Source organism: Antiquaquibacter metalliresistens (genome assembly GCF_029211225.1).
Lineage (GTDB): Bacteria > Actinomycetota > Actinomycetes > Actinomycetales > Microbacteriaceae > Rhodoglobus > Rhodoglobus metalliresistens.
Map to the genome: position 1 here is coordinate 1 of NZ_JARGEM010000002.1, position 57,671 is coordinate 57,671.

Annotated in this window: 51 protein-coding genes, 1 tRNA gene and 1 pseudogene (1 of these 53 running past the window's edge); 16 read left to right on the forward strand and 37 right to left on the reverse strand. The window is 69.6% G+C overall.

Annotation, left to right across the window (positions count from 1 at the left end; all coding sequences use genetic code 11):
• Positions 1-185: 185 nt before the first annotated feature.
• Positions 186-257 (reverse strand) — tRNA-Gln (locus tag PYV02_RS02915).
• An 80-nt stretch (positions 258-337) separates the two neighbouring features.
• Between PYV02_RS02915 and PYV02_RS02920 the strand changes: the two genes are divergently transcribed.
• Positions 338-838 (forward strand): MarR family winged helix-turn-helix transcriptional regulator, encoded by a 501-nt coding sequence (locus PYV02_RS02920; protein ID WP_275756037.1) that lies wholly within the window; start codon positions 338-340, stop codon positions 836-838.
• A 7-nt stretch (positions 839-845) separates the two neighbouring features.
• Here PYV02_RS02920 and PYV02_RS02925 read toward each other — a convergent pair whose 3' ends face one another.
• The gene (locus PYV02_RS02925; RefSeq protein ID WP_275756039.1) at positions 846-1,481 is read right to left on the reverse strand and encodes a TMEM175 family protein; all 636 of its coding nucleotides are present in this window, start codon (positions 1,479-1,481) and stop codon (positions 846-848) included.
• Between the two features lie 30 nt (positions 1,482-1,511).
• Between PYV02_RS02925 and PYV02_RS02930 the strand changes: the two genes are divergently transcribed.
• Entirely contained in the window at positions 1,512-2,750 is a 1,239-nt protein-coding gene (locus tag PYV02_RS02930) for a cytochrome P450 (protein ID WP_275756041.1), read from the forward strand.
• Here PYV02_RS02930 and PYV02_RS02935 read toward each other — a convergent pair.
• The 9 genes from PYV02_RS02935 to PYV02_RS02975 form a co-directional block, all read right to left on the reverse strand.
• Positions 2,747-3,652, reverse strand: a complete 906-nt coding sequence (locus PYV02_RS02935) for a cation diffusion facilitator family transporter (protein WP_275756042.1) — start codon at positions 3,650-3,652, stop codon at positions 2,747-2,749. The genes PYV02_RS02930 and PYV02_RS02935 overlap by 4 nt on opposite strands.
• 31 nt (positions 3,653-3,683) lie before the next feature.
• A complete protein-coding gene (locus tag PYV02_RS02940; RefSeq protein WP_275756044.1) occupies positions 3,684-4,550 on the reverse strand; it encodes an NAD-dependent epimerase/dehydratase family protein in 867 nt (288 codons plus the stop codon).
• Entirely contained in the window at positions 4,547-6,022 is a 1,476-nt protein-coding gene (locus PYV02_RS02945) for a class I adenylate-forming enzyme family protein (RefSeq protein WP_275756045.1), read from the reverse strand. The genes PYV02_RS02940 and PYV02_RS02945 overlap by 4 nt, the downstream gene beginning before the upstream one ends.
• A 193-nt stretch (positions 6,023-6,215) precedes the next feature.
• Positions 6,216-7,364: a cytochrome P450 gene (locus PYV02_RS02950; RefSeq protein WP_275756047.1), complete on the reverse strand. Its 1,149-nt coding sequence runs from the start codon at positions 7,362-7,364 to the stop codon at positions 6,216-6,218.
• Positions 7,361-8,101, reverse strand: coding sequence for a glycosyltransferase family 2 protein (locus PYV02_RS02955; RefSeq protein ID WP_275756049.1), 741 nt, complete (start codon positions 8,099-8,101; stop codon positions 7,361-7,363). Before PYV02_RS02955 ends, PYV02_RS02950 begins: the two co-directional genes overlap by 4 nt.
• Positions 8,098-9,105, reverse strand: coding sequence for a 3-oxoacyl-ACP synthase III family protein (locus PYV02_RS02960; protein WP_275756051.1), 1,008 nt, complete (start codon positions 9,103-9,105; stop codon positions 8,098-8,100). The genes PYV02_RS02955 and PYV02_RS02960 overlap by 4 nt, the downstream gene beginning before the upstream one ends.
• A gap of 10 nt (positions 9,106-9,115) precedes the next feature.
• Positions 9,116-10,075, reverse strand: coding sequence for a permease prefix domain 1-containing protein (locus tag PYV02_RS02965; RefSeq protein WP_275756053.1), 960 nt, complete (start codon positions 10,073-10,075; stop codon positions 9,116-9,118).
• Positions 10,075-10,407 (reverse strand): PadR family transcriptional regulator, encoded by a 333-nt coding sequence (locus PYV02_RS02970; RefSeq protein ID WP_275756055.1) that lies wholly within the window; start codon positions 10,405-10,407, stop codon positions 10,075-10,077. Before PYV02_RS02970 ends, PYV02_RS02965 begins: the two co-directional genes overlap by 1 nt.
• A 52-nt stretch (positions 10,408-10,459) precedes the next feature.
• Positions 10,460-12,235 carry an ABC-F family ATP-binding cassette domain-containing protein gene (locus tag PYV02_RS02975; RefSeq protein WP_275756057.1) on the reverse strand — a complete coding sequence of 592 codons (1,776 nt, stop codon included), beginning with the start codon at positions 12,233-12,235 and terminating at the stop codon, positions 10,460-10,462.
• Between the two features lie 24 nt (positions 12,236-12,259).
• Between PYV02_RS02975 and PYV02_RS02980 the strand changes: the two genes are divergently transcribed.
• Entirely contained in the window at positions 12,260-12,745 is a 486-nt protein-coding gene (locus PYV02_RS02980; RefSeq protein ID WP_275756059.1) for an MOSC domain-containing protein, read from the forward strand.
• A gap of 130 nt (positions 12,746-12,875) precedes the next feature.
• Here the strand turns inward: PYV02_RS02980 and PYV02_RS02985 are convergent, their stop codons facing one another.
• From PYV02_RS02985 to rsmI, 7 genes are all read right to left on the reverse strand, one after another.
• Positions 12,876-13,766 carry a hypothetical protein gene (locus PYV02_RS02985; RefSeq protein ID WP_275756061.1) on the reverse strand — a complete coding sequence of 297 codons (891 nt, stop codon included), beginning with the start codon at positions 13,764-13,766 and terminating at the stop codon, positions 12,876-12,878.
• Between the two features lie 143 nt (positions 13,767-13,909).
• Positions 13,910-15,439 (reverse strand): molybdopterin-dependent oxidoreductase, encoded by a 1,530-nt coding sequence (locus tag PYV02_RS02990; RefSeq protein ID WP_275756063.1) that lies wholly within the window; start codon positions 15,437-15,439, stop codon positions 13,910-13,912.
• A gap of 19 nt (positions 15,440-15,458) precedes the next feature.
• Positions 15,459-16,394, reverse strand: coding sequence for a 4-(cytidine 5'-diphospho)-2-C-methyl-D-erythritol kinase (locus tag PYV02_RS02995; RefSeq protein ID WP_275756065.1), 936 nt, complete (start codon positions 16,392-16,394; stop codon positions 15,459-15,461).
• 9 nt (positions 16,395-16,403) lie between these two features.
• Positions 16,404-17,246 (reverse strand): 16S rRNA (adenine(1518)-N(6)/adenine(1519)-N(6))-dimethyltransferase RsmA, encoded by an 843-nt coding sequence (gene rsmA, locus PYV02_RS03000; RefSeq protein ID WP_275756067.1) that lies wholly within the window; start codon positions 17,244-17,246, stop codon positions 16,404-16,406.
• Positions 17,243-18,163 (reverse strand): TatD family hydrolase, encoded by a 921-nt coding sequence (locus PYV02_RS03005; protein ID WP_275756069.1) that lies wholly within the window; start codon positions 18,161-18,163, stop codon positions 17,243-17,245. The genes rsmA and PYV02_RS03005 overlap by 4 nt, the downstream gene beginning before the upstream one ends.
• Positions 18,160-19,719 (reverse strand): methionine--tRNA ligase, encoded by a 1,560-nt coding sequence (metG, locus tag PYV02_RS03010; protein WP_275756071.1) that lies wholly within the window; start codon positions 19,717-19,719, stop codon positions 18,160-18,162. The genes PYV02_RS03005 and metG overlap by 4 nt, the downstream gene beginning before the upstream one ends.
• A gap of 66 nt (positions 19,720-19,785) precedes the next feature.
• A complete protein-coding gene (rsmI, locus tag PYV02_RS03015) occupies positions 19,786-20,595 on the reverse strand; it encodes a 16S rRNA (cytidine(1402)-2'-O)-methyltransferase (protein WP_275756073.1) in 810 nt (269 codons plus the stop codon).
• Between the two features lie 33 nt (positions 20,596-20,628).
• Between rsmI and PYV02_RS03020 the strand changes: the two genes are divergently transcribed.
• The 5 genes from PYV02_RS03020 (at position 20,629) to PYV02_RS03040 (ending at position 27,999) form a co-directional block, all read left to right on the forward strand.
• A complete protein-coding gene (locus PYV02_RS03020) occupies positions 20,629-22,227 on the forward strand; it encodes a dolichyl-phosphate-mannose--protein mannosyltransferase (protein ID WP_275756075.1) in 1,599 nt (532 codons plus the stop codon).
• Positions 22,228-22,302: 75 nt separating this feature from the next.
• Positions 22,303-25,239 carry an Ig-like domain-containing protein gene (locus tag PYV02_RS03025; RefSeq protein ID WP_275756077.1) on the forward strand — a complete coding sequence of 979 codons (2,937 nt, stop codon included), beginning with the start codon at positions 22,303-22,305 and terminating at the stop codon, positions 25,237-25,239.
• 64 nt (positions 25,240-25,303) lie between these two features.
• Positions 25,304-26,593 (forward strand): O-acetylhomoserine aminocarboxypropyltransferase/cysteine synthase family protein, encoded by a 1,290-nt coding sequence (locus tag PYV02_RS03030; protein ID WP_275756079.1) that lies wholly within the window; start codon positions 25,304-25,306, stop codon positions 26,591-26,593.
• A gap of 3 nt (positions 26,594-26,596) precedes the next feature.
• The gene (locus tag PYV02_RS03035; RefSeq protein ID WP_275756081.1) at positions 26,597-27,175 is read left to right on the forward strand and encodes a CoA-binding protein; all 579 of its coding nucleotides are present in this window, start codon (positions 26,597-26,599) and stop codon (positions 27,173-27,175) included.
• A gap of 71 nt (positions 27,176-27,246) precedes the next feature.
• Positions 27,247-27,999 (forward strand): MBL fold metallo-hydrolase, encoded by a 753-nt coding sequence (locus tag PYV02_RS03040; protein WP_275756083.1) that lies wholly within the window; start codon positions 27,247-27,249, stop codon positions 27,997-27,999.
• Between the two features lie 4 nt (positions 28,000-28,003).
• Here the strand turns inward: PYV02_RS03040 and PYV02_RS03045 are convergent, their stop codons facing one another.
• Genes PYV02_RS03045 through PYV02_RS03065 form a run of 5 tightly spaced genes read right to left on the reverse strand, consistent with a single transcriptional unit; the run spans position 28,004 to position 33,139 of the window.
• Positions 28,004-28,834 carry an aldo/keto reductase gene (locus tag PYV02_RS03045; RefSeq protein ID WP_275756085.1) on the reverse strand — a complete coding sequence of 277 codons (831 nt, stop codon included), beginning with the start codon at positions 28,832-28,834 and terminating at the stop codon, positions 28,004-28,006.
• Positions 28,835-28,844: 10 nt separating this feature from the next.
• On the reverse strand, positions 28,845-29,984 hold the full coding sequence (locus tag PYV02_RS03050) for a bifunctional 2-methylcitrate synthase/citrate synthase (RefSeq protein WP_275756087.1): 1,140 nt from the start codon (positions 29,982-29,984) through the stop codon (positions 28,845-28,847).
• 8 nt (positions 29,985-29,992) lie between these two features.
• Positions 29,993-30,919: a methylisocitrate lyase gene (gene prpB, locus PYV02_RS03055; protein ID WP_275756089.1), complete on the reverse strand. Its 927-nt coding sequence runs from the start codon at positions 30,917-30,919 to the stop codon at positions 29,993-29,995.
• Complete coding sequence (locus PYV02_RS03060) at positions 30,919-32,424, reverse strand: MmgE/PrpD family protein (RefSeq protein ID WP_275756091.1); 1,506 nt, start codon at positions 32,422-32,424, stop codon at positions 30,919-30,921. Before PYV02_RS03060 ends, prpB begins: the two co-directional genes overlap by 1 nt.
• 43 nt (positions 32,425-32,467) lie before the next feature.
• Positions 32,468-33,139 (reverse strand): GntR family transcriptional regulator, encoded by a 672-nt coding sequence (locus tag PYV02_RS03065; RefSeq protein ID WP_275756093.1) that lies wholly within the window; start codon positions 33,137-33,139, stop codon positions 32,468-32,470.
• 179 nt (positions 33,140-33,318) lie between these two features.
• On the opposite strand from PYV02_RS03065, the gene PYV02_RS03070 reads away from it, so the two are divergent.
• A complete protein-coding gene (locus PYV02_RS03070) occupies positions 33,319-35,238 on the forward strand; it encodes an AMP-binding protein (RefSeq protein ID WP_275756095.1) in 1,920 nt (639 codons plus the stop codon).
• Positions 35,239-35,241: 3 nt separating this feature from the next.
• On the opposite strand, the gene PYV02_RS03075 is transcribed toward PYV02_RS03070, so the two are convergent.
• Positions 35,242-35,727, reverse strand: a complete 486-nt coding sequence (locus PYV02_RS03075; RefSeq protein WP_275756097.1) for a MarR family winged helix-turn-helix transcriptional regulator — start codon at positions 35,725-35,727, stop codon at positions 35,242-35,244.
• 41 nt (positions 35,728-35,768) lie between these two features.
• Here PYV02_RS03075 and PYV02_RS03080 point away from each other — a divergent pair, with 41 nt between their 5' ends.
• On the forward strand, positions 35,769-36,665 hold the full coding sequence (locus tag PYV02_RS03080) for an EamA family transporter (protein WP_275756099.1): 897 nt from the start codon (positions 35,769-35,771) through the stop codon (positions 36,663-36,665).
• Here the strand turns inward: PYV02_RS03080 and PYV02_RS03085 are convergent.
• From PYV02_RS03085 to PYV02_RS03100, 4 genes are read right to left on the reverse strand one after another with little or no spacing between them, the layout of a single operon-like run.
• On the reverse strand, positions 36,650-37,429 hold the full coding sequence (locus PYV02_RS03085; RefSeq protein WP_275756101.1) for an alpha/beta fold hydrolase: 780 nt from the start codon (positions 37,427-37,429) through the stop codon (positions 36,650-36,652). The genes PYV02_RS03080 and PYV02_RS03085 overlap by 16 nt on opposite strands.
• A gap of 12 nt (positions 37,430-37,441) precedes the next feature.
• Complete coding sequence (locus PYV02_RS03090) at positions 37,442-38,407, reverse strand: SDR family oxidoreductase (RefSeq protein WP_275756103.1); 966 nt, start codon at positions 38,405-38,407, stop codon at positions 37,442-37,444.
• A complete protein-coding gene (locus tag PYV02_RS03095; protein ID WP_275756105.1) occupies positions 38,404-39,327 on the reverse strand; it encodes a bile acid:sodium symporter family protein in 924 nt (307 codons plus the stop codon). Before PYV02_RS03095 ends, PYV02_RS03090 begins: the two co-directional genes overlap by 4 nt.
• Entirely contained in the window at positions 39,324-40,592 is a 1,269-nt protein-coding gene (locus tag PYV02_RS03100; RefSeq protein ID WP_275756107.1) for a flavin-containing monooxygenase, read from the reverse strand. The genes PYV02_RS03095 and PYV02_RS03100 overlap by 4 nt, the downstream gene beginning before the upstream one ends.
• Positions 40,593-40,660: 68 nt before the next feature.
• Between PYV02_RS03100 and hrpA the strand changes: the two genes are divergently transcribed.
• Together hrpA and PYV02_RS03110 are read left to right on the forward strand one after the other, a co-directional pair.
• A complete protein-coding gene (gene hrpA / locus PYV02_RS03105; protein WP_275756109.1) occupies positions 40,661-44,431 on the forward strand; it encodes an ATP-dependent RNA helicase HrpA in 3,771 nt (1,256 codons plus the stop codon).
• 21 nt (positions 44,432-44,452) lie between these two features.
• The gene (locus PYV02_RS03110; protein ID WP_420833590.1) at positions 44,453-45,316 is read left to right on the forward strand and encodes an HpcH/HpaI aldolase/citrate lyase family protein; all 864 of its coding nucleotides are present in this window, start codon (positions 44,453-44,455) and stop codon (positions 45,314-45,316) included.
• A gap of 34 nt (positions 45,317-45,350) precedes the next feature.
• On the opposite strand, the pseudogene PYV02_RS03115 reads toward PYV02_RS03110, so the two are convergent.
• Together PYV02_RS03115 and PYV02_RS03120 are read right to left on the reverse strand one after the other, a co-directional pair.
• A pseudogene (locus PYV02_RS03115) lies at positions 45,351-46,394 on the reverse strand (ribonucleotide-diphosphate reductase subunit beta); the annotation flags it as partial.
• A gap of 96 nt (positions 46,395-46,490) precedes the next feature.
• The gene (locus PYV02_RS03120; protein WP_275756113.1) at positions 46,491-48,944 is read right to left on the reverse strand and encodes a ribonucleoside-diphosphate reductase subunit alpha; all 2,454 of its coding nucleotides are present in this window, start codon (positions 48,942-48,944) and stop codon (positions 46,491-46,493) included.
• A 294-nt stretch (positions 48,945-49,238) separates the two neighbouring features.
• Between PYV02_RS03120 and PYV02_RS03125 the strand changes: the two genes are divergently transcribed.
• Entirely contained in the window at positions 49,239-50,447 is a 1,209-nt protein-coding gene (locus PYV02_RS03125; protein ID WP_275756115.1) for an MFS transporter, read from the forward strand.
• A gap of 231 nt (positions 50,448-50,678) precedes the next feature.
• Here PYV02_RS03125 and PYV02_RS03130 read toward each other — a convergent pair whose 3' ends face one another.
• The 6 genes from PYV02_RS03130 to PYV02_RS03155 form a co-directional block, all read right to left on the reverse strand.
• On the reverse strand, positions 50,679-51,236 hold the full coding sequence (locus PYV02_RS03130; protein WP_275756117.1) for an NADPH-dependent FMN reductase: 558 nt from the start codon (positions 51,234-51,236) through the stop codon (positions 50,679-50,681).
• Positions 51,237-51,293: 57 nt separating this feature from the next.
• Complete coding sequence (locus PYV02_RS03135; RefSeq protein WP_275756119.1) at positions 51,294-52,559, reverse strand: MFS transporter; 1,266 nt, start codon at positions 52,557-52,559, stop codon at positions 51,294-51,296.
• Positions 52,553-53,527 carry an aldo/keto reductase gene (locus tag PYV02_RS03140; RefSeq protein ID WP_275756121.1) on the reverse strand — a complete coding sequence of 325 codons (975 nt, stop codon included), beginning with the start codon at positions 53,525-53,527 and terminating at the stop codon, positions 52,553-52,555. Before PYV02_RS03140 ends, PYV02_RS03135 begins: the two co-directional genes overlap by 7 nt.
• Positions 53,528-53,536: 9 nt before the next feature.
• Positions 53,537-54,343, reverse strand: coding sequence for an alpha/beta fold hydrolase (locus PYV02_RS03145; RefSeq protein WP_275756123.1), 807 nt, complete (start codon positions 54,341-54,343; stop codon positions 53,537-53,539).
• Between the two features lie 88 nt (positions 54,344-54,431).
• Complete coding sequence (locus PYV02_RS03150; RefSeq protein ID WP_275756125.1) at positions 54,432-54,635, reverse strand: CsbD family protein; 204 nt, start codon at positions 54,633-54,635, stop codon at positions 54,432-54,434.
• A 73-nt stretch (positions 54,636-54,708) separates the two neighbouring features.
• On the reverse strand, positions 54,709-54,903 hold the full coding sequence (locus PYV02_RS03155) for a hypothetical protein (protein ID WP_275756127.1): 195 nt from the start codon (positions 54,901-54,903) through the stop codon (positions 54,709-54,711).
• A 175-nt stretch (positions 54,904-55,078) separates the two neighbouring features.
• On the opposite strand from PYV02_RS03155, the gene PYV02_RS03160 reads away from it, so the two are divergent.
• Positions 55,079-55,954 (forward strand): DUF4349 domain-containing protein, encoded by an 876-nt coding sequence (locus tag PYV02_RS03160; RefSeq protein ID WP_275756129.1) that lies wholly within the window; start codon positions 55,079-55,081, stop codon positions 55,952-55,954.
• Positions 55,955-55,957: 3 nt separating this feature from the next.
• Here PYV02_RS03160 and PYV02_RS03165 read toward each other — a convergent pair whose 3' ends face one another.
• Positions 55,958-56,722: an IclR family transcriptional regulator gene (locus PYV02_RS03165; protein WP_275756131.1), complete on the reverse strand. Its 765-nt coding sequence runs from the start codon at positions 56,720-56,722 to the stop codon at positions 55,958-55,960.
• A gap of 119 nt (positions 56,723-56,841) precedes the next feature.
• Between PYV02_RS03165 and PYV02_RS03170 the strand changes: the two genes are divergently transcribed.
• Both PYV02_RS03170 and PYV02_RS03175 read left to right on the forward strand, forming a co-directional pair.
• Positions 56,842-57,555, forward strand: coding sequence for a CoA transferase subunit A (locus PYV02_RS03170; RefSeq protein WP_275756133.1), 714 nt, complete (start codon positions 56,842-56,844; stop codon positions 57,553-57,555).
• Positions 57,552-57,671, forward strand: the start of a protein-coding gene (locus PYV02_RS03175) for a 3-oxoacid CoA-transferase subunit B (protein ID WP_275756135.1). 531 nt of this gene lie beyond the right edge of the window; only the first 120 of its 651 coding nucleotides appear in the window; its start codon is at positions 57,552-57,554; its stop codon lies beyond the right edge, outside the window. Before PYV02_RS03170 ends, PYV02_RS03175 begins: the two co-directional genes overlap by 4 nt.

Sequence of the window (57,671 nt, forward strand, 5' to 3'; positions counted from 1 at the left end):
TGTCTTTCTGTGTGAGTAGCTTTTGTCGGTTCTCACCTGACCATCGCACGATGGCTCACCACGTCCACGACGTGACACTCGAGCCCGAGAACTACACCACCCCATGGGACGTCACCCTTCCGGGGAACGCGGAGCGCTGAGCACGGGCTCGCCGTGACGCTCGCTCGGCCTCCCCCTCGACCGCGCTCCGCTCCCAGGATTCGAACCTGGACCTAACGGCTCCAAAGGCCGTCGTGCTGCCGTTACACCAAAGCGGATCGCCGGAATCGGCCCCTCAAGTCTGTCATGACCCGCAAGGGACGGACGGGCATCCAGCGCGCCGCGCCATAATGAACGGATGCTGCCCGCCCACGACGAAGTCGACCGAATCGTCGACTCCTGGTCGCGGGAGCGGCCCGACCTCGACTTCTCACCGCTGCAGGTGCTCAGCCGCGTCGGCAGGCTCGCGCGGCATCTGGAGCGTGCTCGACGCACGGCGTTCGCGGCATCCGACCTGGAGCTGTGGGAGTTCGACGTGCTCTCGGCGCTGCGCCGCGAGGGGGCGCCCTATCAGCTCTCCCCGAAAGCGCTGCTGCAGCAGACGCTCGTCTCGAGCGGCACGATGACCAACCGGATCGACCGGCTCGTGCAGCGGCGGCTCGTGGAACGGCGCACCGACCCGAACGACGGCCGGGGCATCCTCGTCGTGATGACCGAGCTCGGCCGCGAGCGCGTGGATGCCGCGATCAGCACCCTGCTGACCGCCGAGTCCGAGCTGCTCGCCCGCCTGTCGAGGGCGGACCAGGAGCGTCTGTCGAGCCTGCTGCGCAAGCTGAGCCTGGACTTCGACCGCGAATAGCGCCTCGTCAGGCCGCCTTCCGACTGCCGAATCGGCCCACGAAGAAGCTCACCGGGAAGAGCGCGAACCAGAAGTACATCGCGGCATCCCCCGACCAGAGCAGCGCGATCGGGATGCTCGCCCAGAACACCGCCGGCGTGCTGAGCAGATCGCGCACCACGTACCTGTAGACCGCGTCGCCGACCGCGGGGTCGAGCAGACCGGCTCTGTGCGCATAGACCCAGATCGCCAGCTGCATCATGCTGAGCGCACCGACCACGAACGCGTAGAGCACCACCGCGGGCACCTGCCCGCCGTACTCGGCGAGCAGGCTCGTGGGAAACGGCACGAACGCGACGAGGAACAGCAGGCCGAGGTTGATCCACAGCAGTGGGCCGTCGTGCCCCTTGATCACGCGGAACTTGCGATGGTGACCCAACCAGTTGAGCGCGATGATGACGAACGAGAGCGCGTACGCGAAGAAGTCCGGGAGCGCGTCCACGATCAGGTCCCACGCCGAGCCGTCACCACTGGATGGCCGCGGAAGGTCGAGCACGAGCAGGGTGATCGCGATCGCGAAGATCGCGTCGCTGAAGTACACCATGCGGTCGCTGTCGCCGCCGCGCGAGACCAGCCGCAGGTATCGTTCGCGCACCGTCTCCACGACGCACATGCTAGCCAGTAGATTGGCCCCGTGCCGGTAGCCGAGGACAAGACCGCCCCACGCCGCGAGCGCGTTCTGAACCCGCTCACCGACGGCATCGGGTCGAGCGCGAAAGCCCACGAGCATCGCCTCCTGAGCGCGGCCCGGCCCGCACTGCCGTATCTGAACTGGCTGGGCACCCTCGCGAGGCCCATCATGCGGGTGCCGGGCCTCGGCTGGATCACCGCGGACCCGCTCACGGCCCGCGCCGTGCTCAACGACCCCGACCACTTCACCCTGCTGAGCGAGGGCGGCGTCGGTCACCTCTGGGCGCAGATCCTCGGCGACTGGGTCTACGAGCTGTTCGACGGCCCCGGGCATTACGACCTGCGCACCCGCAGCCGCGAGCTGTTCACCGAGAAGACGAGCTTCGACTTCGTCGAGAAGGCGTGGGGTTCGCGCATCGAGGATGCCCGGCTGCGCTTCGACGCCGGCGAGGCGATCGACCTCGCCGACCTCTCCCGCATGCTCGTGGGGCAGATGGTGGTGGCACTGCTGGGCATGCCCGTGCCCGACACGGATGCCGCGTACCGGGAGATCTTCGCGACCGGTGAGGAACTGGCATCCACCGCCCTCGGCACCACGGCCGACACCGTGCTGCCGCCGCACAAGATCGCGCGCGCCCGGGAGATCGTGGAGCGTCTGACGGGGCACATCGATGCCGCGTTCGAGAGCGCGCCGACCGATACGATCATCGGCCGCTGCCGGGAGCTCGGGTTGAGCCTGCGCGAGACGAAGGGACTGTCGACGCTGCTCATGGTCGCGGGCACCGAGACGGCGGCCTCGGCGATGGCGCGCACGGCGGCGCTGCTCTACGACACGGGTGAGCAGCACCGACTCATCGAGCACCCCGACTACCTGGAGAGCGCCGTGCGGGAGGCGCTGCGCGTCACCTCCCCCGCCCCGATCATCGGCCGCTCCGTGCTCGCCGACCTCGAGATCGGCGGGCGCAGCCTGAAGGCCGGTGAACGCATCATCGTGCTCACCTGGACCGCCAACAACCTCGCCGGCGAGTACCGGGTGGACCGCGCCTACATTCCGCAGAACCGTCAGCTGTGGTTCGGCGCGGGACGGCACCTGTGCCTGGGTGGGCCGCTCGCGCGCGCCGAGCTCGGCAAGATCGTGCAACTGCTCATCGGCGACGGCCGGCCGTTCCGCGTGGTCTCGCGCCGCTATGGGCGACGGGTGCTGATTCCCGCCTACGAGAGTCTGGTGGTGCAGAAGGCCTAGTCGTGGGTGGGATGCTCGTGCTCGCCGTGCTCGGCCCGCTCGAGCTGGAACGTGGAGTGGTCGATCTGCACCGCGAAGTGTCCCGCCACGCACGATTGGAGATCGTCGAGCATCTTGGGGGCATGCCCGTCGTAGAAGCACTCGTCGTCCACGACGACGTGGGCGGTGAGCACGGGCATCCCGGTCGCGATCTGGCTGGCGTGCAGGTCGTGCACCGACTGCACGTGCGGCACCGCAAGGATGTGCTGGCGCACCGCCTCGAGATCGAGTCCCTTCGGCGTCGCCTCGAGCAGCACGTTCGTGGTGTCGCGCAGCAGCAGCACCGCCCGGGGCACGATGAGCACGCCGATGAGGATCGCGGCGATCGAGTCGGCATAGCCGAACCCGGTGAGGGCGATGACGATCGCCGCGACGATCACGGCGACCGAACCGAGGGCATCGTTGAGCACCTCGAGGAACGCGGCGCGCAGGTTGAGGTTGCGGTGGCGCCCGCCCATGAGCACCGCGAGGGATGCCACGTTCGCCAGCAACCCGATGACGCCGAAGATCACCAGCAGCCCGCCGTCGATCTCGGGCGGCGCGAACAGCCGCTGCACGGCCTCGATGACGACGAACACGCCGACCGCCAGCAGCACCGCCGCCTGTGCGGTCGCACCGAGCACCTCGGCGCGCATCCAGCCCCAGGTGCGGCGCGCGGTCGGCGGTCGTTCGGCGAGCGAGGCGGCGACGAGGGCGATCACGAGCCCGCCCGAGTCGGTGAGCATGTGGGCGGCGTCCACGAGCAGCGCGAGGCTGCCGGTGAGGATCGCACCGACGACCTCCGCGGCGAAAACGATGACCGTTATCGACAACGCGATGGCGATCCGCCCACGACCGGTCGGTGCCGCGTGATCGTGGGTCATCTCCGCCCATTCTCCCCCGGAGGGCGGGCAATCACCAAGCTTCGGCGCCCGTGAGCCTCGTCGGCCTCGGACGGTAGCCCAGCCGCTCGCGAGCGGCGGTGAGGTCGAGTGTGCGCTCCAACCCGAGCTGGCTGACCGCGTAGCGGGTCAGCCGCGGGCGGCGACCGCCCAGGCGCGCGGCGGCTTCGAGGGCGGCGGCGGCGGCGAACGCTGCGGGGTAGGGGATGCCGGTGAGCGCGACATCCGCTCGTCCCCGGCGACCGAGGAACTCGCGCAGCACCGCAGCCAGCAGCACCTCGGTGTCGTCACCGATGTTGTAGACGCCGGTCGGCGCCGTGAGGGCGAGTTCGACGGCGTCGACCAGGTTGTCGATGTGGGTGAGGGTGTGGCGCACCTCCGCGCCGGCGGGCAGCGCCAGTCGGTGACCGCGGATGCCGGCCAGGATGCGCGGCAGCAGGGTGCGGTCACCGGGGCCGTACACGGCGTGGGGTCGCAGGACCACGGCGTTCGCACCGACCTCGAGCTCGGCGCGGGTCTTCGTCTCCGCGTAGCTGCTCAGAAACCTCGTGACCGGCGCCGCGTTCTCACGCACCCGCACGTTCGGTGCGAACGCGTCGTAGACGCTCGCCGTGGAGATGTGCACGACCCGGGCTCCGGGAAAGCTCGCGACGACGTTGCGCGTGCCGATCACGTTGGACAGCATCGCCGCAGCGCGCGGCGCCCAGTCGTCGGCGAGCGCCGCGCTGTGCACGACGGCATCGGCCCGGCCGTCGATGGGCCCGCTCGTGATATCCCACTCCCGGCGCGTGTACGCCGTCACCTCGTGACCGCGCTCGGCGAGCGCGCGCGCGACGGCACCGCCGACAAACCCCGCCGCTCCCGTGACGGCCACCCTCATCGCAGCGCCTCCGCGAGGGCGGCGCGGTCGAGCTTGCCGCTGCGGCCCTTGCGCGGGAGCGCCTCGAGGCGCACGATGCGATCGGGCAGCACGGCGGCGTCGATGAGACCGGGCAGGGCGCCCGCGATGGATGCCTGGTCCGCCTCGCCGACGTAGGCGAGCACGATGGCGTCGTCGCCGATCTCGTTCGGCACACCCACGAGCGCGGCCTCGTCGACGCCGGCCAGCGATGCGATCACCGGCTCGTAGAGGCCCGGGTAGACGTTGGTGGTGCCGCGGATGAACATGTCCTTCGCGCGACCGGCGAGCACGAGGCGGCGGCCGTTCAGCCGGGCGAGGTCACCCGTCGCGAGCCGCTCGAGCGGGGGCTGACCGAGATAGCCGAGCGCGAGCCCCGGGCCGGCGAGCACGAGCTCGCCGTCGACGACCGTCGCTGCCACGGTGCGCATGAGTTCGCCGACGTCGTCGCCCGCACCGACGAACGCGAGCTTCGCGTCGCCGTCCGCGATCGCGACCGGGAGGATCTCGGTCATGCCGTAGATCGCTCGGATCGCAGCGCGGGGAAAGCGCGCCCTGGCGCGCTCGAGCAGGGGCCGCAGCACGGGGGCACCGCCGATCAGGAGCATGCGCAGGCGGGGAGCCGCGGCATCCATGCGCAGCAGGGCGTCGAGCGCGGCGGGCACCGCGAAGAGCACGTTCGCCTCGGCCAGCAGGGGCAGGTAGCGCTTCGGCCGGGCGCCCGGGTCGGCGCCCGTCGGCGGCAGCACCCAGTGCGCACCGCCGATGAGCGCCGGGATGCCGACCATCAGCTGATCGGTGAGCACGCGTTCCCCGGGCACGAACCCCACCGCCTCGGCGAAGTCGCCGAGCCCGGCGCCGAGCGAGGAGCGGGAGTGCACCACCGCCTTCGGCGCCTGCGTGGTGCCGCTCGTGAAGATGATCAGCGCCTCGCCGCGCGGGTCGCCGCGCAGCGCGCCCGCGGCGCCCCCGAGCAGTCGCCCCAGGCTCAGTGCCCCCTTCGGCACCCCCCGCAATCGGGGGCCGGCGACGATGTGCCTCGCGTGCGGCACGACGCTCGCGTAGTCGGGCAGCTCGAGACCGCGGCGTCGGGCGATGCCCCGCAGCGGGCCGGATGACGCGGCGTACAGCACCGCTTCGGCCGCCACCCACCGCGGATCCGCAAGCCCTGCCCGAGCCCGGAACATCGCCTCCCCCGCCCCCGGGTCGGCGAAGACGACCGTGCCGCCGGCGGCGATGATGCCGAGCGCGAGACAGATGCCGTCGAGACCCGGGCGCACCGAGAACAGCACCCGATCGCCCGGCACGAAGCCCTCGCGCTCGAGCGCGCCCGCCACGCCCAGCACCCGATCGCGCAGCCGACCGAAGCTCAGCGTGCGGCGACCGAGGGTCATCGCGGGCGCCTCAGGGGTGCGCTCGCACGCCTCCAACACGGCGCCCAGGATGTCGCTCATCGCGCCACTGCTCGGGCGGCGCCGGGCACGGCCCAAGGTGCGCCGGGGATGGTTCGGTCTGCGGCACTCCCATTGTGAAGGAACTCCTTCAGAACGGGAGTGCGGGCGACACTCCCATGGTGAAGGAGTTCCTTCAGAACGGGAGCGAAAGCGACGCATGACCCGACCTGCGCGATCCGGGAGGCGCGGTCGCTCACTGCGCGCTCCGAATCACCAGCGAGCGGTAGCCCGGAATGAGCACCCCGCGAGCGGGCGCCCGCGAGACGATCTCGAGCGGTCCGGCGGCCAGCAGCGCGCCAAGCGTGCCGCGGATCTGCGCCATCGCGAGCGGGGCGCCGAGGCAGAAGTGCGTGCCCGCGCCGAACCAGAGCTGCTTGAGCACCGCGGCCGCGTTCACGGACGGGTCGAAGTCGCCGAACGCGCGGTTCGCGGCGAAGGTCGCGAGAATCACCCGGTCGCCCGGGCGCACCGCGACGGCGCCGATCGTCGCGGGCGCGACCGCGCTGCGCAGCATCACGGGTGAGGGCGTGGTGACCCGCAGCCCCTCGGCGATGGCGGGTTCGACGAGCGCGGGGTCGGAGCTCAGCCGCGGCATCCAGCCCGAATCGACGAGCAGGGCGACGAGCCGCGGGATGTAGGAGACCAGCGTCTCGGTGCCGGTGAGCACGAAGGCGCCCACCGCACCCATCGCCTCGTCCTCCGTGAGGCCGAGCGAGCGCACGCGGCCCGGCACCGTGGACTCGTCGCCCGCCCCGTAGGCGGCGCGGGCGTGCACGGTGAGCTCGTCGAGGATCGCGCGCGCGGCCGCAGCCTGGGCGGGTGTGAGCCGCGGACGGGAGAGGCGCACGAACCGGGTGATCGAGGAGACGCGATCGAACAGCGCATCGTCCACCTCGCTGGGCGGCAGGCCGACGAGCTGAGCGATCATGGCGCTCGCGTTGCGCTTGGCCTCCGCGACCACGTCGACCGGCTCGCCGTCGACCAGCCGTGCGGTGAGCTGCGCGGCGGGCAGCGAGCGGGCGACCAGGGGCTCGACGTAGGCCGGGGCGAAGAGCGGGCCGAGCTTGCGACGCAGGGCGAGGTGGTCGGCGCCCTCCATGTTCAGCAGCACGGCGGGGCCGAGCACGGGCGTCCAGAGGTCGCTCGGCGCTCCCGGCCCGGTCTTCGAGAACGCGGCGGTGTTCATGAGCGTCGCCCGCAGCAGCTCGGCGTCGCGCACGAGCACCCCGAGCCCGGGCACGCGCTGCACGGGCGCTCGGGAGGCCTTGAGCAGAGGGTAGGCGATGGGATGCGCGGCTCGCATCACCCGCTCCTCCCACTCCCGCGCCAGGGCGACGTTCACCGGATGTCCACGTGCTCGGGCCGGTACGCGTGGTCCTTGTACCAGAGCAGGGTGTTCTTCAGTCCCCAGGCGTTCACGCGCCGCGAGGAGCCGTAGACCACGACATCCCGCCGCCTGGCGTAGCGGTCGGTGATGCGACGCACGGCGTTGACGAGCGCGCGGTCCTCGTGCAGGTCCTCGATCGCGGTGCGCGGAAAGCCGCCGGCGGCCTCGTAGAGCGCCGCCGTGATGCCTACGTTGCAGCCCGCCGCCATCATGTAGGGCCCGAGGTATTCGGCGGAGCGGTTGCCGGGACGGATGCGCCCGAACGCCTCCGCGAGCTCCACTGCGGCGCGCAGCAGCACCCGGCGACGCAGCGGCAGCCCCTCGTCGTGGCGCGGCACGAGCTCGCCGCCGACGAGCCCGAGTCCCTCGGTCGTCAGCGATCGGCGGATCGCGGCCGTCCAGTCGCGACGGGGCAGACAGTCGGCGTCGGTGCGAGCGAGCAGCGTCGCCCCCGCGGCGATGGCGGCGCGCATCCCGGTGTCCGCGGCCGCTCCCGTGCCCTTCTGCGGCTCAGGCACGATGCTCCAGCGCGGATGCCCGAACGCCCGGATCACGTCGGCCGAGGCATCCGTCGAACCGTTGTCGACGAAGATCACGTCGAAGTCGGCGTCGTGCTGCGCGGCCAGCGCCTCGAGCGTCGGGCGGATACCGGCGGCCTCGTTGTAGACCGGCACGACCACGAACAGACTCACAACCGCACCACCATGAGCCCCAGGCTGATGCCGCCGGCCAGCCCGATGAGCAGCACGAGGCTGCCCGGCGCGACCATCCCGCGCTCTCGCGCCCGCACCAGCTGCAGCGGCAGCGTGACGGAGGCGAGGTTGCCGTGGTCGGCGATCGTGATCACCGACTTGTCGTCGGCCACGCCGAGCCGCTCGAAGATCGGGGGCAGGTACGGCAGCGCCACCTGGTGGATCGCGACGAGATCGAAGTCGTCCCAGCTGAGGCCGTTCTTCTCGAGCAGCGCGAGCACGGGCTCCGGGCCGAGCTCGAGGAACGCCTGCTGCAGTCCGTGCCCGTCCATGTCGAAGTAGGCGTGCTCGATGCTGCGCGGGTTCATCGAGCCCCCGGTCGGCAGTGTGCCGATATGCCAGTGCTTCGAGACCGCGACGAAGCTCGAATCGAGGATGCCGATGCCCGCGTCATCCGTCGCCTCGAGGATCACCGCGGCGCCGCCGTCGCTCATCGTGTAGCCCGGGAACGAGCGGATGAACTGCTCGTGATCGCGCAGGCTCCACCGCACCCCGTGGCTCGGCTGCTCGCCGCTGGCGATGAGCACCCTGCGGTACTGACCGCTGCCGATCAGCGCCTCCGCGACCTGCATGGCGTTGATCACCGAGTTGCAGGCGTTCTTGATGTCCATCACCGGGCATTCGAAGCCGAGCTTGGCGGCGACGATGTGGCTCGTCGCCGGCTCGATGAGATCCTGACTGGCACTCGCGAAGATGAGCAGGTCCGGCGCACCGGGCGACTCCTCGAGGGCGAGCCGTGCCGCCGCGACGGCGAGGTCGGAGGTCTGCCACCCCTCGGGCCGCACGTGCACGCTGTCCACGCCGGTCAGGCGGTGGATCAGTCCGGTCGCGAGCTTGAGCCTCGGGTTCGATGTGCGCAGATCGCGTTCGGTCTGCACGGTCGTTCGGGTGCGCTCCGGAAGATAGACGCCGAGGCCTGCGATACGGGTCGAAGCGGAGTGCACGCGTGCGAGCCTACTGCCGGGTCGCGCGGTGAGCCTTCACGATGCCATCGGCGGAGTCCCCGATCCCACCGAGCACGAAGACCAGCGCCATCACGGGGGCGAGAATCGACGCGCCGATCTGGTCGGGCCATCCCAACCGGGAGAGGAATTCGGGGTTGAAGACGCGGTCGTTCAGCACGAGCCAGGCGGCGGGTGCGACGAAGGCCACGTTCAGCACCACGTTGATCGCCGCCATCGGCCAGGTCCACCTGCGAAGCGCGTAGAGCACGATCGCGAAGGCGAGCTCGAGGCCGATGAGCACGTAGACGTACGGGATCCAGAACGACCACAGCTCCGGCTGCAGCACCGGGATCGGGTCGCCCGCGGCATCCACGAACACGGACGACACCTGCTGCCAGACGAGCGCGCCGGCGAAGAACAGCAGGAACACGACGGAGGCGATCGCCTCGCCCAGCCCCGTGCGGGAGCGCGTGTCCGGCAGTTCGGGCAGGGCATCGAGTCGCCACTCGACGAACGGACCCTTACGGGGCTGGCCGGTGCGCTCGAGGATCGCGAACACGAGCGTGGTCCAGAACCCCAGATGCACCGCGATCGCGATCGCGGTCGCGACCGAACTGCCGATGACCTCCCCGATGCCGTCGCCGGCGATCGTTCGGGCGAGGATGATCGCGGCGACCGCGATGGGCAGCACGATCGCATAGAGCACCTTCAGCAGGCGCAGGTAGTCGAAGTAGTACCGGGGACCGATGAGCATGTTCGGCCGCTGCGCGTACGAGGCCGCGAGCCGATCGGGATCACCGAGCGCGAGCAGCGCTTCGCGCTCGGCGGTCACAGCATCGGCGCCGTCCGCGATGCGCGCCTCGATGTCGTCCGCGATGGATGCCCGGAGCTCGCGCTCGATGTCGGCGCGTTGATCCTGCGGTACAGCCCGGACGACGGCCCAGACATAGCGGTCGGTGAGCGTGGTCATCATGCCTTCCCTTCATCGAGGTTCATGATCGACTGGTGGAGGCTCCCCCAGTCCTTCAGCAGCACCGAGGCGAGCTCGTCGCCCGCGGCGCTCGTGCGGTAGAACTTGCGCGGCCTGGACTGATCGGTGTTCCAGTCGCTCTCGAGGTAGCCCTGGCTCTCGAGGCGGCGCAGCAGCGGGTAGAGCGTGTTCGCATCGACGGCGAAGCCCAACCCGGAGAGGCGCTCCAGCAGCGCGTAGCCGTAGTCGGGCGTGCGCAGCACGATCAGGCACGCGAGCACGACGGTGCCGCGCCGAAGCTCCTGCAGGTGTCCACTCGTCACGTCATCCACGAGGGACACGTTAGTGTGTGTCACACACCATTGTCAATCACACGAGTACGTGTCAGCCGTCGAGCAGTTCCGACAGCTCGAGCCACCTCACCTCGGCGTTCGCGAGCTCGCCTTCGAGGGCCGCGGTCTCCTCCATGAGCACCGAGAGTCCCGCGAAGTCGGACTGATCGGCGATCGCCATGCGCTCGTGCAGGCTCGCGATCGAGGCGCCGAGCTTGTCCATTTTGCGGGTGATGGCCGCGATCTCCTTCTGCGCGTTGCGCAGTTCGGCGCCCGCGAGTTTCGGCGTAGCGGCCGGTGCCGCCTTCGTCGCAGCACCCTTGAGCTGTCCGGCGCGCAGCTCCAAGTACTGGTCGACCCCGCGCGGCAGGTGCCGCAGGCCGCCATCGATCACCGCGTACTGCTGGTCGGTGACGCGCTCCACGAGGTACCGGTCGTGGCTGACGACCAGGAGGGTCCCGGGGAAGGAGTCGAGCAGATCCTCGATGGCGGCGAGCATGTCGGTGTCGAGATCGTTGGTCGGCTCATCCAGGATCAGCACGTTCGGCTCCGACAGCAGGATGAGCAGCAGCTGCAGGCGGCGTTTCTGCCCGCCCGAGAGGTCCTTGACCGGCGTGGAGAGCTGCGCGTTCGAGAAGCCGACCCGCTCGAGGAGCTGGCCCGGAGTCATCTCCTTGCCGCCCGCGACGTAGGTGCTGCGTTGGCGGCCGATCACCTCGCTCACCCGGTCGTTCCAGACGTCGGCGAGCTCGGAGAGCTGCTGGGTGAGCGTTGCGACCTTGATCGTCTTGCCGCGCTTGACCCGTCCGCTCGTCGGCTGCAGGGAGCCCGCGACGAGGGACAGCAGGGTGGACTTGCCTGCACCGTTCACCCCGAGGATGCCGGTGCGCTCGCCCGGCGCGATGCGCCACGTGACATCCCGCAGCACGCTCTTGTCGCCGTAGGAGACGCTCACGTTCTCGAGGTCGACCACGTCTTTGCCGAGACGCTGCATCGCCATCTGCGACAGCGACACGCTGTCGCGCACGGGCGGTTCGTTCTCGATGAGCTCGTTGGCGGCATCGATGCGGAACTTGGGCTTCGACGTGCGGGCCGGGGCGCCTCGGCGCAGCCACGCGAGCTCCTTGCGCATGAGGTTCTGCCGCTTGGACTCGGATGCCGCGGCCATGCGATCCCGCTCCACCCGCTGCAGGATGTAGGCCGCGTACCCGCCCTCGAAGGGCTCGATGAGGCGGTCGTGCACCTCCCACGTGGCCGTGCAGATCTCGTCGAGGAACCACCGGTCGTGGGTGACGACCACGAGCCCGCCGGAGCTCTGCGACCAGCGCCGCTTGAGGTGCCCGGCGAGCCAGGCGATGCCCTCGACATCGAGGTGGTTGGTGGGCTCGTCGAGGAAGATCACGTCCCAGTCGCCGATGAGCAGTGCGGCGAGCGCGACGCGGCGGCGCTGTCCGCCCGAGAGGTCGTCGACCTTCGCCTCCCACGGGATGTCCGCGATGAGGCCGGCGATGACATCCCGCACCTTCGGGTCGCCCGCCCAGACGTGCTCGTCGATGTCGCCGATGACCGTCTCGTGCACGGTCTTGCCGCTGGCGAGTTCGTCGGCCTGGTCGAGCATGCCGAGCGTGATGCCGCCGCGCCGGGTGACGCGTCCGTCGTCGGGCTCGAGCCGCCCGGCGAGCAGACGCAGCAGGGTGGACTTGCCGTCGCCGTTGCGGCCGACGATACCGATGCGATCCCCCTCGTCGAGGCCGATCGTGACCTTGTCGAAGATCACGCGGTTCGGGTATTCGAGGTGCAGCGCTTCAGCGCCGAGAAGGTGTGCCATCGCCCCCGAGCGTACCGTTGTTGCATGAACGTTCCCGTCGAGGTGGTGCACCTGCTCGCCTCGCCCCTGCATCGCTACGAGGGGCGGCCCGCCGATGGGCCGCGCGAGGCGACCGGCGCGGAGTCGCACGCGAGCGTCGAGGTGCGTGCCGGTCTCGGCATCGTCGGGGACCGCTACTTCGGCCACCGTGCGCACGTCACCAGCTCGGTGACCGTCTTCGCGATCGAGTCGCTCGAGCACGTCGAACGCGAGCTGGGCATGTCCCTCGACGTCGCGGACACCCGCCGCAACATCGTCACCCGCGGCCTCGACATCGACCGGATGCGCGGTGAGGAGTTCTGGATCGGCGACGTGCGGTTCCGCGCCCACCGGCCCGCGAATCCGTGCGCCTGGATGGATGCCGCGCTCGCCCCCGGCGCGCACCGTGCGCTGCGGGGCCGCGGCGGCATGCGCTGCGAACCCCTCACGGACGGCGTGCTGCACCTCGGCCCGACCCTCGCCCGCCTCTAGGACTCACACGCGACGCTGTTCTGACAGCCCCGGTGCCGCGGCCTCCCCTCCCCGAGTGCGCAGTTTCTGCGGGTCGTGGCCCTCCATACCCACAGCAACTGCACACTCGACGGCGCGTGGGGTGGAGGGCTCAGGGCCGGGGCGACTCAGCGAGGAGGGCTGTGAGTTCGCCCGCCAGGGAGCCGGGCCTGCGAAGCCGGGATGACGTCACCTCCAGCACGCGCCAGCCTGCCCGGATGAACAGCTCCCGCCGCGCGATGTCGGAGGCCACCGCGGGCTCATCCCGCCAGTGCGTGTGACCCTGGTACTCGATCGCGATGCGCTCGCGGGGATACGCGAGATCCGGCGTGCCGACGAACGCGCCAGCGTGGAACACCGTGTGGCCGATCAGCGGCTCGGGCAGCCCGGCTCGCACGATCGCCAGACGCAGGCGGGACTCCTGCGCGGAGTCGGTGCCGGCGCGCACGTCGGCGAGGGCGGCGCGGCACGCCCGGATGCCTCGTACGCTGGCGGCGGCATCCACCCTCTGCCGGAGCGTGCCCAGGTCGGTGAGCCGACCCTTGCGCCGCACAAGCGAGTCGCCGGCCACGACGAGTTCGTCGACGTCGAGCCACCGAGCCAGCTGCAGCCACACGGCATCCGGCGCCAGCACCGGCAGTCCCTCGCGCTGTCGGATGTCGAGCTCACCGAGACGATGTGCGCTCACACCCCGGCGACGCGGCTGGGTCGAACCGAGCGGAACCGACACGTCCAGCGGACGCGACGACAGCCGGGCGGGCAACGGAATGCCGTAGAGGAAGGCAGCGGTGACATGGCTGAACGCGAACCGGCCGGGCGCGATCGGCAGGTACGCGCGGCACCGGTCGAGCACATCGAGCGTCGGCGCGACCGAGCGCGCACCGCGAAACGGCGCGTCGAGGTCGGATGCCCGCAGCCGCCCGGCCGACACGCCCGCAGCTCGCGCCGCCACCACCGAGAACCGGTCCCCGAGCCGCGGGTCGAGCTCTGCGCGACGAGTCACGCGCCGATTCTCCAACGAGCCCGCGGCATCCCGCGGAATCGGCCCACAGTGCGCGTCGAGTGTGCGGTTCGTGTGGGTGCGCGGGCCCGACACCCGCAGAAACTGCACACTCGACGAATGAAGCGCGGGGTGGGGAGGGAGGGCTACCCGACGTTCACGGTGACGGTGTGCCAGCCCTCGGAGCCGTCCGGGGCGGGCGGCACGCGGTTGCCGGACTGGGTGTCGCCCTCCGCGTCGGTGGCGCGCACGGCGAGCACGTGGGCGCCGGGCGTGGCATCCCACTCGTAGACCCACTGCACCCAGGTGTCGCTGGAGATCGCCTCGGCCAGGCGCGCGGGCTGCCAGGGGCCCTCGTCGACGCGCACCTCGACGCCCTGGATGCCGCGATGCTGCGCCCAAGCGACCCCGGCCACCGCGACCTTTCCCGCGGTCACGGCGGCGCCGGAGCGCGGCACGTCGATGCGCGAGGCGGTCTTCACCGGCCCGTACGCGGACCAGCCGCGCGGCGTCCAGTACCCCTCGTCGTCCGCGAACGTGGTCACCTTCAGCTCGACCACCCACTTCGTGGCCGAGACGTAGCCGTAGAGGCCGGGCACGACCAGTCGCACCGGGAAGCCGTGGTCGACCGGCAGCGCCACGCCGTTCATGCCGACGGCGAGCAGGCTGTCCCGGTCCTCCTCGAGCAGCACCTCGAGCGGCGACCCGGCGGTGAAGCCGTCGATGCTGCGTGAAAGCACCATGTCCGCGCCCGGCAGCGGGCCGGCCTGCGCGAGCAGCTCGCGCACGGGCCAGCCGAGCCAGGTCGCGTTGCCGACCAGCCCGCCGCCGACCTCGTTCGAGACGCACATCAGCGTCACCGTCGCCTCGGTGAGCGGCTTGGCCAGCAGCTCGTCGAAGCCGATCTCGATCTCGCGCTCGACCATTCCGGTGACGCGCAGCCTCCAGGTCGCGGCATCCACCACCGGCACTTGCAGAGCGGTGTCGATGCGGTAGAACACGTCGTTGGCGGTCACCAGATCGGAGATGCCCGGGATGTCGAGCGCCGCCCCCGCAGGAATCGGCGCCGCCACGGTGGCCGGCTTCGGCAACACGATGGCGTCGCGCACGATGTCGACGGCCGTGGTCGCGGCGTTGATCGCGCGGCCGCCGATCGCCGCGAGCAGCCCGAGGGCGGCGGCGACACCGCCGAAGCGCAGGAAGTCCCGGCGATCGTAGCCATCGTTCGGCGACGCCGCCCAGGCGTCGAACCGCCGCCGCATCGCACGGAGCACGAGCAGGCCGACGACCACTCCGGCAGCGGTCGGGATCGCCCACGCGGGGTTGGCCCCGGCCCGCGTCACCGCGATGGTCCCCGCGACGAGTCCGACGAGCAGGAGCAGCAGCGAGCCCCACGGCCGGCGGCGCACCTCGAGCACACCGACTGCGGCGGCGAGCAGCAGCACCAGCAGCCCCAACCCGACGAACAGCGCGATCTTGTCGCCGGTGCCGAACAGCGCGATCGCGAAATCCTTGAACCACGCGGGCACGATGTCGACCACGAACGATCCGACGGCGAAGAGCGGACTGCTTCCGGGCGCGACCACCACCGCGACCGCCTCGGCGACCCCGAGCGTGACGAGCGCGGCGACGACGCCGACCACCGCCGACCAGATCAACCGCACGCGCGACGTCATGGGCGCGATCCTAGCCCGGTCAGTCGGTGATGAGCCTGGCACCGTGCACGGGTCCGGTGGCGCGCACGACGTTGAGCCGTGCGGCGCTGAGCGCGATCTGCAGCTCGAGCGCCGAGTCGAGGTCCGCGGCGAGGAAGGCGATGGTCGGTCCGGACCCCGAGACAAGACCGGCGAGCGCGCCGTTCTCCTCACCCAGCTGCAGCACGGCGGCGAGCGAGGGCCGCAGGTGCAGCGCGGGCGCCTGCAGGTCGTTGGAGAGGCACTCGGCGAGCATGTGCGGGTCGCCGGCGCGCAGCGCCTGCAGCACGTTCGCGTCGACGGAGGGCGCGATGGGCGCCGGGAAGATGTCCTGCGCGTGGCGATCGCGGTGCCGGTCGAGCTCCCGGTAGACCTCGGGGGTGGAGAGCCCGAAGTCCGCGATCGCGAGCACCCACTGGAACTGCCCCTTGGCCAGCGCCGGGCTCAGCTGGTCGCCGCGGCCGGTGCCGATCGCGGTGCCGCCGGTGAGGGCGAACGGCACGTCGGCACCGAGCTCCGCGGCGAGGTCGAGCATGTCTTCGCGGGGCAGGGCGGTGCCCCACAGGGCGTCGACGGCCAGCAGGGTGGCCGCGGCATCCGCCGACCCACCACCCATGCCGCCCGCGACGGGCACGTGCTTGGCGATGTCGAGGTGCGCGCCGCCGCGGTAGCCGGTGCGCCGGGCGAGGAGCCTCGCCGCCTTGATCGCGATGTTGGAGCCGTCGGTCGGCACCTGCGAGACATCGACCGAACCGCTCACCGCCACCGAGAAGTCGTCGGCGCCTCGAGCGCGCACGTCCTCGTAGAGCGAGACCGCCTGATACGCGCTCGCGACATCGTGGTAACCGTCGTCGAGCAGCGCACCGACCTTGAGGAAGACGTTGATCTTGCCCGGCGCCCGCGCGTGCACCGCGGTGGCGCCGGCCTCGGAGGTCATGAGACCAACCTAGCCGCGCGCGATGGCCAAGAAGTCCAACACCGTCAGTTCTTCGCCCCGTGCGGTCGGTGCGATGCCCGCCGCCTCCAGGCGCGCGGATGCCGCGGCCGAATCCCCGAGCGCGACCGACAGCGACTGGCGCAGCATCTTGCGCCGCTGCCCGAACGCGGCGTCCACCAGCGCGAAGGTCGCGACCCGCTCCGCCTCGGTGCCGGGCTGCTCGCGACGTTCGAAGCGCACCAGGATCGAATCGACGTTCGGCACCGGCCAGAACACCTGGCGGCTCACCTTGCCGGCGAGCGAGAACTCCCCGTACCAGGCGGCCTTGACGCTCGGGCTGCCGTAGACCTTGGAGCCCGGGCCGGCGGCGATGCGCTCCCCCACCTCGGCCTGCACCATCACGAGACCGCGCTGGATGCTCGGAAAATGCTCGAGGAAGTGCAGCAGCACCGGCACCGAGACGTTGTAGGGCAGGTTCGCGACGAGCACGGTCGGCTCGCCCGGCAGCTCGGCGATGCGCAGCGCGTCCGCGGTGAGCACCGTCAGCGGCGCGCCCGGCTGCAGCTGCGCGACGGTCAGCGGCAACTGGGCCGCGAGCCGGTCATCGATCTCCACGGCGACGACGGATGCCCCGACCTCGAGCAGTCCGAGCGTCAACGATCCCAGCCCCGGGCCGACCTCCACAACCGTCTCGCCCGCCGTGACCCCGGCGGACTTCACGATGCGCCGCACCGTGTTCGCGTCGATCACGAAGTTCTGCCCGAGCTTCTTCGTGGGGTTGACGCCGAGCAACTCGGCGAGGTCGCGGATCTCGGCGGGACCGAGCAACGCGCTGGAGCTGGGCCCGCTCACGCGAGTTCCGCGAAGGGGCCGGTCTGCTCCGGGTCCACCGGCTCGGAGTCCCACGTGCCGTAGACATCCTCGGTGTTCGAGGTGATTTGCGCCGCGAGCATCGACGCGTCGGTGCGCAGGTGCTCGGCCATGGCGCGCAACGTGTACGGGATGAGGTACGGCGAGTTCGGGCGACCGCGGAAGGGCTGCGGGGTGAGGAACGGGGCATCCGTCTCGATCAGGATGCGCGAGCGCGGGATCACCTCGAGCGCCTCGCGCAGGGCACCCGCGTTCTTGAACGTGACGGTGCCCGCGAAGGAGAGGTACCACCCGGCGTCGGCGACGAGCTTGGCGAACTCCGCATCGCCCGAGAAGCAGTGGAACACCGTCGTGTCGGGCGCCCCGACACGGTTCAGGGTCTCGACGACCTCGGCGTGGGCATCCCGGTCGTGGATCTGCATCGCGATGCCGTGCCGCTTGGCGATCTCGATGTGCGCCTCGAATGAGCGGTACTGCGCGGCGCGGCCATCGCCCTCGGCCGTGCGGTAGAAGTCGAGGCCCGTCTCGCCGACGGCGCGCACGCGCGGCAGACCGGCGAGCGCGTCGATCTCGGCGAGCTGGTCGTCGAGCAGCCCGGATGCCGCGAGCTTCGGCGCCTCGTTGGGGTGCAGCGCCACGGCCGCCAGCACCCGGGGTTCCCGCCCGGCGATCTCGGCGGACCAGCGCGAGGTCTCCAGGTCGGTGCCCACCTGCACGACGCCGCGCACGCCGACGCTGGAGGCACGGTCGAGGTGCTCGCGGTAATCGAGCGGGTTGTCGCCGTCCGCGAACTCGAGGTGCGCGTGATTGTCGTAGACGCCCACCGTGAGCGCCTCGGGCAGCGGCGGGTACTCGAGGTCTCCCCGACCCTCGGACTCGCGCTGCCGCAGGAAGGTCACGTGGTGGCGTCCTGTTCGATGCGCGGGAACAGCGGTGGCTCGAGGGCGCTGACGCGGGCGCCGCCCTGGAAGTCCCAGGCCGTCGTGATGGACTGCGACTCGACCTCTCCGGCGCCGCCGAGCGCCGCCCACAGCCGAGCGCTCGCCTTCGGCACCACGGGGGCCAGCAGCACGGCGAGCGCGCCGAGGCCGTGCACCGCGGTCGCGAGCACCTGTTCCAGTTGGGCGCGCTTGGCCTCGTCCTTGGCGAGCGCCCACGGCTCCTGCTCGGTGATGTAGAGATTGAGCGCGTCGACGAGCTCCCAGGCGGCGGAGAGCGCCTCGTGGATGGCGAACCGATCGATCGCGTCGTTCGCGGCGGCCACCACCCGCTTTTCGAGCGCACTGATCTTCGCGTCGCGCTCGGCGACCGGGATCGCACCGTCGAAGTAGCGTGCGACCATCGCGATCACGCGGGATGCGAGGTTGCCGAAGCCGTTCGCGAGCTCGGCGTTGTAGCGGGCGGAGAGGTCCTCCCAGCTGAACGAACCGTCCTGACCGAAGGCGATCGCCGACAGGAAGTAGTAGCGGAAGGCATCCGAACCGAAGGTGTCGGTGATCTGCTCGGGGGCGATGCCGGTGAGCTTGGACTTGGACATCTTCTCGCCGCCGACCAGCAGCCAGCCGTGGCCGAACACCGCGCGCGGCACCTCGAGGCCCGCGGCCATGAGCATGGCCGGCCAGATCACGGCGTGGAAGCGGGCGATGTCCTTGCCGACGAGCTGCACGGCCGGCCAGCGCCGCTCGAAGTTCTCGTCGTCGACGCCGTAGCCGATCGCGGTGATGTAGTTCAGCAGTGCGTCGAACCAGACGTAGACGACGTGGCTGTGGTCCCACGGCACCTGCACGCCCCAGTCGAAGCTCGACCGCGAGATCGAGAGGTCATCCAGGCCCTGCTTGACTAACTGCACGATCTCGTTGCGCACGCTGACGGGCTGCACGAAGTCGGGACGGGACTCGTAGAGATCCAGCAGGCGCTGTTCGAACGCGCTCATGCGGAAGAAGTAGTTCTTCTCCTTGAGGATCTCCACCGGCCGGCTGTGGATCTTGCAGATGTACTGCCCCGCGTAGTCGCCGTCTGGGGTCTCCAGCAGGTCGTCGAGCTGCTTGTACTCCTCGCAGCCCACGCAGTAGTAGCCCTCGTACTCCCCCGCATAGATGTGACCGTCGTCGTAGAGCTTCTGGATGAAGCGCTGCACGCCCTCTTCGTGACGGGGGTCGGTGGTGCGGATGAAGTCGTCGTTGCGGATGTCGATCGTCTTCAGCAGCGGCTTCCAGGCGGTCTCGACCAGCTGGTCGGCCCAGGCCTTCGGCGTGGTGTCGTTGGCGACCGCGGTGCGCAGGATCTTCTGGCCGTGCTCATCGGTGCCGGTGAGCAGCCAGGTGTCGTCGCCGCGCTGACGGTGCCAGCGGGCAAGCACGTCTGCCGCCACCTCCGTGTACGCGTGCCCGATGTGCGGCACGTCGTTGACGTAGAAGATGGGCGTCGCAATATAGAACGAGTCGGCGGCGGCCATGGGTTCAAGCGTACCGGGCGAGGCGCGACTGTTACCGCCGCACGGGCATCGGGGCATCGCGTGGTGTCAGCGTGCCGCGAGCGCACCCTCGTACAGCTCACGCCGGGAGAGGCCGGTCGCGTCCGCGACCTCCGCCGAGGCGTCCTTGAGCCTGGCACCCGCGGCGACCAGTTCCAGCACCCTCGCGATGCCGGTCGGCAGGTCGGATGCCACGACCTCCGCCCCCGCGACCACGACCACGATCTCGCCCCTGGCGCCGTCCGCGAACCGTGACGCGAGCTCGGCGGCGGAGCCCCGCACCACCTCCTCGTGCAGCTTGGTCAGCTCCCGGCAGACCGCCACCCGGCGTTCCGCGCCGAACGCCGCGGCGATGTCGGCGAGCGCGGCGCCGATGCGGTGCGGGGACTCGAAGAACACCAGGGTGCGCGGCTCGCGCGCGAGCGCACGGAGCGCGGGCAGGCGACCCTTGCGCGGCAGGAACCCCTCGAACACGAAGCGGTCGGTGGGCAGCCCCGAGACGGCGAGCGCGGTGAGCACGGCGCTGGGTCCCGGGATCGCCGAGACGGTGACGCCGGCGGCGACGGCGGCCGCGACGAGGGGGAATCCGGGATCGCTGATGGCGGGCATCCCGGCGTCGCTGAGCACCAGCACGTCGCCGGATCTGGCGAGCTCGACGATCTCGGCGGCCTTCTCGGTCTCGTTGTGCTCGTGCAGCGGGATGAGCCGCGGCCGGTTCTCGATGCCGAGAGCGCGCATGAGGTGGATGGTCGTGCGAGTGTCTTCGCTCGCGATCACCTCGGCATTGTTCAGCGCCTCGACGAGTCGCGGCGAGGCGTCGCCGAGGTTGCCGATCGGCGTCGCTGCGAGGATGATCACCTGCCCATCCTTGCAGCCGCATAACATGGCCGGGTGAGCAGCCGGCCCGAGTTCGACGAGCTCGTCGCGACCCGGGAGCCCGACGACGAGCCGACGGGGTCCGCGCTCGACCGCTGGTGGCAGTCTCGGACGCCGCGCGTGCGCACCGCGATCCGGTGGGGCGCGCCGGCGGCGGTTGTGAGCGTGGCGGCGATCACGCGATTGTGGGGGCTCGGGCATCCGGGCGAACTCGTCTTCGACGAGACCTTCTATGTGAAGGATGCCTGGACCCTCACTCAGCTCGGCTACGAGGCCGCGTGGCCCGCCGAGGCCGACGTGCGGTTCAACGCCGGCGAGACGGACTTCTTCCTGACGCAGGCCTCCTTCGTCGTGCATCCCCCGCTCGGCAAGTGGTTGATCGGACTCGGGATGCTCGCCTTCGGCCCCGACAACCCCGTCGGTTGGCGCATCGCGACGGCGCTGGCCGGCATCCTCGCGGTCGTGCTGCTCATGCTCGTGGCCAAGCGGCTCACCGGCTCGCTGCTGCTGGCGACGATCGGCGGCGCCCTGCTGGCGATCGACGGCAACGCGATCGTGATGAGCCGGGTCGCCCTGCTCGACAACTTCGCGATGCTGTTCACCCTGCTCGGCTTCGGCGCGGTGCTGCTCGATCGTCAGCAGAGTGCGACCAGACTGGCGCTGTGGATGTCGCGGGGCGGCGGCACCTGGGGTCCCGCCCTGTGGTGGCGGCCCTGGCTCGTCGCCGCGGGCGTCGCGTTCGGCGCGGCGGCCGCCGTCAAGTGGAACGGGCTCTACTTCCTCGCGGCGTTCGCGGTGTACACCCTCGTGGTGGATGCGCTCGCCCGGCGCCGGGCGGGCATCCCGTTCTGGCTGAGCGGCACCGTGCTCAAGCAGGCGCCCGTCACCTTCCTGCTCATGGTGCCGGTCGCGGTGCTGACCTATCTGTCGACGTGGACGGGATGGTTCCTCGGCGAGAACGGCTATCACCGGCAGTGGGCGGACCAGCCCGGCAATGCGTGGACCGGGGCGTTCGCGTGGGTGCCGCACGCGTTGCAGTCGCTGTGGCACTTCGAGGTGGCGGTGTACGACTATCACGTCGGCGAGAACCGCCCGCACCCCTACCAGGCCAACCCGTTGGGCTGGCTGCTGATGATCCGCCCGACGAGCATGTACTACCGCTCCATCGGCCAGGGCGAAGACGGCTGCGCGAGCTCGATGTGCGGCGAGTCCATCGCCGGCATCGCGAACCCCTTGATCTGGTGGGCGGCGACCGCGGCGGCCGTGTACCTGCTCGTGCGACTGGTGCGTCGCCGCGAGTGGCGTGTGGGTCTCGTGCTGATGGGCCTGGGTGCGGGCTACCTGCCGTGGCTGCTGTACCTGAACCGCACGGTGTTCCAGTTCTACACGATCGTCTTCGAGCCCTACCTGATCCTCGCCCTCGTGATCGCGATCGGCATCATTCTGGGCGGCCCGGGCGATCCGTCGTGGCGGCAGGTGAGCGGCATCCGCACCGTCGCGATCTTCCTCGGGATCGTGGCCCTGGTGAGCGCGTTCTTCTGGCCACTGTGGTCGGGGATGCTGGCCGACTACTGGTTCATCGCCGCCCACTGGTGGCTGCCGACCTGGCGCTAGAGCCGCGATCCCCCGACTGATATATTGTCGGGACCCGCACAGTCGCCGCATCATTTCCCCCGTATCGAGGCGCCGATGACCCGCTCCCGCGTACCCGCCGGCGTCGCCGCGGTCGGCATCGTCGCCGCGCTCGTGCTCGGCGGAGCGTTCGCGGCGAACGCCGTACCGCCCGCCGGACCGCCCGTCATCGATCCCGCGTTGAACGGGACCGCCCACCCTCAGTCGGCTCTCCCGCCCATCACGGGCACGACGCCGGACACCGACACCGAGGTGCAGGTGACGCTCACCCCGAGCGTCGGGGCGCCGATCGTCTGCGCGCCCGAGCAGACCTTCTCCGGCAACTCGTTCAGCGCGTGCGGCGCGGCCGTGATCCCCCCGGGCGTGTACACCGTCACGGCGGTCGGCGATCTCGTGCTCGACCCCGGGTACGACCCGAGCGGTGCGAGCGCGCCGGTGACCATCATCGTCTACGGCACCGATCCGGTGTCCGTCACGAGTTCGCCAGCGGCCAGCAGCGCCGACGCGACACCGTCGTTCGCCGGCACCGGTCCCGCGCTCGGCACGGTGACCGTCTCCGGCGACGGAGTGAACTGCTCGAGCGCGGTCGCCGCCGACGGGACCTGGGGCTGCACCTCCGGCGCGGTGGCCTCCGGAGGACCGTTCGCACCGACCGCCGACGGACTGGCCCACTCCGGCGCCGCGGTGGCGGGGGACATCGTCGCCGCCTTCTCCATCACGCCGCCGCCCGCGCCGGGCGTGGATCAGACTTTCTCCCCGTGGCGCACCGGTCAGGCTACCCGCGACGTGCAGGGCAACAAGGACGTGGACATCGACTACATCCAGGTGTACGTCTCCACGAACGGGGGTCCCGCGCTGCCGTACTGCCAGGCGACCGACGTGCTCGGCGCGTCGATCTGGTATTGCGATCCTCCGTTCGGCACGCTCGGAGCGGGTTCGAACGAGCTCACGGCGATCGGTTCGAACGAGGCGGACGAGTTCTCGGCCGCCGGAAGCCCGGCGACGATCCAGCGCGTGGCCGCGCCGACGATCGCCGCTCCGGCGGACGGCGCCTTCACGAACGACGCCACCCCGACGTTCTCGGGCACGACCGACCCGGCCGCGGCCACGGCCACCGTCTACGACATCGTCGGAACGAATTCGATCTGCTTCGACAACACCCTGGTCGGCGGCGCCTATGCGTGCACCTCCGCCCCCCTCGCCGACGGTGCCTACCAGTACTTCGTCTACGCCGACGGCGACGAGGTCTCATCGGCACCGCGCACCCTCACGATCGATACGGTCGCCCCGGCCGGCCCCGTCATCACGGGGCCGGGTTCGACCACCACCAGCACGCACCCGGTGATCACGGGCACCGCGGAGCCCTTCGCGACGATCGTCGTCTACCGCGATGGGATGCCCGCCGCCTGCCAGGAGGGCACGGTCACCGCGAACTCCGCCGGGGCCTGGTCGTGCACCTCGAGCGCCGCGCTGGCCGTGGGAGGCACCTTCGCGTTCGGCGCGCTGCAGGTGGACCGCGCCGGCAACGCCTCGACCGCCGGCGTGCCCCCAGCCCAGCTCGCGGTCACCGTCGTACCCCCCTCAGCGACGCCGAGTCCGGTCACGACGCCCGCGCCGCGGGTGTTCCTGCCCTGGACGTTCCAGTTCACCGCGGCCGGCGACGAGTTCGCACCCGGTGACACCACGCGCCTGACCGGCTCCGGCCTGCCCGCCGGGGCGAGTGTCGAGATCGAGTTCCACTCCACCCCGGTGAAGGTCGGCACGACCACCGTGGCCGACGACGGCACCTTCGACGTGCTCGTGACGATCCCGCAGGACGCCGAGCCCGGGGCGCACCGCTTCGTGGTGCTCGTCACCCCGGTCGAGGGCCTGCCCTCCGTGCAGGAGCGCGCGGTGATGGTCGTGCTGCCGACGCGTGCGATCGAGACGCCCGCCGAGGCGGCGACCGCGCATGCCGCGGAGAGCGGCGGAGCGGCCGGCGACCGCTCGAACCCGGCCGCTCCGAGCGGTCTCACCGGCACCATCCGCACCCTCGGCAGCATCCTCGCCAACCCCGTGATCATCGGCACGGCCGCGCTCTCCGGGCTCGCGCTGCTGCTGCTCGTCGCGTTCCCGGCCGAGCTGCTGAACTCCACGATCTCGGAGCAGTACCAGCGCTTCACCCGGCGCGTTCCCCGGCTCACCGCGCTCGAGCGGTTCACGAACTGGCTGGAACGCGTGCCGTGGCTCGGCGCCCTGCTGATCACGGCGATCGCCGCCGTCATCTTCGGCTTCGCCGATCCGGGCTTCGGCTTCGACGTGACCTCGCTGCGCGTGGTACTGGCGTGTGCGATCGCGCTCTTCATCGTCGGCTACCTCGCGAGCGCGATCTCGGGCGCCATCGTCCGGGGGCGCTGGCATCTGGGCACCACCATGGAGCTCAAGCCCCTGGGCCTCGTGCTCACCGTGGTGGGCGTGGTGCTCTCGCGCCTGCTCGACTTCTCACCGGGCTTCCTGATCGGCCTGCTGCTGGGGATCGGGCTCATCGGTCGCACGAGTGCCGCCGAACGCGCCAAGGCGACCCTCGTGCAGGCGGGCGTCGTCTTCACGTTGGCCATGCTCGGCTGGATCGGGTACAGCCTGCTGATGGCCGGCGGCCCGCCCGAGACCTTCACCTCCGCACTGCTCGTGGACACGCTCGTCGCCGTCACGACCGAGGGTCTCACGACCCTGTTCGTCGGTCTACTGCCGTTGCGCATGCTCGACGGCTCCACGGTCTTCGAGCACTCGAAGCTCGCGTGGGCTGCGGCGTACACGATCACGGCGGCAGCCTTCGTGTTGATCGTGGTGCCATCGGCCTGGGGCGAACTCGACGGCTCATTGTGGACCTGGATCGTCGTGCTCGGCGGATTCGCGATCGTCGCGGTCGGTCTCTACCTCTACTTCCGGTTCGTGGCGCCCGCGCCGGAGGAACACGAGGCCAAGATCGCCGGGGCCGTGGAATCCCGCCACTGACCCGTGCGACGCCGCGTTACGTCACACGGCGTCGCTCTGCCCGACGATCGGTAGCCTGATCAGCATGGCTGATCGCGAGTATGGTTTCCGCACCCGGGCAATCCACGCCGGCAACATCCCGGATGCCGTCACCGGCGCACGGGCGCTGCCGATCTATCAGACCAGCGCCTTCGTCTTCGACGACACCGCGGATGCCGCCGCCCGGTTCGCGCTGCAGAAGTACGGCAACATCTACTCCCGCGTCTCCAACCCGACGGTGGCGAGCTTCGAGGAACGCGTGGCATCCCTCGAGGGCGGGCTCGGTGCGGTCGCGACGGCCAGCGGGCTCGGCGCGCAGTTCATCACCTTCGCGGCGCTCGCCGGGGCCGGCGACCACATCGTCTCGAGTGCAAACCTCTACGGCGGCTCGATCACCCAGCTCGACATCACCCTGCGACGCTTCGGTGTCGACACCACCTTCGTGCGCTCCTCCGACCCCGCCGACTACGCCGCGGCGATCACCGACAAGACCAAGCTCATCTTCGCCGAGACGATCGCGAACCCCTCCGGCGAGATCGCCGACATCGAGGGCCTCGCGGAGGTCGCGCACGCGCACCACCTGCCGCTCATCATCGACTCGACCGTCGCGACGCCGTACCTCAGCCGACCGATCGAGTGGGGCGCCGATGTGGTCGTGCACTCCGCTACGAAGTTCCTCGGCGGTGCCGGCACGACGCTCGGCGGCGTGGTGGTGGAATCGGGCCGGTTCCACTGGGCCAACGAGCACTTCCCGCTGTTCGACCAGCCGGTGCCCAGCTACGGCGGCCTCAACTGGCACGGCAACTTCGGCGAATACGCCTTCCTCACCCGCTTGCGCGCCGAGCAGCTGCGCGACATCGGTCCGGTGCTCGCGCCGCACTCCGCCTGGCTGCTCGCCACCGGGGTCGAAACCCTGCCGTTCCGCATGCAGGCGCACGTCGACAACGCCCGCATCGTCGCGGAGTGGCTCGACGCCGACCCGCGCATCGAGAAGGTGTTCTGGGCCGGGCTGCCGGGGCATCCGCACCATGAACGCGCGAAGAAGTACCTGCCGAAGGGCCCGGGCTCGGTGTTCAGCTTCGTGGTCAAGGGCGGCCGCGAGGTCGGCCAGAAGTTCATCGAGTCGGTGAACCTCGCCAGCCACCTCGCCAACATCGGCGACGCGAAGACGCTCGTGATCCATCCCGCGTCCACGACCCACGCTCAGCTCACCGAGCAGCAGCTGCTCGATGCCGGGGTGCTGCCGGGCGTCGTGCGTATCAGCGTCGGAATAGAAGACCCCGAGGACATCGTTGATGATCTCGACCAGGCTTTGTCCGCGGCAACGAAGGGCTGAACCATGAGCACCGCCACCGAAGAGACGGTCACGACGCAACTGGCCAATGGGCTGACCTGCGACATCCCCGCGGACTCGCCGCTCGCGAAGCTGCTGAAGTCGCAGCGCACCTGGATCGGCCCGAGCGCCAAGGAGCGGCTCGCGATCCTGCGCAAGGCGAAGTCGATCGCGATCGTCGGCGCTTCGCCGAACTCCACGCGATCGAGCTACTTCGTCGCCACCTACCTGCTGCAGTCCAGCGACTACCGCGTGTACTTCGTCAACCCGATGGTCGACGAGATCCTCGGCCACAAATCCTACAAGTCGCTCGCAGATCTGCCCGAGGTGCCCGACATCGTCGACGTCTTCCGCAAGGCCAGTGACATCCCCGCGGTCATCGACGAGGCGATCGCGATCGGCGCGAAGACGGTGTGGGTGCAGTTGGGCATCTGGAATCAGGATGCCGCGATCTACGGCGAGTCCAAGGGCCTGACGATCGTCATGGACCGCTGCATCAAGATCGAGCACGCCCGGTTCCATGGCGGCCTGCACCTGCTGGGCTTCGACACCGGCGTGATCACGGCCCGCAAGACGGTGCGCTGAGCACTGCCGAGCGGCGTGCCGGGGACACGATCACTCCCGTCGAACGACGCACCGTGGCGTAGTCTCGGAGCATGTCGTCGACGACCCTCACCTTCGTGGGCGGGCCGACCGCCATCCTCGACTACGCGGGCCTGCGCTTCGTGACCGACCCGACGTTCGACCCGCCGCGCTCCTACGCGGAGCCGGGATCGACGACGCTCGTGAAGACGGCCGGGCCCGGCATCCCGCGCGAGCAGCTCGGGCACGTGGACGCGGTGCTCTTGAGCCACCACTCCCACAAGGACAACCTCGACTACGAGGGCCTCGAACTGCTCGCCACCGGCGTGCCGACCTTCAGCACGTCGGATGCCGCGACCGAGCTCTTCGGCGGCGGGCTGATCGGCCTCGACTCCTGGGAGTCCGCGACCCTGGGCCCCGTCACCGTGACCGCCGTGCCCGCCCTGCACGGACCGCCCGGCAGTGAGCGCTTCGTGGGGGTGGTGACCGGGTTCGTGCTCGAGGCCGAGGGCGAGCCGACCGTGTACGTCAGCGGCGACAACGCCTCGCTGCCGCTCGTGGAGCAGATCGCGGGGCGGTTTCCGGCCATCGACATCGCCCTGCTGTTCGCCGGTGCCGCCCGCGTGCCATCGATCGCCGGCGACCTCACGCTCTCGGCGCGCGATGCGGTGACCGCCGCCGACATGCTCGGCGCCTCACGCGTGGTCGTGCTGCACGCCGTGGATTGGGAGCACTTCAGCGACCCGGCGGACGCCGTGGAGTCGGCCTTCGCCGGAGTGGATGCCTTCGTGCGATGCCCGCGCGGTGAGGCCGTCAGCCTCGCGTGAGCCGCTAGAACGTCGAGGTGTCCGGGTCGCTGCCGACGCGCATCCCCTGGTCCAGGCCGTCGATCGCCGCGAGTTCGGCCGCGCTCAACTCGAAGCCGAAGACGTCGAAGTTCTCCGCGATCCGTTCGCGCGAGTTGGACTTGGGGAACACGATGAGCCCGTGCTGCAGGTGCCACCGGATGACCACCTGTGCCGGCGTGACCCCGTGCGCGGCAGCCGCCGCGACGACGGGCGCCATGCCGAAGAGGTCGTACTTGCCCTGACCGAGGGGACCCCACGACTCCACCGCGATGCCGTGCTCGCGCGCGTAGTCGCGCAGCGGCACCTGCGCGAACGCGGGATGCAGCTCCACCTGGTCGACCGCCGGAACTGTGTCGCTCTCCGCGATGACGCGCTCGAGGTGGGCGGGCGTGAAGTTGGAGACCCCGATCGAGGCGGTCTTGCCGTCTGCCTTGATCTGCTCCAGCGCGTGCCAGGTCTCGACGTAGCGGTCGAGGTCGGGGCGCGGCCAGTGGATCAGGTAGAGGTTCACCGACTCGAGTCCGAGCTTCTCGAGGCTCAGATCGATCGCATCGAACGCGGATTGCGTGCCCTGATCGCTGTTCCAGAGCTTGGTCGTGATGAACAGCTCGTTCCGCGGGATGCCGGACGCGGCGATCGCGCGCCCCACACCCACCTCGTTGCCGTAGACCGCAGCGGTATCGATGTGGCGGTAGCCCACCTCGAGCGCGTCGGAGACGATCCGCTCGGTCTCGGCGGGTTCGACACGGAACACACCGAAACCGAGCTGGGGAATCGTGAAGCCGTCATTGAGGGCGATGGTGGGAACACTCATGCCCCCAAATCTACGCGGTCGTGTCGGGCACCACCCGCTGGTCGACACCGTTGTACGCGCTGAGCGGACGGATGAGCGAGTTCGCGGCGAGCTGCTCCATCACGTGCGCGGTCCATCCGGTGACGCGCGAGGCGATGAACAGCGGCGTGAACATCGTGGTGTCGAACCCGATGAGGTTGTAGGCCGGACCCGACGGGTAGTCGAGGTTGGGCTTGATGTTCTTCGTCGACACCATCGCCGTCTCGAGCGCGTCGTAGAGCGCGAGCACCTCGGGGCGGTCGTAGTGGGCGACCAGGGTGTCGAGCGCGGCCTTCATGGTCGGCACCCTGGAGTCGCCGTTCTTGTACACCCGGTGGCCGAAGCCCATGATCTTGCGCTTGTCGGCCAGCGCCTTCTCGAGCCAGGCCGCGGCGGCTTCCGCGGTCTCGATCTCCTCGAAGGTGTGCTGCACCGCCTCGTTCGCCCCACCGTGCAGCGGGCCCTTGAGCGCGCCGATCGCACCGATGACGGCCGAGTAGACGTCGCTGAGCGTCGAGGTGATCACGCGCGCCGTGAACGTCGAGGCGTTGAAGGAGTGCTCCGCGTAGAGGATCATCGACACGTCGAAGGCGCTCACCACGACCTCCTCCGGCACCTCGCCGAAGGTCATGTGCAGGAAGTTGGCCGAATAGCCGAGGTCGTCGCGCGGCTCCACGAGCTCCTCGTGTCGCAGCCGGCGCTGCGCATAGGCGACGATCGCGGGCAGCTGCGCGAACATCCGGATGCTGCGCTCCTGCGTCAACTCCAGGTCGATCCACGTCGGGTCAGCACCGAGGGTCTCGTCGAGGGCGCCGAGCACACTGATGGCGGTGCGCACGACATCCATCGGATGCGCCGTCAGCGGCAGCGCGTCGATGACGTGCTTGACCTTGGGATCGAGGTGACGCAGCGAGCGCTCGAGGGTCTCGAACTCCGCGAGTTGCTTCGCCGTCGGCAGCTCGCCCTTCCAGAGCAGCCAGGCGACCTCCTCGAAGGTGCACTTCGCGGCGAGCTCCTGCACCGGGTATCCGCGGTACAGCAGCGAGTTGGTCTCCGGGTTGACCTTGGAGATCGCGGTCACATCGGCGACGACGCCCGCGAGCCCCTTCTTGATCTCGATCGTGTCGGTCATCGTGTCTCCTAGTGCTCTGGGTTGGTGTGCGCAGCGTGGCTGTCGAGGGAGAAGTTGAACACGCTCGTGTCGAAGGCGTTGTACGCCTCGTAGTCGAGCAGCTCATAGAGCCTTGCCCGAGTCTGCATGCCAGCGACCTCCGATTGCAACGACCCTTCTGCTGCGAGCGTGTCGAGGCCGCGCTCGGCGGCACCCATCGCGATGCGCAGCAACGACACCGGGTAGATCACGATGCGGATGCCGACGTCGGCGAGCTGCTGCCGGGTGAACAGCTCGCTCTTGCCGAACTCGGTCATGTTGGCCAGCACCGGCACGTCCAGCGCGTTCGTGACGGCCTCGAACTCGCCGAGATCCTTCATGGCCTCCGGGAAGATCGCGTCGGCACCGGCATCCACGAGCGCCTTGGCCCGATCGATCGCCGCCTGCAGACCGTCGACGGCCCGGATGTCGGTGCGCGCCATGATGAGCAGGTTCGGGTCGCGCCGGGCGTCCGCCGCCGCGCGGATGCGCTTGAGCGCGGTGTCGGTGTCCACCACGGCCTTGCCGTCGAGGTGGCCGCAGCGTTTCGGGTTGACCTGGTCCTCGATGTGGAGGCCGGAGACGCCGGCATCCTCGAGCTCCTGCACGGTGCGAGCCACGTTCATCGGCTCGCCGAAGCCCGTGTCGGCGTCGATGATGGTCGGCAGGTCGGTCATCCGCGAGATCTGGGCACCCCGGCCGGCGACCTCGGTGAGCGTCGTCAGCCCGATGTCGGGCAGCCCGAGGTCGGCGGAGAGCACCGCCCCGGAGATGTAGACGCCATCGAAGCCCTTGTCTTGGATGAGCTTGGCCGAGAGCGGATTGAACGCGCCGGGGAACTGCAGCAGCTCACCGGAGTTCAGTCGTTCGCGGAGCGCCGCGCGCTTCTGCGCGACCGGGGTGCGGGAGTACAGCATCAGAAGATCCCCTTCGGGGTGATGGCGGGGAAGTCGCCGTTGACGGTGAGGCCGGCCAGCTCGGCGGCGCTGAGCTCCGGCAGCCGCTGGGCGGTGTCGAGGAAGCGCTCGATCTCGGCCGGCGCGAGAACCCCGTCGGCGAGCGAGCGGAACTTCTGCACGTACTGCTCGCGAGCGAAGGGACGCGCGCCGAGCGGGTGTGCATCCGCGACCGCGATCTCCTCGACGATGCGCCTTCCGTCGGTGAGCTCGATCTCGACGCGACCGCCGAAGGCCTTCTCGGAGATGTCGTTGGAGTGGTATCGGCGCGTCCACTCCGGGTCTTCGACGGTGGTCACCTTGTTCCACAGCTCGACCGTGTCGGGGCGACCGGCGCGTTCGGGGGCGTAGGAGTCGACGTGGTGCCACGTGCCGTCCTGCAGCGCGACCGTGAAGATGTACGGAATCGAGTGGTCGAGCGTCTCACGGCTCGCCTTCGGGTCGTACTTCTGCGGGTCATTCGCGCCGGACCCGATCACGTAGTGGGTGTGGTGGCTGGTGTGCAGCACCGCCCGCACGATGTTCTTCGGGTCGCGGAGTTCGGGATGCTCGTGCCCGAGCTTTCTGGCGAGGTCGATCCATGCCTGCGCCTGGTACTCCGCCGAGTGCTCCTTCGTGTAGCTGTCGAGGATCGCCAGCCGAGGCTCGCCGTGCTCCGGCAGCGGCACCTCGTAGCGACCCTCGGGGCCGTCGAGCAGCCAGGCGATCACGCCGTCCTCGCCCTCGTAGATCGGGGTGGGGCTGGTCTGTCCGCGCATCGCCCGGTCGACGGCCTCGACCGCCATCTTGCCGGCGAAGGCGGGGGCGTGCGCCTTCCAGGTGGAGATCTCGCCCTTGCGCGACTGGCGCGTGGCGGTGGTGGTGTGCAGCGCCTGGCCGATCGCCTGGAAGATCGTCTCGGTCGGCAGGCCGAGCAGCGTGCCGATGCCGGCCGCCGCCGAGGGGCCGAGGTGTGCGACGTGGTCGATCTTGTGCTTGTGCAGGCTGATGGCCTTCACGAGGTCGATCTGGATCTCGTAGCCGGTGACGATGCCGCGCAGCAGTTCCGCGCCGCTGCGGCCGGTGTGCTGGGCGACGGCGAGGATCGGGGGGATGTTGTCGCCCGGGTGCGAGTACTCGGCCGCGAGGAACGTGTCGTGGTAGTCGAGCTCGCGCACGGGGACGCCGTTGGCCCAGGCCGCCCACTCGGGGCTGGTCAGCTGCCCACTGCCGAAGACGGTGCTGCCGGTGCCGTTGCGGGAGACGAGGTGCGCCTCCGCCTGGGCGCGCGCGGCGACGACCGGACCGCGGGTCAGCGACGCGGTCGCGACGGCCGCGTTGTCGATCACGCGGTTGATCACCATGTCGGCCACGGCATCCGTCGCCTCGATGTTCTCGCTCGCGACCTCCGCGATCTTCCAGGCGAGCTGGTTCTCGCGGGGCAGGGATTCGCTGCTCTTGTACATGCGAACGGGGTGGAGCTTCATGCTGGGCCTTTCGATGGGAACTGGGCGGAGAATGCCGGGTGGATCACGCGGTGACCGGGAGCGGCGACTCCGCGGCCATGGACAGCGCGCTCTGCAGCGCGCGATGGAGATGCACGTGGGTGGCGTGCTCGGCGAGCTCGCCGTCGCGCGCGGCGATCGCCTGCACGATCAGCAGGTGCTCGGCGGCGGCGGCGGAGAGCCGCTGCGGGTTGTCCTTGGCGAGCCTGCGCACGCGCACCAGGTGGGTGCGCAGGCTGGTCAGCGCGGTCACCAGGTAGGGGTTCTGCACGCTCTCGTCGACGGCCTCGTCGAAGCGGCGAACCAGGTCGTAGTAGGACTCGCGACGCGGGTCGGGGTGCTCGAGCAGCGCCGGCACGGTGATGAACTCCCGCTCGAGGCGCTCGAACACGTCGGTGTCGTGACGGATCGCCGCCAGTCGGGCGGCACGGCCTTCGAGCGCATGGCGCACCTCGAAGAGTTCCCGGATGTTGTCGAGCGAGATGTCGGCGACGACGAGCCCGCGACCCGCCTGCGGTGCGACGAGCCCGTCTGCGGTCAGCCTCGCGAGCGCCTCCCGCAGCGGCGTTCTGGAGACCCCGAGCCGGGTGGACTGCTCGACCTCGCCGAGCACGCTGCCCGGCGGGAGCTCCCAGTTGACGATCTCATCGCGCAGCGCGAGGTAGGCGCGATCACTGGCACGGAGCACGACGGCCAATCTCGCTCCCCTCGCTCGGGCGACCCGGTGTTTCGAGCCCTGCGTGGCATCCCGGCACCCGGTCATGTATACAGAATGCCGAGTATAGTCCGATCCGCTCGCGATTGTGCGAGACTTCTGGCACACTTTGTATACACGGAGCTCGCATCCGTGGAAGACCTTCGCTGAGGAAGTGATCCGTGAACCAATCACCGGGTGCCGTGTTCCGCTCCGTCGTCGAGCGCAGTCGTGCGGACCCGGAAGGCTTCTGGCTCGACGCGGCCGACGCCATCGATTGGGATGTCGCCCCCACCCGAGCCGTCGACGACGGTGCCGCGCCGCTCTACCGCTGGTTCCCCGACGGTGCGCTCAACACGTGCTTCAACGCCCTGGACCGCCATGTCGCCGCGGGGCGCGGCGACACCACCGCGCTCATCTACGACTCCCCCGTCGTCGGCAAGCAGAAGCGCTACAGCTATGCGACCCTGCTCGACAAGGTCGCCAGATTCGCCGGAGTGCTCGCCGACGCGGGCATCGGCAAGGGCGACCGCGTGGTCATCTACATGCCGATGATGCCGCAGGCCGTCGTCGCGATGCTCGCCTGCGCGCGGCTGGGCGCCGTGCACTCGGTGGTGTTCGGCGGATTCGCCGCGAAGGAACTGGCCACGCGACTGGATGACGCCGAGCCCACGGTGATCGTCACGGCATCCGGCGGCATCGAACCGAGCCGCGTGGTGGAGTACCTGCCGACGATCGTCGAGGCGCTCGGCATGAGCAAGGGCACCGTGCAGACGGTGATCGTGAAGGATCGTCCCGAGGTGCCCGGCTCCGCCGCCGAGTTCGCGGACTCCGTGCCCGGCGTGCGCTGGTGGGATTTCCGGGAGCGCGCGCTGGCCGCCATCGCTCACCCACCGGTCTCGGTCGCCGCCACCGACCCGCTCTACATCCTCTACACCTCGGGCACCACCGGCGCCCCGAAGGGGGTCGTGCGCGACAACGGCGGCCACGCCGTCGCGCTCGCCTGGTCGATGCGCAACGTCTACGACATCGGCGTCGGCGACGTGATGTGGACCGCGAGCGATGTCGGCTGGGTGGTCGGCCACTCCTACATCGTCTACGGTCCGCTGCTGGCGGGTGCGACGACGGTGCTCTACGAGGGCAAGCCCGTCGGCACCCCGGATGCCGGCGCATTCTGGCGCGTCGCCAGCGACTACGGGGTCAAGACCCTGTTCACCGCGCCGACCGCGCTGCGGGCGATCCGCAAGGCCGATCCCCACGCCGCGCTGTCGCACCGGTACGACCTCAGCCGGCTCGAGACGCTGTTCCTCGCCGGCGAGCGGCTCGATCCCGAGACCTGGACCTGGGCCACGGCCCTGCTCGACAAGCCCGTGATCGACCACTGGTGGCAGACGGAGACGGGCTGGGCGATCTGTGCGAGTCCGCGCGGCATCGAGCACCTGGAGCTGCGCGCCGGCTCGCCCTCGTTCCCGCTGCCCGGCTATCACGTCTCCATCGTCGACGAGCACGGTCTCCCGGTGCAGCACCTGGAGGAGGGCAACATCGTCATCGACCTGCCGCTGCCGCCGGGCACCCTCGCCACACTCTGGCACGCCGATCAGCGCTACATCGACTCCTACCTCAGCGCCTTCCCGGGCAAGTACCTCACCGGAGATTCCGGGTACTTCGACCGCGACGGGTACCTCTACGTGATGGGCCGAACCGACGACATCATCAACGTCGCCGGCCACCGGTTGTCGACGGGATCGATGGAGCAGGTGCTGGCGCAGCATCCGGCCGTCGCGGAGTGCGCCGTGGTCGGAGTGAAGGACTCGCTCAAGGGCCAGAAGCCGCTCGGGCTCGTCGTGCTGAAGACCGGCAGCGAGGTCGAGACCGAGCGCCTCGTGACCGAGCTCGTCGCCCTGGTGCGCGAGCAGATCGGGGCGGTCGCGGCATTCCGGGATGCGGTCGTCGTCGCGACCCTGCCGAAGACCCGTTCCGGCAAGATCCTGCGCAAGACCATCCGTCAGATCATCGACGGCGAGGATTACGTGGTGCCGCCCACGATCGACGACCCGGCGGCGATCGACCACATCATCGAGGCGGCCGCGCGAATCGCCTGACCCCTAGAGCTTGGCAAGCCACCTGGCCAGGATCGTCTCGATCGCGCGCCGATCGTCGGGATCCAGCGCCGCGACGAGTCGATGCTCGTTGGCGATGTGGGCCTCGAACGCCCGATCGATCCGCTCGCGGCCCGCGGCCGTCAGCGCGACCACCCGACCGCGCCCGTCGCGCCGCGACACGCGACGCGTCACGAGGCCTGCGTCTTCGAGCCGATCGATCCGCTTGGTCATGGCCCCGGTCGTGACCATCGTGTGCATGGCGAGATCTCCGGGGGTTCGCTCGTAGGGCTCCCCCACCCGTCGCAGGGTCGCGAGCACGTCGAACTCCCCCTCGGTGAGGCCGTGCTCGCGATAGACGACCGCGAGCTGGTCGGTCAGCGCGAGCGCGAGCCGATGAAGCCGCCCGATGACCCCGACGGGGCTGACATCGAGATCGGGTCGCTCGCGCTGCCACTCGCGAATGATCCCGGACACATGGTCTTCCGTCATGGTCGACCATGATATCTTCCCAGGAAGCTATAGTGTCTTCCGTGGAAGATAAGTGGCGGTGGATGCTCGTCACCGCCATCGCGCCCGTCGCCTGGGGCTCGACCTACGTCGTCACACGCGAACTGCTTCCCGCCGAACACCCGCTCTGGGGCGCCCTCCTCCGGGCCCTGCCCGCCGGACTGCTGCTGCTGGCCATCGCGCGCCGACGGCCGCACGGCTCGTGGTGGTGGCGATCGCTCGTGCTCGGGGTGCTCAACATCGGCGCGTTCTTCGTGCTCGTCTACCTCGCGGCGCAACTGCTGCCCTCGAGCATCGCGTCGACCATCATGGCGTCGTCGGCCGGGGTCATCCTGGTGCTCGCCTGGCCGCTGCTCGCCCAGCGACCGCAAGTGCTGTCCGCGATCGGGGCTGCCGTCGGCTTCGCTGGCGTCGCCGTGATGCTCGCCCCGGGCGGCGACGACATCAACGGCTGGGGCGTGCTCGCCTCGCTCGCCGCGATGGCGAGCTCCTCCGTCGGCTTTCTGCTGGCTCGTCGCTGGGGCGGGGGGATTCCGCTGCTGGCGATGACCTCGTGGCAGTTGATCGCGGGCTCGATGCTGCTGTTGCCGGTCGCGATCGTCGTCGAGGGTGCCCCGCCCACGCTCGACGGCGGTGCGACGCTGGGCTTCCTCTACCTGACCGTCGTCGGCACCGCGATCGCCTTCGTCGCCTGGTTCGCGGGGCTGCGGCACTTGCCCGCGGGCGTGGTTGGCGTGATCGGGTTGCTGAACCCCGTCACGGGGGTGCTGTTGGGCACGCTGCTCGTCGGCGAGCACCTCGGCCCCGCCCAGCTCGTCGGCATCGCCCTCGTGCTCGCCGGTGTGCTGATCGGTCAGGCTGCGGCGGGTCGAGTTCGCCGATCGCCGCTGCCACGCGAGGCCGATCAGCCGATCGCCTGAGCCACCACCCGCGCCAGACGCTTGCCGATGCCGTGGTCGCTCGCCGCCACCTTGTGCACGGTCACCCCGCTCATCCTGGCAACGACCTTGAGCGACCCCTCCGATGCGAACTCGTCGAGCGCGCCGTAGACGATCTCGACCGGCGCCTCGACCGCGGCCAGATCGCTCACCGTGGTCTGCGACTCGATCGAGTTCTCCAAGGACTTCACGAACGGCGTCCAGGTGCGTTCGTTGATGTCCATCGAGCCCGGGATCGCCAGAAACTTCTCGACGACCGCCGCGTTCCTCAGGGTGAACTCCTTGTTCGTGCGCACGTACTCGTACGCCTTGCGGTAGAAGCCCATGCGGTCGCGATCGAGATCGCTGGAGAGCTCGGCGGGCGAGAGATAGATCGGCGGGCTGACGAGCACCAGCTTGTTCACCGACCGGGGGTTGCGCGCCGCGAATCGCGCACCGATCAGGGCGCCCATCGAATGCCCGACCAGGGTGAAGGGATGCCGCAGACCCAGTGACTGCACGGTGCGCTGGATCGCGGCGGCGTGATCGGCGAGCGTGTAGTCGCAGTCCTCGATGATCGGCGAGGTTCCGAATCCCAGCAGGTCGATCGAGATGCACCGGTGGGTGTGCTCGATCAGCGGCAGCACGTTCGTGAAGGTCACCGACGATGAGGCGATGCCGTGGATCAGCACGACGACGGGGCCCTGCCCGCGATCGTCGACGACGTTCAGCAGCGGAAGCCGCCGGGGCCGCTTCCACCAACGCATGCCTCGAGTATGTCACCGCTGCGGCGAAACGCTCCCCCATCGAGCGGCGCGATACGCCAGCAGCGCCTCGCGGCTGCTGTGCGAGGGCACCAGACCGAACTCGGCCTTCAACCGGGCGTTCGAGAGCACCGGCCGGTAGCGCAGGAACTTCACCTGCGCGGCCCCGTGCGGCGTCAACCGCAGCGCGTGGCCGACGGCGAGCGCGGCGGCGAGCGCCCACGCCGGGATGCGCAGCGTCGGCTTGCCGAGGATGTCGGCGATCTCGCGCACGGTGAGCTTGCCGTCGCCTGCCACGTTGTAGACACCGGTCGGGCCGTCGGTGGCGGCGCGCACCATCGCGGCCACGACATCCTCGACCCAGACGAACACGAATGGGCTCTCGGAGCCGACGATCTCCAGGATGCGCTCGCCCTCCCACAGCGCCGTGATCTGATTGCGCACGGTGGGCCCGAGGATCGTGCCGATGCGGAAGACCACCTGTTCGAGCTCCGGGTTGGAGGCCCGCAGCGCGGCGAGCTGCTCCTCGACGAGTCGCTTGTGCCGCGAGTACGGAAAATCGTCGTTGCCGCGCAACGCATCCGTCTCGACGAGCCACTCGGGGTTGTCCGCGTGGTAGCCGTAGGCGGCGCCGCTCGAGGAGACCACCACGCGCCGCACGCCCGCCGCGAGGCAGGCGTCGAACACGGCACGCGAACCCTCCACGTCGACGCGGTACTCCTGCTCGACGGTCGTCGTCGCGCCGGGGTTGACGATCGAGGCGAGATGCACGACCACGTCGATGCCGTGGCGCTCGAACAGCGGCTGCAGCGTGCCCGGCTCCGTGACATCGGCGCGCACGTAGGTCACGCCGGGCAGCGGCGATGCCGGCTCGCGCAGGTCGCCGCTGACCACGAGGTCGACGGCCGGGGATGCCGCGAGCCCCGCCACCACCGACGACCCGAGAAACCCCGATCCGCCCGTGACGAAGACGCGCGTCACACCGCCACCTGCTCGGTGGCGTTCTCGGCGGCCTTGCGACGGCCCCACCAGGTGGCGAGCGCGAGGCCGGCGATGATGTCCCAGATGCCCCACCAACCGGCCACGATCGCCATGCCGCCGAGCCCGCCGAAGAACGTGAACACGAGCCCCAGGCCGAGGCCCGCGTTGCGGATGCCGAGCTCGAAGGTCACCGCTTTCGAGTCGTACATGTTCAACCGGCCGAGTCGAGCGGCACCGAAGCCGAGCCCCAGTGCGATCGCGTCGTGCAGGAAGACCGCCAGCAGCACCACCCCGATGTAGGCGATGAAGTAGGTGAAGTTGCCGACCAGCGCGGCGACGATGAACCCGACGAGCCCGAGCAGGCTCACCCACTTGGCGATCGGGTGCACGCGCGCGGCGAACGCCGGCCAGCGGTGCCGGATGAACAGCCCGGCGGCGAACGGCAGGCCGATGATGAGGAAGATCTCGAGCAGCATCTGCCAGCCGTTGAGGCTCACCTGCTTGACGATCGCGGAGGCGGTGGGGTGCAGGCTGCCCCAGAACGACAGGCTCAGCGGCAGCACGAAGATGTAGATCACGTTCGTGACCGCCGTCATCGAGACCGAGAGCGCCACGTTGCCCTTGGCGCGGTAGGTGAGGATCTGCGAGATGTTGCCGGGCGGGCAGCACGCCACGAGGATCATGCCGAGCGCGATCGAGCCCTGCACGTTCAACAGCAGCGTCAGGCCGAAGGTCACCGCGGGCAGCAACAGAATCTGCGCCACGAGCGAGATCGCGAAGGCCTTCGGCGCTCGGCGCACGGCCTTGAAGTCGTCGACGCTCGTGTCGATCGCGATGCCGAACATGATGAGCCCGAGCACGATGTTGAGGGCGATGAGCGAGCCGGGGGTGAAGTTCAAGACGACGTCGTCGATGTTCACGTGGTGGCCTTTCGGGTCAGGGATGCTGCGGCCTTGCGCACGGCGCGGCGGTAGGCGTCTTTGTTGACGTAGTACGACATGCGCTCGAGTTCGAGGTAGCGGTACCCGCCGGTGAGGTCGGGTGGCGGCCCGGCGGCGCGCCGACGGAATCGGGCCTGCTGCGCGTCATCCGCCGCCAGGTATGCGGCGATGAGCTCGGCCTGCTCGGCGCGACCCTGCCATCCGATGCCGGATGCCTCGATCATCCCCATCACGAACAGCCCACTGAACGACGGCGGGAAGATGTTGAGGTAGAGGCTCGGCGCCATGCCCGTCCAGTTGAGCTCGGCGCGCTCGACCATCGGGTAGTCGAGCGTGTAGCCCGTGGCGAGCACGATCAGGTCGTAGTCGCGCGAGGTGCCGTCGGTGAAGTGCACGGTGCTGCCCTCGAACCGCTCCGGCCCCGGAACCACCTGCAGATCGCCCTGGCCGAGGTGGCCCAGCACGAGGGTGTTGACGATGGGGTGCGACTCGTAGATGCGGTAGTCGGGTTTCGGAAACCCGAACCGCACCGGGTCGCCGGTGAAGGCCTTCAGCACGCGCGAGTCGATCGCCTGCTTGATGCGCGCGGGTAGCGGCCGGCCCTGGTTGAGCGTGTCGCTGGGCTTGCCAAACAGGTAGCGCGGCACGAAGTAGTAGCCGCGCCGCACACTGAGGTCGACGGATGCCGCGTGGTGCACCGCATCGACCGCAATGTCGCACCCGCTGTTGCCCGCCCCCACGATGAGCACCCGCTTGCCCGCGAAGATCGTGGCGCTCTTGTACCCGCTCGAGTGCAGCAGTTCGCCGTCGAAGTGTCCGGGGAAGCTCGGGATGCTCGGCTCGGCGAGGGTGCCGTTGGCGAGCACCACGCCGTCGACGCGCTCGCCGTCGACGCTCCAGCCCGTGGCATCCCGCTCCACCCGTTCGACCTTCGTGCCGAAACGGAACCGCTCGCGCAGGCCGAACGTGTCGGCGTACTCGCCGAAGTACCGCTTCAGCTCGCGGTGACCCGGGTAGTCGGCCCTGCTGCGCATGGGCAGTTCGGCGAACTCGGTGGTGGTGCGCGAGGAGATGAGGTGCGCGGACTCGTACATCGTGCTGCGCGGGTTCTCGATGTCCCAGAGCCCGCCGACGTCGTGCGCCGCCTCGAAGCCGACGACCTCGATGCCCGCGCGATCGAGGGCGCGCGCAGCAGCCAGGCCCGATGGCCCCGCGCCGATGACGGCGATACGTTCCGGCTTCATTGCCCTCCGCGCTCCGTGCTGCTGGGAAATCCTATCGGTCGCGCGGGACGACTTAAGCTGGAGGGCTCATGCCCACTCTCCCCACGATCGTCTATCCCGCCGGGCTGCCCGTCAGCCAGCGCCGGGACGACATCGTCGACGCCATCCGCGCCAATCAGGTGCTCGTGCTCGCCGGCGCGACGGGCTCGGGCAAGACCACCCAGCTGCCGAAGATGCTGCTCGAACTCGGCTACGAATCGATCGCCCACACCCAGCCCCGCCGCATCGCGGCCCGCACGATCGCGGAGCGCATCTCCGAGGAGCTCGGCACCGAGCTTGGCGGACTCGTCGGCTACCAGGTGCGGTTTACCGACAAGGCCGGCCCGCAGACGCGCATCAAGCTCATGACCGACGGCATTCTGCTCAACCAGATCCACCGCGACCGCGACCTCACGCAGTACGACGCGATCGTCATCGACGAGGCGCACGAGCGCAGCCTCACCGTGGACTTCCTGCTCGGCTACCTCAAGCAACTGCTGCCGAGACGCCCCGATCTCAAGGTCATCATCACGAGTGCGACGATCGACCCGGAGAGCTTCGCGAAGCACTTCGCGGATGCCGCGGGCCGACCCGCCCCGATCATCGAGGTCTCGGGCCGCACCTACCCCGTCGAGATCCGCTACCGGCCGCTGGTGGCCGAGGAGTCGGAGGACGAGAACGGCGACAGCTCCGCCGACCGCGACTACCTCCAGGGCATCAACGACGCCCTTGACGAGCTGTCCCGCGAGTCCGACGGCGACGTGCTCGTCTTCCTCTCCGGCGAGAACGAGATCCGGGATGCCGAGGACGCGATCAAGGGACGCCGCCTCCCCGGCACCGAGGTGCTCCCCCTCTACGGTCGCCTGAGCGCCGCGGACCAGCACCGCGTGTTCGAGTCCACCCGGGCCCCCGGTACCCGGCGTCGGGTGGTGCTGGCGACGAACGTCGCGGAGACGTCGTTGACGGTGCCGGGCATCCGTTACGTCATCGACGCCGGCACGGCGCGCATCAGCCGCTACAGCGTGCGCTCGAAGATCCAGCGGCTGCCGATCGAGGCGATCAGCCAGGCGAGCGCGAACCAGCGCAGCGGACGCTCGGGCCGCACGAGCGACGGCATCGCGATTCGGCTGTACTCGGAGGAGGACTTTCAGCGACGACCCGAGTTCACCGATCCGGAGATCCTGCGCACGAACCTCGCGGCGGTCATCCTGCAGATGCTCTCGCTCGGGCTCGGCGACATCGCGAGCTTTCCGTTTCTGCAGCCGCCGGACTCCCGAGGCATCAAGGACGGCCTCGACCTGCTGCGCGAGCTCGGTGCGGTCGACGCTGCCGGTGCGATCACCCGGATCGGCCGTCAGCTCTCCCAACTGCCGATCGACCCGCGGCTGGCGCGCATGGTGCTCGAGTCGAAACAGCACGGCACGACCCGTGAGGTGATGGCGATCGTCGCGGCGCTCAGCATTCAGGATCCGCGCGAGCGGCCGCTCGAGCGTCGCGCCCAGGCGGACCAGCAGCATGCGCGCTTCGTCGACCCGACGAGCGACTTCCTCACCCTGCTGAACCTGTGGAACCACCTGGAGGAGCGGCAGAAGGAGCTCAGCGGCAACGCCTTCCGCCGACTGGTCAAGAGCGAGTACCTCAACTACCTGAGGGTGCGGGAGTGGAACGACGTCTACCGCCAGCTCACCCGCATGTCCAAGCAGCTGGGGCTGGTGGTCGGCGCGGCGCACGTGAACCCGGACGGCATCCATCGTTCCCTGCTGGCCGGGCTGCTGAGCCACATCGGCCTCAGGGATGCCGCGAAGAAGGACTACCTCGGAGCCCGCCAGGCGCGGTTCGTGATCTTCCCGGGTTCCGCGCTGGCCAAGAAGCAGCCGGCGGCGATCATGAGCGCGGAGCTCGTCGAGACGAGCCGACTGTTCGCCCGCGTGAACGCCGCGATCGACCCGGCCTGGGCCGAGCCGATCGCCGGCGACCTCGTCAAGCGCACCTATTCCGAGCCGCACTGGGAGAAGAAGCAGGGCTCCGTCGTCGCCTACGAGCGGGCGACCCTGTACGGCGTGCCGATCATCGTCAAGCGCCGGGTGCAGTACTCCCGCATCGACCCGGCGCTGGCGAGGGAGCTGTTCATCCGTCACGCGCTCGTGGAGGGCGAGTGGGATGTCGACCGGCTCGACCGCAGACTCACGGCGTTCGACCGGGCGAACCGTGCACTTCGGCGCACACTCGAGGAGGTGGAGGAGCGCACGCGGCGCCGCGACATCCTCTCCGACGACGAGGCGATCGTCGAATTCTACGAGCGCCGCATCCCGGCCGACGTCGCGAGCGCGAGATCGTTCGAGACCTGGTGGCGCAGAGCCCGCGCGGAGACCCCCGACCTCCTCACCATGACCTCCGCCGACCTGCTCGGTGAGGATGACGCCGAGCAGCCCGCCCTGGAGCGCCACGAGGGGGATTTCCCCAGCACCTGGAGCCAGGGCGACCAGACGCTCGCGCTCTCCTACCGCTTCGAGCCGGGCGCCGAGAACGACGGTGTGACCGTGACGGTGCCCATGCCGCTGCTGGCCGGGCTCCGCGCCGACGGCTTCGACTGGCAGGTGCCGGGCCTGAGGGAGCAGCTCGTGACCGCGCTGATCAAGTCCCTGCCGAAGCACATCCGCAAGAACGTCGTGCCCGCCGCGGACTGGGCGCGCACGCTGCTGGCCGCCAGTGACGAGTCGCTGCCGCTCACCGCGTTCCTCGCGCGCGAGATCACCGCGCAGACGTACACCCCCGTGAACCCTGCCGACTTCGACCTCGACCGCGTGCCCGCCCACCTCAAGGTCACCTTCGCGGTCGCCGACGAGCGCGGCACGGTGGTCGCGAGCGGCAAGACCCTGAGCGCCCTGCAGGCGAGCCTCAAGCCCGCCGCGCGAGCGAGCGTCGCGAAGGTCGTCGAGTCCGGAGACCGGGCCCGCCGAGACCCGACCGAACGCTCCGGCATCACGGCCTGGGACTTCGACGCGCTCGACCGCGTTCGCGACGTCGAGCACGGCGGCAACACGGTGCGCGCCTACCCCGCCCTCGTCGACGAGGGCTCGAGCGTCGCGATCCGGCTCATGGGCACCGCGCACGACCAGGCCGTGGCCCACCCGGGCGGGGTGCGCCGACTGCTGCTGCTGACCATCCCCTCCCCGGTCGGCTACGTGCAGCAGCACCTGACCACGCAGGAGAAGCTCGTGCTGGCTCAGAGCCCGTACCGCACCACGGCCGCGCTCTTCGAGGACTGCATGATCGCGTGCATCGACGCGGTTGTCGGCGATCGCGAGATCTTCACCCGCGCCGAGTTCGAGGCGGCTCGGGATGCCGTGTCCGCCACGATCGTCGACGACCTGTTCCAGACCGTCGCCCTGGTCTCGCGCATCATCGCGGGCTCCCGTGCGGCCGACAAGGCGATCCGGGATGCCACGAGCATGACCCTCATCGCCCCCCTCGGCGATGCCCGCACCCAACTCGACGCGCTCGTGTATCCCGGTTTCATCGCGGCGACGGGACTCGGGCGGCTGCGGCGGCTGCCGGTGTACCTCGAGGGCATCGTGCACCGCGTGGGCAAGCTCGCGGAGAACCCGGCACGCGATCGGGTGTGGATGTCCGAGGTGCAGCTGGCCACCGAACGCTACCTCGCGGCCGGCGGCGAACTGCCGCTGCCCGCTGGGGCGGAACCCCGGCTGGCGCGCGTGCGCTGGATGCTCGAGGAGCTGCGGCTCTCCCTCTTCGCCCAGCACCTGGGTACCGACGGTCCGGTGAGCCTGCAGCGCATCGCGAAGGCCCTCGCGGACTGAGCGGCAGCGCTACCCTGGTCTGTGGCGTACACCATCACTACACATGAGAGGCGCCCCGTGTCCCGAACCATCTCCCCGGAGATCGCCCGATCCTGGCTGCTCGTCGCCGCGACCCGACCCGAGACCTTCGATACCGCCCAGGCCTCGCGGGCCGACCAGATCATCCTCGACGTCGAGGATGCCGTCGACCCGGCCTTCAAGGCCGCCGCCCGTGAAGACGTCGCCGACTGGCTCAGCGTCGGCGGATCCGGCTGGGTGCGCATCAACGACCGCACCTCCGACTTCTGGTCGGGCGACGTCGACGCCCTCGCCGGCCTCCCGGGCCTGCGCGGCGTGATGCTCGCCAAGGCGGAGTCGCCCGCGCACGTCACCGAGACCTTCGACCGGCTGAAGGGCCAGACGCCGGTCATCGCGCTCATCGAGTCCGCACTCGGCATCGAGGAGGCCGCCAACATCGCCCGCGCCCGCGGTGCGTACCGCCTCGCCTTCGGTAGCGGCGACTACCGCCGAGACACCGGCACGAGCGCCGACGACATGGCGATGGCCTACCCGCGCTCCCGCCTCGTGGTCGCCAGCCGCGTCGGCAACCTGCCCGGCCCGATCGACGGACCGACGGTGGGCACGAACCACCCGCTGCTGCGCGAGCAGAGCACGATCGCCGTTGCACTGGGGATGACCGGCAAGCTGTGTCTGGACATCGAACAGTTGCCGATCATCAACGAGGTGATCAGCCCCACCCGCTCGGACGTGGCCTGGGCGCGCGAGTTCCTCGCCGACTTCGAGTCGCGCGGCCGAATGGTGCGCGACGGCTCCGACCTGCCGCGACTCGGCCGGGCCGAGAAGATCGACAAGCTCGCCCGCGCGTTCGGGGTGGAGCCGGACTGACCGCACGGCGGGGATGCCGCGCGGTCTCCGCCCGCTACTCCGTCTTTGCCTTGCCGCCCGTCGAGGCCTGCGCGTTCGACTCGTAGGAGGTGTTCGTGGACTCGAAGAAGTTCACGAGCTGCAGGGTGTCGTTGGCGGCGGCCATCCACTTCGCCGGGTTCGAGACGTTGTAGTGCGGCTCGAACCCGAGCTCCTCGAGGCGGCGGTCGGCGAGGTACTTGACGTACTGGTTGATGTACGTGGCGTTCAGACCGAGGATGCCGTTCGGGAGCAGGTCGCGGTTGTACTGCTCCTCCATCTCCACGGCATCCAGGATCATCTGCTTGATCTCGGCCGCGAACTCCTCGGTCTGCAGGTCGGGGTTCTCCTCGAGCACCGTGAGGATGAGGTTGATGCCGAACTTCAGGTGCAGGCTCTCGTCGCGCACCACCCAGTCCATGAGCGAGCCGAAGTTGCGCAGCAGGTTGCGCTGCCGGAAGCTCAGCGCCACCATGAAGCCCGAGTAGAACCAGACGCCCTCGAGGATCACGTTGTACGCGACGAGGTTGCGGATGAAGTCCTGCTTGCCCTCGGTGGTGGTGATGTCGAGGGTCTGCTCGGTCATGCGCTTGATGTACTTGACCTCGAACTCCTCCTTGCGCGCCATCGACGGAACGTCCACGTGCGCGTTGTAGGCCTCGTTGCGGTCGATCGGGAAGGTCTCGAGCACGTACTCGAAGCTCATGCAGTGGTTGGCCTCCTCCCACATCTGCTTCGCGAGGTACAGCGTGGCCTCGGCCGCGTTGACGTAGGGGTAGACGCCGAAGGCGAGCGCCTTGTTGACGAGCAGCTCGTTCGGATTGAAGTAGCTCATCAGGAAGGTGACCGCGTGGCGCTCTTCGTCGGTCATCTTCTTGAAGTCGGCGATGTCCTCGCCGAGCTGGATCTCATTGGGGAACCAGGTGTTCGCGACGGCCTGGTCGTACAGGTCCATCGCCCACTGGTAGCGGATCGGTTTGAGCAACAGGCCCTCTTGCAGGCCCGTTCCGAGAATTCCCATGTGCGTGCTTCTTACTCTGTGTGCGGGTGATACAGCGGTCGCGGCGCGGCCGGGGAGGGAGCTGTTACTGGCAGCTCTCGCACTGCAGGTCGTCCATCGGATCGACCGGAACGTCGTACTCGGCGATGCGATCCATCACGCACCCGCCTTCGGCGCGAGGCCACCGAACCCGCGACGCGCGGGTGCCGCCGGGGCGGTCTCGGTCGTCGAGCCCGCCGCGGCGGGCGCCGCGGTGACGAGCTCCTCGGCCTTGTTGACCTTCACCGTCGACTGCTCGGCCGTGTGACGCGGCTTCATGTGCAGGTAGTACGTCGTCTTCACGCCGCGCTCCCAGGCCGCGTAGTAGATGTCCATCATGTCGCCGAGGTCGCGCGTCTCGAGGTACATGTTGCGGCTGATGGCCTGGTCGATCCACTTCTGGGCGCGCGCGGCAACCTCGAGGAATGCGTACGGCGAGAGCTGGAAGCTCGTCTTGTACACCTCCTTGAGACTGTCCGGGATCGCCGCGATGTTCTGGATGTCACCCTGCGAACGCAGGATCGACTCGCGGGTCGACTCCCAGATCCCAAGCTTCTGCAGGTCGGCCACGAGGTTGCGGTTGACCTCGAGGAACTTGCCGTTCGAGGTCGCGCGGCTGAAGATCTGCGAGAACTGCGGGTCGAGGCCGGGCGTGGTACCCGCGACGAGACCGATGGATGCCGTCGGCGCGATCGCCATGAGCGTCGCGTTGCGCATGCCGCCCTTCACCTTCGCGCGCAGGGCGTCCCAATCCAGGCGCGTCTTCCGGTTGACCTTGATCTCGACGCCGCGGTCCGCCTCGGTGAGTGCGATCGAGTCGAGCGGCACGAGGCCCTGCGACCACCGGCTGCCCTCAAAGTTCGCGTACGAGCCACGCTCCTTCGCAAGTTCGGTCGAGGCGTCGATCGCCGCGTACGACACGTGCTCCATGATCTCGTCGATCAGGTCGTAGGCGGCCTCGGACTCGTAGCTGACGCCGAGCTTCTCGATCACGTCGGTGAAGCCCATGACGCCGAGCCCGACCGCGCGGTTCTGCTGGTTCGAGAAGTCGGCCTCCTTCACGCTCGACCGCGTGATGTCGATGAGGTTGTCGAGCTGACGCACTGCGATGCGGGCGGACTCCTCGATCTTCGCGAAGTCGAGCGAGACGGCGCCGGACTCCGCGACGACCAGGTGCTGCGAGAGGTTGATCGAGGCGAGGTTGCAGACCGAGACGTTGTCCTCGTCCTGCGGCAGCGTGATCTCCGTGCACAGGTTGGAGAGGTGGATCGTGCCCGTGTTGTTGTTGAGGGCGCGGTTGTTGATCGTGTCCTTCCAGGTCAGCCACGGGTGGCTGGTGGTCTGGAGGGAGATGAGGATCGACTTGAACTGCTCGCGCGCGGAGATCTTCTTGAACATGCGCAGGCGGCCGGCCTCGGCCTCGGCGACGTAGAACGCGTAGCGCTCGGAGAACGCCTTGCCGTAGAGCTCGTTGAGGTCGGCGACCTCGAGCGGGTCGAAGAGGTACCAGTCGTCGTCGTTCTGCACGCGCTTCATGAACTCGTCCGAGATCCACACGGCGGTGTTGGCCGTGCGGGTGCGACGGTAGGGGTCGCCCGAGTTGTTGCGCAGCTCGAGGAACTCGGGGAAGTCGAGGTGCCAGTTCTCCATGTAGAAGCACAGCGCACCGAACTTCTTGCCGCCGCGGCTGACCGCGCGCAGGATCGAGTCGATCGTGTGCATGAAGGGGATCGGCCCCGTCGAAGTGGTGTTGTTCGAGCGGATGGGCGAGCCCTGGGCGCGCAGCTTGGTCACGGAGAGGCCGATGCCGCCCGTGCCCTTGGTCAGCCACATCACATCGCGAGTCGTCTTCGCGATGTGCTCCATGTCGTCCTGCATCTCCATGACGAAGCAGTTGGCGAGCTGGGGGTAGATGGTGCCGGCGTTGACGAGCGTGGAGCCCGCGGCGAGGTATTCGAGGCTCGACATCTTGTCGTAGAACCGGATCGCCGCTGCGGTCGGGTCCTGCTCGTTGAGCGAGAGCCCCATCGCGATGCGCATCCAGAAGTACTGGGGCACCTCGAGGGCGTCGCCGTTGCGGCCCTTGATGCCGTAGCGGTTGTTGAGGGTGACGACGCCGATGTACTTGAGCAGTTCGTCGTGTGCGGGCTCAAGCCGGGCGGCGAGCGTCTCGAGGTCGAACAGCTGCGTCAGGCGCGGGTCGAGCAGCCCCTCGTCGACCCCGCGGGTGACGTTCGGGATGAAGTGCTCGCGATGCAGCGCCTTGAGCTCCTCGGCGGTCTGGTAGTCGCCGAGCACGCGCTTGTAGATGGTCTTCAGCAGCAGCCGGGCGGCGACGACGTCGAACGCCGGGTCGTCCTTGACGTTCTGCAGCGCGACCTGGATGACGGCCTCGTCGAGCTGCTGCGTCGTGATGCCGTCGAAGAGCGTGAGCTCGAGCTCCGAGGCGATCTGCGTCACCCAGGTGATGTTCTCGTCGAGACCGACCGTCGCGGCCTCGATCGCGAGGTTGATCTTGTTCGCGTCGTACGGCTCCCGTGCGCCACTGCGCTTGACGACTGTGATGGTCACGACAATCCCTCTGCTTCCTACGAAAAATCGGGGTTCATGCACCCCGGAACGGCCTGTTCGCCCCCACCCCGGCCAGGCGGTTTCACCACTATATATCGTGGGTCTGACAGCGGGGTAACACCAGATCTAGTGGCGTGTCGTCCACAGGTTGTGGACAAGTTGCCCGAGTTCTCCACAGGCTGTGCATGGATGCTGTACCCCGAATCCGCCTCCCACCGACCACGCGGGGGCGCGTGGATCCGCTCGTCGAGTCGCTCGATCGCAGGGTGGGGGCGGGGCTAGGCTGAGTCGGTTATGAAGAGCTATGCGGGCCTGCTGCGCACGCCGGGAGTGGCTCGACTGCTGTTCTCGCAACTCGTCGCGCGCTTTCCGGGCGGCATGCTCTCACTCGCGATCATCCTGCACGTCGAGAAGCAGTTCGACTCCTACGGCGCCGCCGGCATCGTGCTCGCCGGTCTCAGTGTCGGGCAGGCCGTCTCCGGCCCGCTCACGAGCCGCCTGATGGGCGTGCTCGGCATGCGGCCCGTGCTCGTGGTCACCGGCGTGGTGTGCTCGATCACCCTCACCCTGATGGCCCTCGTGCCGTTGCCGCTCGCCGCCATCCTCGTGCTCGGCATCATCGCGGGACTGAGCTTTCCGCCGATCCAACCCGCCGTGCGCACCATCTACCCGAAGATGGTCAACTCGTCGCAGCTCACGCCGCTCTACTCCCTCGACGCCTCCGCCCAGGAGATCATCTGGATCGGCGGACCGGTGCTCGTCACCTTCGTCGGCACGCAGGTGTCGACCGAGCTCGGCGTGCTGCTCTCCGTCGCGTTCATCGTGGCCGGCGGCCTGTGGTTCGTGACCTCTCCCGCCCTCGGCCGGGTGCGCATCCCGCGCAGCAAACGGCGCTTCGGCGTGGTGCTCGCCCGCCCGGTGGTGCTGCTGTCGACCGTCGTCGGCTTCCTGCTGGTCGGCGGCTTCGCCGCGATCGAGACGAGCGTCGTGGCGACCTTCGGCGATCACGGAGCCGAGGCCGGCATCGTGCTCGCGATCTGGTCGGTGGCCTCACTCGCGGGCGGACTCGCGCTCGGCGGCGTCGAGATCTCGCCGTGGTCGCTGGCCCGCCGGCTCGCCGTGATCGCGGTCGGCGCGACGCTGGCCATCTTCGCCTGGGAGTTCTGGAGCATCTCGGCGGCGCTCGTCATCGCCGGATTCTGCATCGCGCCGGCGCTCACCGTGATGTTCTCGGTGGTGTCGGCGAGCGTGCGGTTCAGCGACACCGCGGAGGCCTACGGCTGGGTCGGCACCGGGCAGCTGATCGGCGCCGCCGCGGGCGCGGCGGCCGCGGGCTTCCTCATCGACGCGAACGGCGCGGACGGCGGCTACTGGGTCGCCGCGGCATTCCTCGTGCTCTCCGCGATCATCGCGACCGTCTTCCACCGGGTGATGCCAGACCTCCGAGGGCGGGATGCCACGCCGCTCACCGACACCGAGCCCGTGCCGGTGCAGCCGAGCTGAGCCGTCCCACCGGACTGCCCCGCACCGGACTGACCCGCACCTGCAAGACGACCCTCCCCGCCCGCGCGCCTGCCAAGAACTCCGCGGCCCCAAGAAAGCCCGGTCGGCGGGAGTCATTTCTACCGCCAACCGGACCTTGCCCCCGCCGAAGACGGAACGGCCGGGGATTCCTCCCGCCAACGGGTGTGTCTGCCTCCGCAGCGCGGGCCGCTTGGAGTGCCCCGCCGCGGGCTAGCGCAGGCTCGCGAGCCTGCCCTGCAGGTCGTCGAGCTGATCGAGCATGCGACCGAGGATCGAGACGTCCTTCTCCTCGGGCGCGAAGGCGCCGTCGACGATACGCCTGCCGATGGCGTTGATCTCCACCGAGGCGCCGACGCGAGCCAGACCGAGCGTCGTCAGCGTCGGCTCGAGCAGTGCCACACCGCGGCTGCCCGCCGAGACGCCGCCGTAGCTGACGAAGCCGACCGGTTTGTGGCTCCACTCGCTGCCGAGGAAGTCGAGCGCGTTCTTGAGCGCGGGCGAGAAGGAGTGGTTGTACTCGGGGGTGACGAAGATGAAGGCGTCGGCGGCATCCACTCGTCGACTCCAGGCGATCGTGTGCGGCTTCGTGTACGCGCGCTTGGAGGGATGCTCGGGCTCGTCCATGAACGGCAGCGCGAGTTCGGCGAGGTCGACGAAGTCGAGCGCGAACCGGTCGTCGGCCTCCGCGACGGAGCGCACCCACTGCGCGACCGGCAGGCCGGCGCGCCCCGGACGCACGCTGCCGACGATGATCATGAGAGAAGTCACATGACGAGTCAACCATGTCCGGCGGGTCTCGCTCGCCGCCCGGGCCGGTTCGGCGGGCTACTGCGGCACGAAGGGGTCGGTCGGGCCGGCACCGTCGCCGTTGTCGACGTCCTCGGGGTTCGGCAGGCTGATCAAGAACCTGAAGAACACCAGGCTCGCGATGGTCTCGAGCGCCCCGAACACGATGAACGGCAGAGCCAGGTCGATGCGGGCCACGAGGCCGCCGAGCACGGCGCCGAGCGGCATCGCCCCCCACAGCAGGGTGCGCCAGGTGCCGTGCACGCGCCCGAGCAGGCGCCCCGGGATCACGGCCTGCCGCAGCGACATCACGAGGATGTTCCAGGTCGTGATGAACAGCGACGACAGGCCGTAGCCGAGCCCGGCCGCCCAGATCACGGGCAGCACCCCCACGAGCACGAAGGACAGCCCCGTCGCCGCCGCGGCGACCGCCATCGTGAGGCCGGCGCCCCATCGCGACTTCACCCGGTTGGTCACCACGGCACCGAGGATGCCGCCCACCGCCCCGCTCAACAGGAACACTCCGAACAGCGCCTCGGGCACGGCGAGCGTGTCGAGGATGAACAGCACGACGCTCGCGGTCGCCGCGGAGGTCATCAGTCCGCAGAAGGTGCTGAAGAGCCAGAGCGTGCGCAGCATCCGGCTCGCCAGGATGAACCGCAGACCCTCGACGAACTGACGATGCCATGGCGCCTCGTCCCGCGGCTGACGAGCGAACTGGCGGCCGGAGGCGGCCCGCGGCAGCAGAAGGGCGAGGGCCCCGGCGAACGCGAACACGAGCCCGTTGATCCCGAGCGGAATGAGCACGGAGACGGCGAACAGCGCCGAGGTCAACGGGCCCGCGATGAAGTTCTGCACGACGAGCTCGCCGCCCTCGATGCGGGAGTTCGCACGCGGCAGGTCGACCTTCGCCACGATGCTCGGCATCACCGCGCGGATCGCACCGTCGTAGACGGTCTCGAAGGCGCCGTAGACGAAGATCACCGCGAACAGCCACCAGATGGTCAGGGCGTCGGTCGCGACGAGCAGCACCAGCAGCGTCGCGAGCACCAGGCGCACGGCCTGGGCGATCGCGAGAGCTCGACGCCGGTCGATGCGATCGATGAGGATGCCGGCCGGAATCGCGAAGAACAACCACGGCAGCAGGGCGAGGGCCGCGAGCATCGAGATGAGGAACGGGTCGTGCGTCAGCCGCGCGCCGAGCAGCGGGATCGCGGTGCGTGCGATCCCGTCCCCGAGACTCGAGGCGAGGTTCGCCGTGAAGACGTTGGCGAACGCGGCGGGCAGCCGCCCCGGCTTCACCACCGCGCGTGGATGTCCGCGCGGAAGTAGCGGTCGTAGATGCGCCGCACCTCGTCGTTGAGATCCAGCGGCGGCACGTGCGCGGCAGCGGCGTTGGCGCGCGCCTGCTCGGCGCTGCGAGCACCCGGGATGACCGTGGTGACGCCCTCGAGCTGGATCAACCAGGCGAGCGCCGCGGTCGCCGGTGCGATGCCGTGGCTGGCGGCGAGGGACGCGAACTCCTGCGCCGCGGCGACACCGGTCTCGAAATCGACCCCCGAGAAGGTCTCCCCCACGTCGAACGCCTCGCCGTGCCGGTTGTAGGTGCGGTGATCGTCCGACGCGAACACGGTGTCGCGCGTGTACCTGCCGCTGAGCAGTCCCGAGGCGAGGGGCACGCGCGCGATGATCGCCACACCGTGGTCGATCGCGGCGGGGAGCACGGCATCCAGCGGCTTCAGCCGGAACGCGTTGAGGATGATCTGCACGCTCGCGACATGCGGGCGTGCGATCGCGATGAGCGCCTGTTCGACCGTCTCCACGCTCACCCCGTAGCGCGCGATGGCGCCCTCCGCGACGAGCGTGTCGAGCGCGTCGAACACCCGGTCGTCGCGATACACCTCGGTGGGCGGGCAGTGCAGCTGCACGAGATCGAGCCGGTCCATGCGCAGATTCGCGCGGGATCGATCCGTCCAGGCGCGGAAGTTCTCGAGCGAGTAGTTCTGCGGCTCCTGCGGCAGGCGCCTGCCCATCTTGGTCGCCACGAAGATGTCGGGATGCGTGGCACGGAACGCGCCGATGATCGCCTCGCTGCGCCCATCCCCGTACACGTCGGCGGTGTCGAAGAAGGTCACGCCCGACTCGGCGGCGGCTTCGAGCACGGCGGTGGCATCCGCCTCGGTCACGGCCCCCCAATCCGCGCCGAGCTGCCAGGTGCCGAGGCCGATCACGGAGACGGATGTGCCGAGCCGCGGCGCCGAGTGCTGTTGCATGCCACCAGCCTACGAGGCGGTGACTGCCCCGGGAGAGCCTTCTCCGCCATCGATCGCCGCGGCGACCACCTTGGCCATGCGCGGACGGATCACGTGATCGCCGACCGGAACGCGACGCACGGTGACATTGCGCAACTGCTCGATGATGCGCAATCCGGCGGTGGCCAACAGCGGATCGAGCGTGCCGTAGACGACCTCCACCGGAATGCGCACCGACGAGAGGTCGGCGACCGTGGTCTGCGTCTGGATCGAGTTCTCCAGGGAGAGCATGAACGCGCGCCAGTTGCGCTCGGAGACCTCGAGCACGTTCTTGATCGGCGACAGCCTGGCGAGCCCGGCCGCGGCCGCCATGGTGAAGTCCTTGTTGGCGCGCAGATAGTCGTAGGCGCGCAGGTACAGGTCCATCGTGGTGCGATCGCGCCAATCGCCGACCGCCTGCGGCGCGAGGTATACCGGCGGGCTGACCAGCACCAGGCGGGTGAGTCGTCGCTGGTACTGGGCGGCGTAGCGGGTCGCGATGATCGATCCCATGGAGTGCCCGACGAGCACGAAGGGCGTGCGCAACTTGAGACCGTCGATCGTGCGGGCGACGGCGGCGACGTGCTCGTCGATGGTGTAGTTCGCGGTCTCGGGGGCCGGGGATGCGCCGAAACCCAGCAGGTCGATCGCGATCACGCGGTGCCGAGCCTCGATGAGCGGCGCGAGGAACTGGAAGGTGACCGACGAGGAGGCGATGCCGTGCAGCAGCACGACCGGCGGGCCGCTGCCGGTGTCGATGGCGACGTGGAGTTTCGGCGCTCGGCTCCACCACCTCATGCGGAGAGCATAGCGAGCGCGCGGACTCGGTGATCGAGCGCGTCGAGTTCCCGTTGCGGACCTCGGCGCGGCTCGATCACCGCGGGCGTCAGCTCGCGGGGGTCGCGGGCGGCGGGGTCTGGTGCTTGTCGTCGCCGTCGAAGAGGTCCTTGACGTCCTCCGCCTTGTCCTTCGCGAAGTCCGCGACATCCTCGGCCTTGTCCTTGATGAACTCGCCGGCATCGCCCGCGACGTCCTTGACCTTGTCGATGCCCTCGGCGATGTTCTCCTTGGCGTCGTCGATGAATCCCATGCTGCACTCCTTCGTCTGGATTGCGGCGAAACCGCCGACAGCACCGAGGATAGCGGCCCAGCCGCGCGATGACTCAGTCGCGCAGAGACTCCTTGTAGTCGTTCTTCGCCTTGGTCGCATCGCGTTCCGCCTCGGCCCGCTTGACCTCGGCGTCGGCCTTCATCTCGTCGACCTTGTCGCTGACCCGCTCCTTGGTGTCGTCCACGGCCTCGCCGATCTTCTTGCCGGTGGCCTCCGCAGCGTCCTTGGCGTCGTCCATGAATCCCATGTCGTACTCCTGTCAACGTTCGGCGGGTGTCTCCCGCACCCCTTCGACGCTACGCCGCGACATCCCTGGCTCAAGGGGCTTGACGTACGGCGCGGAGACGGCAACACACCGTGACGCCCGAATCGTGACAAACGTTGGGCTGTGCCGACGGCCCGGCGTGGCTAGCGTGGTGGCCATGAGGCGCATATTCAGCATCACCACAGCACTCGCGATCACCGCGATCGCACTCACGGGCTGCGTTGCTAGCGGCGGCAGCATGTCGGACTCCCCGGCCATCCAGTCCGAGTCCGGGGTCGGCGCACCGGAGCCGCTCGCCGGCGATTCGAGCGAGATCGGCGGCGACGTCGTCGATCGACAGGTCATCACCACCGGGTGGGTCACGATCGTCGTGGACGAGCCCACGGATGCCGCGACCGAGGCCGTGCGCATCGTCGAGTCGTCCGGGGGCCGCATTGACGGCCGCACCGAGGTCGCACCGGCCGACGGCGACCGGGGTAGCGCGACGCTGACGCTGCGGGTGCCCGCCGCGTCCCTCACCGCGACGCTCGACAAGCTGCGCGAGCTCGGCGACGTGCGGGAGATCTCGTTGAACTCCTCCGACGTCACCATGCAGAGCCAGGACCTCGAGGCCCGCATCACGGCGCTGCAGGCATCCGTCGACCGGCTGCTGGCACTGCTGCCGACCGCGACGGACACGCAGGCGCTGGTCGCCCTCGAGACGGCGCTCTCCGAACGGCAGGCGGAGCTGGAGTCGCTCAAGGCGCAACAGCGCTACCTCGACGACCAGGTGAGCATGTCCACGATCACGCTCTCGCTGGTCTCCATCGCCGATGCGCCCGTGGACGAGCCGAACACCTTCCTCTCCGGGGTGATCGCGGGCTGGAACGCGTTCGTCGCCTTCTTCGCCGGTCTGCTCGTCGCACTCGGGGTGCTGTTGCCGTGGCTGGCGCTCGCGGGGCTCATCACGCTCGTAATCGTCCTGCTCGTGCGCCGGGCGCGGCGGAAGGCGGAGAAGCCCGCGCCGACCGGGGTCGACGCACCGAAGGCGTAGGAACTAGCCGGGGAGGCGCATCCGCTGAGTCAGGCGGTGCGCCTCCTCGAGCAGCAGCCGGCCGAGTGCGGGTCGGCGATCGTCGCGGAACCGGGACTCGATCCCGGTGATCGACAGGGCCCACGTCGGCTGGTCCTTCGCATCGAAGACCGCGGCGCCCATGCCCCAGCTGCCCTCCAGGATGCGGCCGGGATTGAGCGAGCACCCGGCCTGCCGGGTGCGTTCGAGCAGGTCGAGCACGTGGGCGTCGTCGTGCTGAGGCCCGAAGCCGGCGCGACGCTCGCGGGTGTCGTCCAGGGCGCGCTGGAGCTCGTCCGGCGGCAGGAAGGCGGCGATCGCGAGCCCCGCCGTACCGACGCCCAGCGGGAAACGCGCGCCGACGTGCAGCACGAAGGATCGCACCGGAAAGCTGCCCTCCTCCCGCAGCAGGCACACCACCTCGGCGCCGCGCCGCACCGAGAGGAACGCGCTCTCGCCCGTCTCGTCGGCGAGCCGCTGCAGGCTCGGACGGGCGGCATCCTCCACCGCGTAGCGCTCCTGGGCGATCAGCCCCATCAGGAACATCTCCGGCCCCAGCACCCAGTGGCGCCCGTCCGCCGCACGGTCGACGAGCCCCTCCGCCGCGAGCGAGCTCAGCAGGCGGTGCACCGTGGGTCGGGTGAGGGCGGAGCGCTCGACCAGGGCTCGGGTCGAGGCCCCGTCGGTCTCCTCGGCGATGAGCTTGAGCAGTTGCGCCACCCGCTCCACAACCTGCGACCCCTCAGCCATGCTCACATTATGGACAACTTGCGGCGCGGCGTCCACGATTCGAGATCGGATTGACCGAATCTCTGGGGCAGAGCTAGCCTCCGAGTGTCCACAAGGCGGACAGCGATCGAGGAGGATGCGTGTCCAAACTGCGTTCGAGCGCGGCGGAGTCCCTGGAGGGGCTGCTGCGCGACGGCATGACGCTCGCCGTCGGCGGCTTCGGCCTGAGCGGGAACCCGAGCGATCTCATCGAGGCGGTGCGGGACTCCGGAGTGAAGGACCTCACGGTCGTCTCCAACAACATGGGCGTCGACGGACAGGGGCTCGGCCTGCTCATCGAGGCCGGCCAGGTGCGCAAGGTGATCGCCTCCTACGTCGGGGAGAACAAGCTCTTCGCGGAGCAGTACCTCGCCGGCACGCTGGAGGTCGAGTTCGCACCGCAGGGCACGCTCGCCGAGCGATTGCGGGCGGGTGGTGCGGGCATCCCGGGCTTCTACACCGCCACGGGTGTCGGAACGCTCGTGGCCGAGGGCAAGCCGCAGGCCGAGTTCGACGGTCGCAGCTACATCCTCGAGCGCGGCATCGTCGCCGACCTCGCGCTCGTGAAGGCGCACCGCGCCGACCCGGAGGGCAACCTCGTCTACCGATACACGGCTCGCAACTTCAACCCGCTGGTGGCCACCGCCGGCCGGGTGACGGTGGCCGAGGTCGAGGAACTCGTCGGGCTCGGGGACATCGACCCGAACGTGGTGGTGACCCCCGGCATCTTCGTGCAGCGGCTCGTGGTCTCCAGCGGGCGGCCCAAGGTGATCGAACAGCGCACCGTGCGCGAGCGGGAAGGGGCGGCGTCATGACCTGGACGCGCATCGAGATGGCCACCATCGCGGCATCCGAACTCCACGACGGCGACTACGTGAACCTCGGCATCGGCATCCCGACGCTCGTCGCCAACTGCCTGCCGCCCGGCGTG

Coding starts and splice junctions, on each gene's coding strand:
- PYV02_RS02920 (WP_275756037.1), top strand. CDS start 338: ATGCTGCCCGCCCACGACGAAGTCGACCGAATCGTCGACTCCTGGTCG.
- PYV02_RS02935 (WP_275756042.1), bottom strand. CDS start 3,652: ATGACCCACGATCACGCGGCACCGACCGGTCGTGGGCGGATCGCCATC.
- PYV02_RS02940 (WP_275756044.1), bottom strand. CDS start 4,550: ATGAGGGTGGCCGTCACGGGAGCGGCGGGGTTTGTCGGCGGTGCCGTC.
- PYV02_RS02945 (WP_275756045.1), bottom strand. CDS start 6,022: ATGAGCGACATCCTGGGCGCCGTGTTGGAGGCGTGCGAGCGCACCCCT.
- PYV02_RS02965 (WP_275756053.1), bottom strand. CDS start 10,075: ATGACCACGCTCACCGACCGCTATGTCTGGGCCGTCGTCCGGGCTGTA.
- PYV02_RS02975 (WP_275756057.1), bottom strand. CDS start 12,235: ATGGCACACCTTCTCGGCGCTGAAGCGCTGCACCTCGAATACCCGAAC.
- PYV02_RS02980 (WP_275756059.1), top strand. CDS start 12,260: ATGAACGTTCCCGTCGAGGTGGTGCACCTGCTCGCCTCGCCCCTGCAT.
- PYV02_RS02990 (WP_275756063.1), bottom strand. CDS start 15,439: ATGACGTCGCGCGTGCGGTTGATCTGGTCGGCGGTGGTCGGCGTCGTC.
- PYV02_RS02995 (WP_275756065.1), bottom strand. CDS start 16,394: ATGACCTCCGAGGCCGGCGCCACCGCGGTGCACGCGCGGGCGCCGGGC.
- metG (WP_275756071.1), bottom strand. CDS start 19,719: ATGGCCGCCGCCGACTCGTTCTATATTGCGACGCCCATCTTCTACGTC.
- PYV02_RS03025 (WP_275756077.1), top strand. CDS start 22,303: ATGACCCGCTCCCGCGTACCCGCCGGCGTCGCCGCGGTCGGCATCGTC.
- PYV02_RS03030 (WP_275756079.1), top strand. CDS start 25,304: ATGGCTGATCGCGAGTATGGTTTCCGCACCCGGGCAATCCACGCCGGC.
- PYV02_RS03035 (WP_275756081.1), top strand. CDS start 26,597: ATGAGCACCGCCACCGAAGAGACGGTCACGACGCAACTGGCCAATGGG.
- PYV02_RS03040 (WP_275756083.1), top strand. CDS start 27,247: ATGTCGTCGACGACCCTCACCTTCGTGGGCGGGCCGACCGCCATCCTC.
- PYV02_RS03045 (WP_275756085.1), bottom strand. CDS start 28,834: ATGAGTGTTCCCACCATCGCCCTCAATGACGGCTTCACGATTCCCCAG.
- PYV02_RS03050 (WP_275756087.1), bottom strand. CDS start 29,984: ATGACCGACACGATCGAGATCAAGAAGGGGCTCGCGGGCGTCGTCGCC.
- prpB (WP_275756089.1), bottom strand. CDS start 30,919: ATGCTGTACTCCCGCACCCCGGTCGCGCAGAAGCGCGCGGCGCTCCGC.
- PYV02_RS03060 (WP_275756091.1), bottom strand. CDS start 32,424: ATGAAGCTCCACCCCGTTCGCATGTACAAGAGCAGCGAATCCCTGCCC.
- PYV02_RS03075 (WP_275756097.1), bottom strand. CDS start 35,727: ATGACGGAAGACCATGTGTCCGGGATCATTCGCGAGTGGCAGCGCGAG.
- PYV02_RS03085 (WP_275756101.1), bottom strand. CDS start 37,429: ATGCGTTGGTGGAAGCGGCCCCGGCGGCTTCCGCTGCTGAACGTCGTC.
- PYV02_RS03100 (WP_275756107.1), bottom strand. CDS start 40,592: ATGAAGCCGGAACGTATCGCCGTCATCGGCGCGGGGCCATCGGGCCTG.
- hrpA (WP_275756109.1), top strand. CDS start 40,661: ATGCCCACTCTCCCCACGATCGTCTATCCCGCCGGGCTGCCCGTCAGC.
- PYV02_RS03125 (WP_275756115.1), top strand. CDS start 49,239: ATGAAGAGCTATGCGGGCCTGCTGCGCACGCCGGGAGTGGCTCGACTG.
- PYV02_RS03140 (WP_275756121.1), bottom strand. CDS start 53,527: ATGCAACAGCACTCGGCGCCGCGGCTCGGCACATCCGTCTCCGTGATC.
- PYV02_RS03145 (WP_275756123.1), bottom strand. CDS start 54,343: ATGAGGTGGTGGAGCCGAGCGCCGAAACTCCACGTCGCCATCGACACC.
- PYV02_RS03150 (WP_275756125.1), bottom strand. CDS start 54,635: ATGGGATTCATCGACGACGCCAAGGAGAACATCGCCGAGGGCATCGAC.
- PYV02_RS03155 (WP_275756127.1), bottom strand. CDS start 54,903: ATGGGATTCATGGACGACGCCAAGGACGCTGCGGAGGCCACCGGCAAG.
- PYV02_RS03160 (WP_275756129.1), top strand. CDS start 55,079: ATGAGGCGCATATTCAGCATCACCACAGCACTCGCGATCACCGCGATC.
- PYV02_RS03165 (WP_275756131.1), bottom strand. CDS start 56,722: ATGGCTGAGGGGTCGCAGGTTGTGGAGCGGGTGGCGCAACTGCTCAAG.